Here is a 57,671-nt window from a genome sequence, read left to right on the forward strand (position 1 = left end):
ATCTCTTTCCCAATATGTAAAGGATAATGAAAAATATCCTGAAATAGACGCTGAAGGCTGGAGCCGTAAAATAGAAGCAGAAATGCAGAAAGTCTTTCATCTCTTAAATGGTGACAAAATAACGGAAACCCTCAATATGGAAAGCCGTATCGAACCGGAAGATTCTTCATTAGACAGCCTTATTTTAAAGAGAAAAACAGAATTAACCGAACATGAATCCTATGACCTCAGAGATCCTAATAAAATCTCGCACCTTACGGAACTTAAAAATATTCACGATATTCTGGAATTGATCTATGATGTGGCAAAAGAGCAAAGAAAAGTAATTGAAAACTATCAGAGCGAAAGGAAAAACGAAGAAACGACACAGCCTATTCCTCAACAATCGTAAAGCAATAATCATCAAAAAATTCGACACGCGCTTTTAATTCATCAGACATCGTCTCATCATGTACCCTGCATTTGATATTATGGAGGTATTTCAGTTCAAAAGGCCTTACTTCGTAATGTTTTTTTAACGACCAGTGTTTAGAATGATGAATTTTATACATACTTTCTTTCACACTCCAGATAATGGTGTAGAATGTCACTTCATTGTCAAAAGGAATAAATCCCCTTTCATTTTCATATGTGAATTTATCAATAACCCTTAAAATTTTAGGGTTAAACTTTTCAATATCAATCCCAATTTTATTTTTAGAAATAGCGATAGCGGCAAAAGGGAAAGAATGAGTAATCGAAATTTCCGCATCTTTAGGAGATAAAAAAGGTTCTCTTTCTTTGTATAAAATTTTTGAATGAGGCTTCAAACCTTTGAGCAGCTTACGAACCATTAAAACTTCCAGCAGCTTTTTAGGATGATAATCTTTTACTTTTTCTGCATTTTCAGGCTCCAGAAGTGTATTGATATCCAGATCTTCCGTTTCATCATATTTCCATACGAGAATCGTGGCGTTGTCATCAGAAAAATCTCTGTAAAGTGGCATTGATTAATTTATTGGACAAAATTAGTGAAAAAAAAATTTGACTGGAGCAGATCATAGAATATGAAATTTATCAATACAAAAATTCACTCAAATTTAAATTTAAGTGAATTTCATTTTTTAATCGGTAACAAAGACAAAAAATAGTTTAGAATCAGCCTTTGATATACCTATTTCGACTCATGATTCTGGTCATTTCTATGCTCAATAATTTCTAAATTTTCATTAACAAAATAGGCGCTTCCAAAACCATTTACATAAGAACCTTTTATAGGATGCAGGCCGATCAGAATAAAATCTTTCATTTCCGAGATCATGTCTACCACCTTTCCGTTGGCTTCTTTCAGTTTTGTAACTACGTCATTCCACATTTCAGAATCTCTTTCTATTTGTGACGTTGAAACTTCAAAAGTCAATCTTTCACGGGCATAAATTTGTTTTGTGGCAGATTCATCTTCGATAAGCATGACGGACGTTTTTCTGCCATCCGCCAGATTCTTTGTATGTTTTGCCATGAAAGAAACCAGGATATAGAAAGTCTTGTCAACGTGTACAAACGGCGCATAGCTGGAATTTGGAATTCCTTCGGCATCTATCGTTGCTAATATTACGCTTTTAGTTCTTTCAATTAATTCTTTTACTTTCGGTGTTAATGGTCTGGCAGCTTTCTTAGCTTCCTCGGTAGTTGTATGATTCATATTGATTTATTTCACAACAAATATAACTATTTAGAATAAATAAAAATAATTTTCTTGCCTGTATAATTTCATATAACAGTTCTGGAGCTTCAGTTTTTATATCTTAATTATTAGTTGTAATTTTGCAATCTTATTATCGTTGAATTTTTAACTTATTCATTTACATATGAGTACTACAACACAATACATTCCTTATAAAGTTAAGGATATCGCCCTTGCAGAATGGGGAAGAAAAGAAATTACTCTTGCAGAAGCTGAAATGCCTGGTTTGATGTCAATCCGTGAAGAATACGGACCGTCTCAGCCCTTAAAAGGAGCAAGAATCGCAGGATGTCTTCACATGACCATCCAGACAGCTGTGCTTATCGAGACGCTGGTAGCTTTAGGTGCTGAAGTTACATGGTCTTCTTGTAATATTTTCTCTACTCAGGATCACGCCGCTGCTGCTATTGCGGCTGCCGGAATTCCTGTTTACGCATGGAAAGGGCTTAATGAAGAAGAATTCGACTGGTGTATCGAGCAGACTTTATTCTTTGGTGAAGACAGAAAACCATTGAATATGATTCTTGATGACGGTGGAGATTTAACAAACATGGTTTTTGATAAATATCCTGAATTAACAAAAGATATCAAAGGACTTTCTGAAGAAACAACAACCGGAGTTCACAGACTGTACGAAAGAATGAAAAACGGAACGTTGGTAATACCTGCTATCAATGTTAATGATTCAGTAACTAAATCTAAATTTGATAACAAATACGGTTGTAAAGAATCTGCTGTTGATGCTGTAAGAAGAGCTACTGATGTAATGCTTGCAGGAAAAAGAGTGGTTGTTTGCGGATACGGAGACGTTGGAAAAGGTACTGCTGCATCTTTCAGAGGAGCAGGATCTATCGTTACAGTAACAGAAATTGACCCGATCTGTGCACTTCAGGCTGCCATGGACGGATATGAAGTAAAAAGACTGGATACTGTGGTTGACAATGCAGATATCATCATCACAACAACAGGAAACTTCAACATCGTAAGAGGTGAACATTTCCTTAAAATGAAAGATAAAGCAATCGTTTGTAATATCGGACACTTCGATAACGAAATTGATATGGCTTGGTTAAACAAAAACTACGGTCACACAAAATCAGAAGTAAAACCACAGGTCGACATCTATACTATTGAAGACAAAGAAGTTATCATTCTTGCTGAAGGTAGATTGGTAAACTTAGGTTGTGCTACAGGTCACCCGAGCTTTGTAATGTCAAACTCTTTTTCTAACCAGACTTTAGCTCAAATTGAACTTTGGAACAATTCTGCAGCATACAAAAACGAAGTATATACATTGCCTAAGCATTTGGATGAAAAAGTAGCAGCCCTTCACCTTAAGAAATTAAGCGTTGAATTGGAAACTCTTTCTCAAGAGCAGGCCGATTATATCGGAGTAAACGTTGAAGGGCCTTTCAAACCTGAATATTACAGATACTAATTATATTTCAAATATAAATATCAATCCCATTACTTTGAGTAACGGGATTTTTTATTTAATATTTTTATCAAATATCTTATTTGAAAAGTATAAACAACAATGGCTCACAAAATTCATGAGCCATAGCTCTTATCATACAACGAACAGATTATTTATCAAAATGATTAGGATGCTGAGCTTTAATATCATCTACTGTTCCCAATACTTTATCTTTTAAAGAATCCTGATATTTCTGTAGATTTTCCGCCACCAATTCATCTGAACTTCCAATGATTTTTGCGGCTAAAATTCCGGCATTCAAAGCGCCATTCAGAGCAACCGTTGCCACCGGAATTCCTCCAGGCATCTGAAGAATTGACAAAACAGAATCCCATCCGTCGATAGAATTGCTTGACAAAATAGGAACTCCAATAACAGGCAATGTCGTACAGCTCGCCACCATTCCTGGGAGATGCGCTGCTCCTCCGGCTCCTGCAACAATCACTTTTAGTCCTCTTTCTTTAGCTGTTTTTGCATAATCAAACATTCTTTCCGGAGTTCTGTGTGCGGAAACCACTGTCAGCTCGTAAGGAATGTCCAAAGATTTCAAAAAGTTCGCAGCCTGTTCCATAATCGGTAAGTCGCTCTGACTTCCCATAATAATTCCTACCATTCTTCTATATTATTAGATGTTCAAAGATAAAAAATTAATAATCTTCACGCAAAAAGGCGTAAAAGTTGTTTCATTAATGGCAAACAGGAAGATCGCCATTTTTAATATGTATTTTTGCTAAACATACACCATCATTTTGAAAGATTATAAGCTTACACTCGCCATCCTGACAGTTGCCATTGTCTGGGGTACAACTTTTTTATCAATTCGCATTGCAGTAGAAACAATTCCGGCATGGTTTGTAGCAGGAATTCGTCAGTTTCTGGCATCTTTCATCATGCTTATGATCCTTTTGTACAGAGGTCAGTTTAGGTGGATAGGCTGGAAAAACTTGGGATATCAGCTTATTTTTTCTTCGTTAATGTTGATTATCGCGAACGGACTAACAACAGTAGCAGAGGAAACACTGACGAGCAGCCTGACTTCACTAATTAGTGCCAGCTCACCCATTATGGTGTTTCTCGGAAGTGTTGCTCTGGGCTTACAGAAATTTACCATCAGGGCTCTCATAGGAGTTTTGATGTGTTTCGGGGGAATTACATTTATTTTCTGGGACGGAATAAGCGACTTATCTAACCCGGAATACAGATCCGGAATTTTTCTTTTATTCTGTGGAATTTTGGGCTGGGCTTCCGGAACAATTTTCACAAAAAAAATGAATATCCAAAGCAGTAATATTTCACTGAATCTTTTTTATCAGTTTGCTTTTGCCGGAATCATTCAGCTTATTTTCGCATTCATGTTTACCGACCATTATAATTTTGAAAACTGGTCTGTGAAAAGTGTTTCAGCAATGTTGTATCTGTCTATGTTTGGCTCTGTAGCAGCTTTTTTCGCTTACCATTATGCTTTAACGAAAGTTTCTCCGGTACAGGTTTCCATTTTGGCTTATATTAATACCATTATTTCCATATTCCTTAGCTGGCTTATTCTAAATGAAGAAATTTCTGCAAAATTTATTATTGCTGCTATCCTGATTATTCTTGGTGTTTTTATCATCAATTACAATCGTGAGATGTTTAAAAGATATAAAATTAAGAATTAACGGTCTATTCAAACCAAGTAGATTTCTTACTTTATTTATTTTTCATTATATTGTTTAATCCAAAATTACAATATGCTTAAAAACCTACTATTTATCATCATAACTATTTTATTTTTTTTAGTCTCCTGTAATGACAAGAAAAAAGAAAGAGATTTATTAATGAGAGAAAACCAGTTGCTCGAAAAAGAAAAGCTATTTGCCCAAAAAGAATCTGAATATCAGGTTCTCTTAAAAATGAGAGACAGTATTTTTTCTAAAAAAGATTCTGTAAAAGTTGTTGCATGGCCGGATGAAATAAAAGGTGAATGGACAGGAAGAGTAATCTGTACAGAATCCAACTGTAGTGACTATGTCGTAGGCGACCAACGTACCGACAACTGGGAGTTTGACAGCGACTCGATACAATTGGCTGCAAAAATCATCAACAACAATAATCTTGTAAGAGTTTACTCAGGGAAACTTGAAAATAATGAGATAAAACTTAATTATAAAACAGATTCAACGTCGAAAAAGCAGGTTGAAATGAATGTTTTGCTAAATGATATTTCACCAAATAAAATCCGAGGAACAAGAACCGTCACCGTAGACCAGTGCATGGCAAAATTCTCCGTAGAACTTTTACGATCCACAAAATAAAACACTTATGAGCTTACTGAGTTTACACAACCTGAGTCTTCCTATTGAAGATCCTGTGCTGAAATTTTTGCTGGTATTGATTATCGTCCTTGCGGCTCCACTTTTATTAAATAAAATAAAGGTTCCACATTTGCTGGGACTTATTATTGCGGGAGCTGTTATAGGTCCGAATGGCTTTAATGTTCTGGCCAGAGACAGCAGCATTGTGGTGACGGGAACTACCGGGCTTCTTTACATTATGTTTCTCGCCGGCCTGGAAATTGACATGGGCGATTTTAAAAGAAACAAGTGGAAAAGCCTGGGATATGGTGCTTATGCTTTTATGTTTCCTTTCATTTTAGGATATTTAGGGTCATATTATTTGCTTAATTTTTCTGTTCTTACGGCCGTACTTTTTGCCAGTCTTTTTTCTTCACAAACACTTATCACATATCCGCTCATCAGCAAGTTGGGAATAGCCAAAAACAGAGCTGTAAATATTACGGTAGGAGGCACAATGATAACGGACGTAGCCACATTATTGGTTTTAGCGGTAGTTGTAGGAATGGTTCAAGGTGACGTAGGACTTTCTTTCTGGGTAAAATTATCTGTTTCTTTTCTGGTTTTCGGACTTATCGTATTAATGATTTTTCCGTTGATAGGAAGATGGTTTTTTAAGAAAGTAAACGATAAAATTTCACAATATATCTTCGTTCTGGTTATGATATATTTTGCTGCCGTTTTAGCTGAACTGGCCGGAGTGGAAGCCATTATCGGTGCATTCTTTGCAGGATTGGCTCTTAACCGTCTTATCCCTCACACTTCTTCCCTCATGAATCGGGTTGAATTTGTAGGAAACGCCATTTTTATTCCTTTCTTTCTTATCAGCGTAGGAATGTTGATTGATTTTAAAGTTTTTTTCAACAGTTTTGAGACCTTAAAAGTAGCTTCCATCATGCTTACAGCATCAATCGGCGGAAAATATATTTCATCGGTTGTAGCAAGAAAAACGTTCAGGTTTACCAAAGATGAGGGCAAACTTATTTTCGGACTCAGCTCTGCGTCTGCTGCTGCCACGCTGGCAACGGTGATGGTAGGATACAATATCATTATCTCTGAAACCGAAACCGGAGAACCTGTTAGATTATTAAATGAACATGTGCTGAACGGAAGTATTCTCCTGATTCTTATTTCATGTACAATCTCTTCTTTTGTTTCGCTTTCAAGTGCACAGAAGATTGCAGAACAGGATAATGAAGACACGGTTTCCGGCAAAAACCATGAAGAAGAAAATATTCTTTTGGCTTTAAATTATGAAGAAACTGTTGAAAGGATGGTGAATCTGGGAATCATGATTAAAGCACAATCCAACACAGAAGATTTATTTGCATTAAATGTTATTAACGAGGATAAAAACGAATCTTCAGTAAAAAACGCCGAGAAACTTCTTCATCAGGCTACCGACACCGCTGCTGCTGCCGATGTAAAGATGCAGGCACTAAAAAGATATGACAATGATGTGGTGAATGGAATCAATAACGTAATTAAAGAACAAAATATTACCGACCTCATCATAGCACTGGAAGATGACAAAGGCTTCTCTCCCGCTTTTGTTTATAATCTTTATAATGGCTACCTTCAGAATGACGATGTTAATGTGCTTGTTTATCACGCAGCACAACCGCTGTCTACCATCAGAACATATGCAGTCATGATCCCCGAAAATGCCCACAAGGAGGCTGGTTTTTTCCATGCCCTTCTCAGAGTTTGGAATATGGCAAGAAATTCCGGGGCAACCATTATTTTTTATGCTGCTGAAAACATTCTGGATGTTCTTCAAAGAATAATAAAAAAAGCCAATATTGAAGCTGAATTTATCATCATGAAAACATGGAAAGACGGCGAAGAAACGGCTTCAAAGCTAAAAGACGATGAAGCATTAATTCTGTTTATGGCAAAACGTGGAATGCAATCGTATATTCCGAGAATGAGAATGATTCCCGAGCTTCTGAATAAAAGCCTGGCTGATAAAAACTATCTGCTGATTTTCCCTTATTCGGAATATAATGAAAACAGTTCCGAAAAAAGATCCGTCGGGAATCACGATGATTTTATGGAAATTGGAAATATAATTAAAAAGATTTTTAATTAGATGCTCGGCATCCCTAACAGAGTTTGAAAGTCTGTTAGGGATAATTACTCCGCGATCACTCTCACCATTCCTTTCACCATCACCAACTTTTCCATTAGTTCTTCTCTGGACTCCGCAAGAACATTGATGTGTCCCATTTTTCTTCCTGGCTTTGTTTCTGTTTTTCCGTATAGGTGAATGTAGGTTTCCGGTAATCTCAACACATCTTCCATACCTTCATAAACGACTTTTCCGGAATAACCTTCTGCGCCTACAAGATTCAGCATTCCGCTATAGATAATGGCATCAGTATCCGCTAGAGGTAAATTTTTAACTACACGGTACATCTGCTCAAACTGAGAGTTGGCATTTCCTTCCTGACTCTGATGCCCCGAATTGTGTAATCTTGGAGCCGTTTCATTTACCCAGACTTTTCCTTCTTTATCTAAAAACAATTCAATCGCAAAAAGCCCCGGAGAATTTATAGCATTCAAGAATTTTTCGGTGATAGAATCGATCTGTTCTTCAATATCCTCAGACAATGCAACAGGACAGATATTGAAATCCAATAAATTTAATTTAGGATCCGCCACCATTTCCGTAACAGGAAAAGTTTTGGTTTCTCCATTTTCATTCCTTGCAACGATGACAGAAAGTTCTTTGTCAATATCCACAAGCTTTTCAATTACAGAATCTGCAATCCAGAGATTTTTCATGTCTTCTGCTGTACGGATTACCTGAACGCCTTTTCCGTCGTATCCTCCCGTATTCATTTTCTGAACAAAAGGTAAAGGCATTTTAATCTCATCAGAACTTCCGTCCATTATTTCAAATTCCGGACTTGGAATGTCATGAGCTTTATAAAATTGTTTCTGAAGAATTTTCTGTTGAATGGTTTTAATAATATTGGAATTCGGAACCACTTTTACACCTTGGCTTTCAAGTTCCGCCAAAGCATCTGCATTTACATGTTCGATCTCGATGGTTACGACATCTTTATCTTTACCGAAATTCAGAACCGTCTCATAATCATTGAAACTTCCCTGTGTAAAATACGAAATATTGTGGCATGGCGCATCAGAAGCCGGATCCAGCGTATAAAATTCATCGTCATATTTCAATGCTTCCTGAATCAGCATTCTTCCGAGCTGTCCGCCTCCTAAAATTCCTATTTTCATTTTTACTTTTATTTTTCTATTTAGATTTAATATTAAAATTTATGCTTTGCAAAGAAATTCAGTCCAGCAATTATTGTATCTTATCTATTTTCAAATAGCCAAGGCTTACAAAATTTTCCTGATTCTCTGCATCAGATTTTACGAGTGAAATGGCATATTTCCTTTTCATATCTGAAGGTAAAATTTCTTTTACAGGAAAAATATCATCGATATCCACTCCAAGCTTTTCATCAATATGACTGGTAGCTCCTTTGAATCCCATTGTTTTATAAAATTCAGTAGATTTTGCTTTTTTTACGGCTTCGCCCATAGAATTGGCTACTACGAGATGCTGCTCATGAAATTCTTCAAAAAACCCTCTTTTATATCCTCCGAGATTGATGAAGTACAACTGCTCTTCGGAAGTTCCCTCTCCCCTTTCTACAATTTTCACCTCATATCCGTCTACATACTTCACCTCCTGATAACAATCGATATGGATTTTCCCTTTTGCTTCTTTCCAGAATGTTTTCATATCTTCTACAAGATCTTTCAGGTTTTCTGCAATACCGAAAAACACATCGTGCTGCTCTATATTTCTTCCGGGCGGTGTGGCTCCCAGAATGACATAAAATAATTTCATTTAAAATTTTGTTTATGCAAAAATACATCAAATTTATCTTTTTTAAACGTTTGGCAGACTAGTGCAATAGTTTTATATTTGTAGCATGTCAGAAATCATTATTCTCTTCCTTGGAGCAATTTCGGCAGGACTTCTGGGTTCCCTGACCGGTTTAGGAGGCGGAGTTATTATTATTCCTTTATTGACGCTGGGTTTCGGCGTTCCTATGCATTACGCTATCGGCGCATCTTTAATTTCGGTGATCGGAACTTCCTCCGGTGCTGCGGTTGCTTTTGTAAAAGAAGGTTTTACCAATATGCGGATCGGAATGTTTCTGGAGATTGCCACAACAGCAGGAGCCATTGTGGGAGCTTTGGTTTCAGGAATGCTTAATCCGAATACCATCGGAATTATTTTCGCCAGCATTCTTCTTCTGACGGTTATTTTAAACCTAAAAGGAAAACCCGACCATCAGGAACCTCTGATTAAAGGAAGTCTTGAGGAAAAATTAAAGTTGTTCGGAACCTTTCCTGATAAAGGTGTTTTAAAAAGTTATTCTGCTAGAAATACAATTCCGGGATTTTTCATGATGATGTTTGCAGGTGCGATGTCCGGACTTTTGGGAATCGGATCCGGCGCTTTGAAAGTGCTTGCCATGGACAATATGATGAAACTGCCTTTTAAAGTTTCAACGACGACCAGTAATTTTATGATTGGTGTAACGGCTGTTGCGAGTGCATTGATCTATTTCCAGAGAGGTGAAATCGTTCCTGTAATTGTAGCTCCTGTTCTGATCGGAGTTGTAGTGGGAAGCTTCATCGGATCAAAAACACTGATGGTTTCCAAAACAAAAAAACTAAAGGTATTTTTTGCTATTGTAATCACTATCTTATCGGTTTATATGATGTATAACGGTATCAATAAAAGCTTCAGATAATGAAAAAGAACTTCACAGATATCGATCTGAACAGATCTGTAGGAAATTTACTGAGGCTGGGAGTCATTCTTTCCGTAATAACATCATTAATTGGTTTTATAAAGCTTTTTACAGAAGGTTTTAAAATGCCGAAAAAATACACTTCTCTTAATATGGGAAGCTCTTCAGAGAAAATTTGGGGACAGTTTTGGGATTCACTTTGTAAAGGTGAAGGAATGGCTATCATTCAATTGGGAATTTTATTACTGATCTTTACTCCTTTAATGAGAATTATTTTTGCTCTGATTGGGTATTCAAAAGAAAAAGACTACGTATATGTAGTCATTTCTTCGATTGTTTTAGCAATTATGGCAGTAAGCTTTTTTACCGGCTATGCTCATTAATATCTTCTGATTTTTTTTCAAGATATTGTTTTTCCAGAGAATCAAGGTCGTCAAAATATTCCTTTTTATTCATAAAAACTTCTGGGTTATACGCATCTTTTGGATTATGCTTTTCGTGAAGACTGAACTGGCTTGCATGAGAAGCTGCCCAGATATCAAAATTCAGTTTTTTCATAGCATTTAAAGTATATTCATAATCTTTTGCAATCGTCGGATAAGCTTTAACTTCAGAAAATTTCTTATCAATAATAATGCTCGGCATATTGGCAATTAAAACTTTGTAGCTTCTGTTGCTATCCTTAGTTTCAAACACATAGCTGCAAGAGCCTTTTGTATGACCCGGATGATGAAGCATCATCAATTTTGTATTTCCGAGTGTAACTAAATCTTTATCCTTTAAAATAAAATCAGGGTTGACCGGTTTAAAAGTAACACCATACTTTCCCATCTCGTAATCTGATTTCCCTCCGCTTTTCAGGGCATCGACATCAGCATAATCGACATATAATTTTGCGCCCGTTTCTTTTTTGATATCGGCCATCGCTCCTAAATGGTCATAATGTGCCTGTGTAAGCAATAATATTTTGGTATCCTGGTATTTAAACCCTAACTTTTTTATATTGTTTTTAATAATTGGAAGCGAGTTGGCAAGTCCCGTGTTGATAAGAATATTTCCTTTATTCGTCACAATAAGATAGGACGCAAGATCATAAGTACCTACATAGTAAAGATTTCCGGCAATTCGGAAGGGTTCGTAAGCCTTTGACCACTCTTCCGGATGGTTTTTTGGTTCATTAACTTTTTGAGCATTTACTTGTACTGTCAGTGCTATTGCAAACAGTATGATAATTTTTTTCATTATTAAATTAAATTTCTTTTTAATTATTTATATTTCGTAAAATTCCAATGGTAACTGATCGGGATCCTGAGTGAAGAAAAACTCTTTTCCCGTGAATTCATCTATCCTGATTTCTTCACAAATTAGCCCTTTTTGAATTAATTCTTCACGTTTTTCGTCAACATTTTCAACCGAAAAAGCTAAATGTCTTAAACCACAAGCTTCAGGTCGGGAAGGTCGTTTCGGAGGATCAGGAAACGAAAACAGCTCGATAACATAATGATTCCCGATAGCAAGATCCAGCTTAAAGGATTGTCTTTCTTCCCGGTACACTTCCCGTAAAATCTGTAAACCTAGCACTTCGGTGTAGAAGTATTTAGAAACTTTATAATCTGAACAAATAATGGCAATATGATGAATTTTCATTTTAAATTATCTGATTTCTTTGCAGAACAAAAATTTATTTATAATAAACTCGTATGTCTGAAACGGTTTAATTGTTGTTAATAATACGCTTTAAAGATAATTTGATTTGAGGAATAATAAAAAATAAATTAAATTTATAGAATTATTTTAATATATGTGGACAGCCTATCTGATTCTGACTGTATTGTTGTTGATTCTAACCATACTGCCAAAAATTCAACATTCTCACTGGATATTCCGTGTGCCGGAGTTTGGTAAAATCCAGATTACCTTTTTCACACTTTTCACGCTTCTTCTGGGATTTGCTGTTTCTGGTGAATCTAAATATTTTTGGTATTATCAGGGATTGCTGCTGCTTATACTTATCCATCACAGTGTAATTCTGGTAAAATATACGCCTGTTTATCCTGTAAAAAAGTTTACCCCAAAATATCAGTCTTCTGAAAAGGTGCATTTTATTTCTGCCAATGTATATCAGTTTAATAAAGAATATCACCGTTTTATTCAGCTTATCGAAAAACATAAGCCTGAAATGTTTCTCACCATGGAAAGTAATAAAGATTGGGAAAAAGCTTTACAACCTTTGGAAAAAGACTATCCGTATCATCATAAAGTGACGCTGGAAAACACATATGGAATGCATTTTTATTCAAAAATTAAAATAGAAAACTCACAAACACATTTTTTTGTAGCAGATGATATTCCCAGTATTGAAGCCCATTTAAAGACGGAAGACGGATACTCGTTTGTATTTTTCGGAGTCCATCCGCCGCCGCCAAGTCCGACCGAAGAAGAAACCTCGAAAGAAAGAGACGGCGATCTTTTAAGTACAGCCAGAAGAATAATAGAAATTAAAAAACCGGTGATTGTTGTAGGAGATTTTAATAATGTGGCATGGTCTAAATCTTCCATCCTATTCAGAAAAACAAGCCATCTTATCGACCCGAGAATGGGACATTCTTTTGTTTCTACTTTTCATGCCAACTATCGTTTATTAAGATTTCCTATCGATCTGATGTTTCACAGCGAAGAAATTTTTATAGACCAACTGAAAACACTACCAAGCTTTGGATCGGATCATCTTCCGGTATATTGTGAGTTTTTCATTGACTATGAACAGGAGAAAAAGCAGGAAGAAAGAATTGATTATGCTAATCAGGAAGAAAAGGAGCAAGCACGGGAAATGATAGAAGAGGGAAAGAAAGAAGATGGAGAACGGGATACGGTGGTGACTGAAGATTAACCGTTTTGCCAAAACAAAAACGAGTTCAAAAAAAGCCCGTATTATGTTATTTCCAACTAATTATTCTATTCTTGCCTCACGTTCCTGTAGAAATTCCTTTTTCGTGTTTTAAACATAAGCAAGCAATTACAAAAAAGACTAATATTACAACTAAATAAAAATATTTCTTTTTCACTTAAAATCTCATCACATCCTTCACAACACCATTATTTTGTGTATGTTGCAATAATTCCGATTCTATAAAAGATTTGATTTTCTCTTCAGAGCCGGCATTTGGAAATAAAAGGTGAACGTTTGCACCGGCATCCAATGTAAAAAACAATGGGAATCCTGTTTCTTCTCTGAAATTCCAGACTTTATTGATAACTTCCAACGTTCCTGTTTTCATTAAGATAAAAGCAGGATCGCTCATCATCATCATCGCATGAAGCGTTAATGCTTCATGTTCTACAAGTTTGATAAAACTTTTCATATCTCCGACTGCCAGAATCTCTTTCATCGGTTCAAAATTTTCTCTAGCCTCCTGAAATCTACGATCCGCATAAGGGTTGGTATTCATAAGACCATGACCAACTGTGGAAGAAACAGATTTCTGACCTTCATGAATCAGCAAAACCCAGTCATTGAAATCTTTAAAGATGTCATGAATTTCATCATTCGGATATTGAACGGCAAAAAGATCTGAACTTCCCTTTACCTGCGACTCACCCCAAACTACCAATCCGTTGTATAAACTTCTGCATGCACTCCCGCTTCCCAATCTTGCCAAAAAAGAGGCTTTTCTCAGAGATTCTTCCTCAGAAGTTTTTCCTGAAAAAGATTCATCCAAATTCATCAGACATTTAGCAATCGCGCCAAAGCCTGAAGCCGAACTTGCGATTCCTGAACTGTGCGGAAAGGTGTTTTCTGTCTTAATTATATATTTACCCTGTAAAATCCAGGGAAGATACTGTTCGATATTCCTGAAGTATTTCTCAATCTTTTCAGCAAATTTCACTTCTTCGTTTCCAGCTAAAAAAGTCTGAACTGAAAATGGTTCATTGGCTAAAAATTCCATTACAGTATTTGTTTTACAATGATTTAACGTAAAACTGATACTCGGATTTGCCGGAATCTGATTCTCATATTTCCCCCAATATTTTATCAGGGCAATATTCGACGGACAGCTTTCCGAAACCGTCTGATTATGTATTGTATATTTTTTTTTTCCTAAAAATTCCTGTGCTGTCATAATACTTACTTTCTTGTTACCTCAACCAAATTATTTCAAAATCTCAACCTCACTTAATACATCTCATCAATAAGATCTGCATACTTTTTAAGAACCACATTTCTTTTCACTTTGAGTGTAGGCGTAATTTCTCCCGTGCTTATTTCAAATTCAGCAGGCATTAAGGTAAATTTTTTAACTTTTTCAAATTCAGATAAATGCGCCTGCAAATCTTTAATCTTTTGTTTATAAAAATCATTTACTTTTTCGTTTTTTACAACTTCTTCCCAACTGGTAAACGGAATATTATTGTTTTTAAGATAATCCTGTAAAAACTCAAAATTCGGAACGATAAGCGCCGAAGCAAACTGCCGACCTTCCGCAATCATTACAATCTGCTGAATAAAATTATTATTGGTCAAAAGATTTTCGATCTGTTGCGGTGCAATATATTTTCCGTTCGATGTTTTCATGAGATCTTTCAGACGGTCTGTTATTATAAGATTCCCATTTTCATCGATCTTACCCGCATCACCCGTCTTAAACCAACCGTCTTCTGTGAAAACTTTTTGGGTTTCTTCCGGATTATTATAATATCCTTTCATAATTCCGTTTCCTTTTGCCTGAATTTCATCCTCAGCCCCTATTCTGATTTCTACTCCCGGAAGAGGTTTTCCGCTTGTACCATGTTCAAAATGAGTAAATGGAAAAAGAGTAAGTGTTGCGGTAGTTTCCGTTAATCCGTATCCAACGGTGACGTGAATTCCCACAGATTCAAAAAAACGGGTAACTTCCGGAGATAAAGAGGCTCCGCCACAAGGCAGAAACCACAATCTTCCGCCCATTCTATTTTTAATTTTACTGAAAACCAGAATTTCAGCAATGGTTTCTTTTATTTTTAAACCGAAAGGTAATGGTTTTTCATTTCTTCTCAATTCGACAGCTGCCCAGCCTGTTTCCACTGCCCAATCGAAGATTTTTTTCTTTAAAGATGAGCCTTCCTGCGCTTTTTCCAAAACACCTGCATAAATTTTCTGGAAAAACCTCGGAACCGCACACATCATAGTAGGTTTTACCTCTTCTAGCGTTTTGGCAATACTTTTAGGATCTTCAAGAAAATAAACTCTTGCACCTCCATACAGACAAAGCAGACTCCAGCTGCGTTCAAAAACATGGCTCAAAGGTAAAAATGCCAGAGAAAGTTCTTCCTCAAAATTTTTAAACTTAAAAAATTCAAAATGAGCATCGAAAGCTTTGATGAAATTTCCCTGGGTAAGCATTACGCCTTTCGGAGTTCCGGTAGTTCCTGAAGTATAAATAAGCGTAGCAACATCGTCATATTCTTTTTTACAGAATTCTGATTCCGAAGAAGCCTTGGCGATAAAATCTTCAAGATAAAAACTGTTAAGCTCTTTTTTAATCCATACTGCTTTCTTAGAAACGATAATGGTTTCCAGACTGCTGTCATTTCTTTGTAAAATCTCAGCGCAAGCATCGTATTGCGCCTGATCTCCGACAAGAATTATTTTGGCTCCAGAATCTTGTATAATGTATTCTGCCTGTTCTGCATTGTTGGTTGAGTAAATAGGAACCGTAACTGCTCCCAGCGAAATGGCTGCCAGATCAAAGATCATCCATTCCGATGAATTTTCGGAGTAGATGGAGACTTTATCATTTTCCTTTATCCCCGCTTCTTTTAATGCATTTGCTGTCTTAAAAATGATTTCTCCGAATTTCTTCCAGCTCAGCTCTTTCCATCCTTCATTTTTCTTTTTAAATCCAATCGCAGATTTTAAAGGATGTTTATCTATATTTTTTTGAATAATTGCCTCCGCAAGATTCATTTCTTCTTTTTTTTGTCGTTAATATAATTTTTAAGATGGAAGTTTACTGTTTCTTCCAATGGGATAAATGTATAATTAAGCCTTTCTTTTATTTTTTTATTGGATACGCTTTCCATTTTGGAAATGGCTTCAACGTTTGATTTTGTTACCATTCTCAGCGGAGGAATGAACCAGCCGAAAAGCCTATTGGCCCAAACACCTGTATTCAGCTGCGACCGGGATAGAACTTTTGCTTCTTTTAAACCTAATTCTTTTCTGATTTTTTGAGCCATTTCAGCATATCTTTTATTTTCAGAGACAATGATAAAACGTTCTCCAAAAATATTATTTTCCATGAGCTCAATTGATATTTTCGCAACATCTCTTACGTCTGCATAGCTTGTTCCGCCGGAGAATGTGAAGCTGTTTTTTTCCATGGTCGGAAAAAAATCTCCGCTACTGTTTCCCCAGTTTCCGCTTCCGATAATCATTCCGGGATTTACGATTACTGTATTCATACCCTCTGCAGAAGCTCTCCAGACTTCCATTTCTGCAAGATGTTTTGAAATAGCGTAGGCGGAATGTTCTTCTTTAGGATTGAAATCAGACTTTTCATCAAGTTCACCGTTTTCATTGTGGAGATCAAGAACGGCAATGGAACTTACGTGCAAAAACTTTTTAACTTCAGATCCTTCACAGGCATACAATAGATTTTCAGTACCCTTTACATTGGTATGATATATTTCTTTTTCATCAGCAGGATTGAAACCTACTTTTGCAGCGCAGTGATACACTTCATCAACATCTTTCAAGGCTTCCTGAATTGAATAAATATCATCGAAATCAACATTCATCCATTCAATCTGATTAAAAAACACATCTGCATTTTCCGTATAAAATGTATAGGAATGTTTTACATCGTCTAAATTACTCGCCGGTCTCTTTGCGGCACGAACGTTTTTTCCTTTTTTAAGGAGTTCCAAAACAATTACCCGACCTAGAATTCCGGTAGCACCTGTTACAAAAACCATTAGTTATCTTTACTTGTTTGACTCATTTACGCTGAAATTATCCGTATCTGCAAATTTGCGATTTTTAAAGCATATTTCAATTTTAATTCATGACAAATTATTTTTAGTTATATGAACCATATTCTTGTGTGATTTTATTAACGCAAAGACATAAGTTTTCTTTTAATTATGATGTTTTTTTTCGGGCGCAAGGACATTTCATTCACCAAATGAAAGGTGTTTTTTTGATAAAAAAGAATCTTTAAGTAAGGAGTATTTCATTTAAATCAAGTAAATTTCCTTAAACGTGAAAGTTTTTTCACCGGAAAGCTGTAAAAAAAACGGGACAAAGCCCGTTCTTAATCAGTTTCGTTAATTTAATGATTCTTTTAAGCATTTTGTACCAACACTTCATTGCTTCTTCTCGGCGCTTTATCACATAGCACATCTGCAATACTTTTTGAGATCATGTTTCCTTCGGTAAGATTATCGAGCCAGAAAAACTCTCCGGCAGCATTAATTTCGATGAAATAATATTCATCTTCAGGAGAAACGATGATATCGATCGCTCCGTAATCTACATGGTAAACATCCAAAAGTTCCAGCAGCTTTGCTTCGACATCGGAAGGTAATTCTGTAGGCACCCATTTGTCAATAAGGTTTACGCCGTCTTTTCTCCAGTCTATTTTGGCGGCATCAGACTGCTGGGAATCAATTTCAAAAGCAAAAATATCTCTTCCTACAACCGTTACGCGAAGTTCTTTTTTCTTTTCAATTTTTTTCTGAAACTGCATCGGGCAATATAAAAGCGTGTCGAGCTCTTCCAGTTTATCTTCATTCACAACATTGGTGAATACCACATTTTCTACACCATCTTCATAAATAGCAAAACCGGTCTGCATTTTTGCCACCACGTTCTGATGTTTTACAATAAATTGTTTTGCTTCTTCGGGATTGTTGGTAACACAGGTTTCAGGAATTTTAAGTCCTATTTTATCTGCAATTTTCAGCTGTTCTTCTTTGCTATCCAATCTTCTGTAAACACTCGGTTTTCCCAGAGAATAAACATCAATCGATTCCAGAAAACCAAAAAGTGTATTTCGGATTTCTCCCATCGCCGCGCCGTAGAATTTCTCATCCATTTCCTCTCTCAAGCCACTACCTATATTGTAAGCTCTTCTGTACCAAACGGCTGCAATATCATCCAGACGATGTTTTTTATCAGGCGTTTCTAGAGTTGTTGTCCATTTCCCATCCTGAAAAGTGGTGGATAATTTATTTTTTAAAGGATATTCATCAACATTAAAGCGAATCACTTCGCATCCGTTTTGATCGATGTATTCAGTTACTTTTTCGATTGAAAAATTATCTCCGGTATGGGTAATTATTAAAATTTTATTCATGGGTTTTCATTCTTTTTATAAGGTTATCGGCAATTCTCTGTGCAATAGGAAAGTTCAGATCTTTCTGAAGCATTCCCCATTCTCCCTGCGGATTGACTTCAAGAAAGTAATAATTTCCGTCTTTTCCTTTAATTATATCTATGGCTCCGATGAAGAGCTTCATTTCTTTCATCATTGCAGTCAGGCTGTCTTTAATATTTTCGGGAAGATGATATTCTGACCAGAAATAATTTCCCTGAGCAATCCTCCAATCTGTGTTTTCACTGTTATTGATTTTTCCTGTGAAAAATTCTCCATCGAGATAAACAATTCTCAACTCATATTCTTTTTCAATATAAGGCTGAAAAATCATCGGACAGTATTCGATATCGGAAATATTTTCCAGAGAATCTTCGTCTATCATATTTGTCGAAAGCAAATCTTCTCCGCCCATTGATTTTGAGAGTACGCCGTGAAGCTTAGCCACCATTTTTCCGTTGCAGTAGGTATGAAAAAATGCGGTAATTTTATCGGGATCATTAGAAAAAATAGTTTTGGGAATTGTTAATCCGTGTTTTTGAGCGATGTTAAGCTGAAGCATTTTATTGCCATCTATTTTGTTTTCATGCTCGAAAGGATTGATCCACGGAACATTTTCCAGCGCTGTAAAGAAGTTATTTCGCAATGTGGAATATTCTTTAAAAAATATTCTTCTGTATGTTTCATCCAATTCCTCAGGAATATCGATTTGCCAAGATTTTCTGTGCCAAACGGCTTTAATGTCTTCAGCCTTCAATGTGTTTCCGAATTCGTCTGTGAGCTCGAAACCATTTTCACTGATACTGATTTTCTGATTGTTGTTTATCTTATCGGAATTGAGTCTGAAATAAGGAATATTCTTCGATTCAAGATATTCGAAAAAGATATCAATATTATAAAAATCCCGGGAATGTGTAATGCAAAGAATCATTTGCCAATTTTTTTATTAAAAAAGGAAACTTACAGTCTAAGTTTCCTTTAAATATAATTTGTTAATGTGTTCTATATCAACAATTCATTATACAGTTGGAGCATCATCGTCACCGTCTGAAGGATACTTCATCGTATGAACAAGGTCAAACGTCGGTTTTGTTACAGCATCAGCCGTTTTTGATGATGTGATAGGACCATCCTGCGTCGCAATGGTAACATCAGTTCCTCCTTTGATTTTTTCAGGATCCTGAAGTTGTTTTTCAAGAAATGAAGCGAAGAAAGGTTGTTTTTTTGAATTTTTGTTTTTCATAATCGTTTAATTTATAATTGGATTTTAATTACGGATGAGTAGGGTCAAGTCCTGGAGGAAAACCAGGATCAATTATTACCGGCTCATCGTTATCTGAAGGATATTTCAGTGTAACAACATTGTCTCTTGATGGTAATGTAGCATTGTCAAAAGTTGGTGAAGTTACCGTGTCATTGTTTGGCAATGTAAGCAAGTCATTGCGCGGTGTTGTAGAGTCTCCTCCATGAATTTCTTCGGGGTTTTTAATTTGCTTCTCTAAAAATGAAGCAAAAAACGGCTTTTTTTTGTCGTTTTTTTTCATAATATATAATTTGAGTTAATAGTTGATTTAGATTGCTGTTGCGTCTTCGTCGCCGTCTGAAGGATACTTCATGGTCTGAACCAGGTCATAGGTAGGTTTTGTTACAGTATCCTTTGTTTTTAATGTAATCACATCATCACGTGTAGGAATTGTAACATCATTACCACCTTTAATTTTTTCAGGATCCTGAAGTTGTTTTTCAAGAAATGAAGCAAAGAAAGGTTGTTTTTTTGAATTTTTGTTTTTCATAATGTATAATTTGAGTTGATTTTTATCGTGTATTATTTAAAGTAGTGTTCCATCTTCATCACTGTCTGAAGGATATTTCATGGAAACAACATCACTTCCCGGTTTTGTAATAGTATCTAATTGAACAGAAGTCACACTGTCTTTAAGAGCACCTGTTGAGTTATCTGCCAATACAGAAGTGGCAGTTCCGGAACCTCCTTTAATTGTTTCAGGATCCTGAATTTGCTTCTCTAAGAAAGAAGCAAAGAATGGCTTTTTCGATTTTTTACCTTCCATAGTATTAATATTTAATGATTTAGAATGCTCTAAAGTATTAAAAAAATTTCACCCAAAGAAGATAAAATATATTTTTAAGAAAATTTTAACAAATTATAATCAATAAGATAATTATATTAATTAATATTCAAAAATTGCTTAACAACGTTAGCAAAATCAATGGGATTCTCAGCCTGCACCCAATGTCCCGCATTTTTTACAGTTACAAAATTTGCCTTTGGAAATTGCTGTCTGATCGCAAAATGATCCTGAGGAAGAATATAATTAGACTTCTCACCGGCAATAAATAAAGTATCACCTTCAAAAACTCCGAATTTAATGGCATTGGAGACAAATTCATTGTATTTTTCAGACAATGTTTTCAGATTAAATCTCCAGTTCAGCTTTTTAGCGTCATCCCAATATAGATTTTTGGTAAGAAACTGAATGGTTGATCTTTCAGGAATATATTGACTAAGCACCTCTTCCACGTCATTTCTTGAGGCAACAGTATTAAAATCAACCGATTCCAACGCTTTGATAATTCCTTGATGATGTGGCGGATATGCTTTAGGAGAAATATCAACGACAATAAGACTTTCAACTTTCTCCGTATACTTTATCGCAAACTGCATTACGGCTTTACCTCCAAGTGAATGCCCCAGAATATGAGCTTTTGAAATTCCGTAGTGATCCATATAGCGAAGAATATCATCTGCAAGGTCATCGTGAGACATATCTTCTGAGTGAAAACTTCTACCGTGATTACGCAGATCTATAAGATGCACCGGAAGAAATTCTCCCATATCTTTACCGAAGGTTCCCCAGTTATCAAGCATTCCGAATAATCCGTGGAATACTAAAAGTGGTGTAGACGAAAGATTTTCGCCAAATATTTTTGAATTTAAAATTTCCATACGTTTTTGATTTTTGAATTGAACATGGAAGTTTACATTATCTTATCTAAACTTTCAGCTTTTGATTTGGCTTAAAGCCGTCATTACCATTTTGCTAACCTCTTCAGATAAGCCTGTACGGTATTTTCTAATCCCATATACAAAGCTTCAGAAATCAGAGCGTGGCCAATAGAAACTTCCAACAGATTTGGAATGTTGTCTGCAAAATATTTTAAGTTATCTAAACTTAAATCGTGACCTGCATTTAGTCCCAAACCAAAATCAGCTGCAACGACTGCAGTGTCATAATAAGGCTTTATAGCCGATTCTTTATTTATCGTATAGTTTTTAGCGTAAGCTTCTGTGTAGAGTTCTATTCTGTCGGCTCCGGTTTTGGCCGCGTATTCCACCAATTCCGGTATTGGATCAAGAAAAATTGAAGTACGGATTCCTGCATTCTTGAATTCAGCAATGATTTCCGTAAGAAAATCCAGATTCCTTTTGGTATCCCACCCCGCATTGGAAGTGATGGCATCATCAGCATCCGGAACAAGAGTTACCTGCTCGGGTTTTACCTCCAAAACCATATCAATAAATGGTCTGTGCGGATTTCCTTCAATATTGAATTCTGTGGTTACAAGGGGTTTAAGATCATAAACATCTTTTCTGGTAATATGCCTTTCGTCAGGTCTGGGATGAATGGTGATTCCCTGGCCTCCAAATTCCTGAATTTTCACGGCAGCCTCTGTCACACTCGGCGTTTCGCCTCCTCTCGCATTTCTTATGGTTGCAATTTTATTAATGTTTACACTAAGTTTTGTCATTTTTAGAGATAAGTTTTTAAAATATAATCCTGACAGACAAAGCATTAATATAAATTAAAACAATAATACCGTCAGATTTATAAGATAATTATAAATATGCAAAGCTATTGATAAAATACAAACCTTAGAAATGAAAACTGTTTTTTTACCGTCTCAAATCCGCTATATCAGGTAAGAAATCGTAGAATCAAATTTTTATCTGCATAATTTCCAGATCAAACTCTTTTGAAGCTACCAGCAGATGATCAAAAATATCAGACTGAACCTTTTCGAAACGCTGCCATTCTGTATCGTTGGTAAATGAATAGATTTCCAGCGGAAGCCCTTGTGGCGTAATATCAAGCTGGCGGACAAGAATCGGCCCTTCTTTATCTAAATTCGGATTTCCTTCTACATACTTCTGAGCATAATATCTGAAAACACCAATATTTGTAAGCTGCCGACCATTGATAATTTCTTCTTTATGAGCCATATTTTCTTTTTCTTTTTTTATCTCAGCCGATTTCTTGTCAAGATAATCTGAAAGAAGGTTAATGTTTTTCAGGCGTTCAATATCTTCTTCAGTAAGAAATTTAAATGAATTGATATTAAAATAAATTGATTTTTTAATTCGCCTTGCATTGGTTTCAGAAATCACCTGAAGGTTCCTGATTTCCGTACTCAGCAAATCATAGGTAGGAATCGTGGAAAATGTCCTGTCAAAATTATTAATTTTCGTTGTCAGAAGATTGATCTCTGCTATATTTCCTTCTAAATTATATTTCGGAATGCTCACCCAGTCTCCCACCTTAAGGTTTTTTGAGGTTGCTACGTGAAGCCCGGTGACGAATCCTAAAATGGTATCCCTGAAAACCAATACCAAAACAGCTGTTATGGCACCTAAACTTCCTACAATCGTTGTTCCTTTTATCCCAAAAATGACACAAATCCCGACAACAGAAAAGATAAAAATTCCCAAAATTTTCATCGTTTCCGATATCGCGTTCAACGCCATGATCTTATAATAATCCTGTTTAATAATCAGATAATTCCTGAAAGCAGTCAACCCTCTGTAAAGCATTCCGGCGAAAATCATTACCAAACCCAAATTTACTGACCTGATGATAAAACTCGTTGTTCTTTTCAGTGCACCGGCAAAAATAGATTCATGAATACTTCCAATCACTAAAAGGGCAAGAATATGCGCAATAGAATTGGTAACTCTTGATGCGTAAATCGAATTGATGATAGGATATTTTTCTTTGTTATGAAAAATTCTGAAAACACTGTTAATAATTATTTTAAAGATAAAATCAAAAACCAGAAAAATAACGCAAAGCAAAAGAATTTTTACGATGATATGAAATACAAACTCCAGCCCGGAGGGAGCAATCTGGTTTATATAACGGTAAAGAGGCTCACTCAATCCCTGTATAAGGTCTTTTGTTTCTTCTAGCTGGTCGTTCATTATAACAAATTTAGACAAAAAATAAGAATGATTTCACACAACTTCATGCATCAATTTTCATCCCAAAGACAAAATTATGATAAATATTTAATGAAAAATTCTAATGTAATTTTAAAAATATTAAATCATTTCAAACATCGATAAATAAATAGAAAATTCACTATCAAAAATCAATATTAATAAATTATTTTAAAAAAAATATTCATTTTTATGATTTTTTATATAATTATTACTTAAATTTGACATAAACTAAACAAATAAAAATCAATAACATATGAAAAAACACTATCTTTTTATTCTGCTTTGCATCTTTACACTTTTAACGAATTGTTCAGGAGGAGATGACCCTGCAGTAGTTTCCGAAAACACCACCACTGTAAAAACAGGAAAAATTACCGGAAAAGTAATGTCACAAAACGGAACCAAACCTATCGGGGGAGCTTCGGTTTTTACTTTTGATGACAAGTATAAAATCTATTATACAACATCAGACGCAGAAGGTAAGTTTACGCTTGATGCACCGGCTGGAAATCACACGATTTATATTCAGACGGGTAACGGAAGTAATTTCCGTACAGAAATTTCAGCGAACGTAAAAGATAACGAAACTTTAAATCTCGACGCAAGCCAGACCAAACTTAACCAAGTTGCAAAAATTGCTTACGTAAAAGGAACGTATGACAAAATAGAAGACATTATTCAGATTTTAGGATATACAGCTACGGAAATCACCAATAACGACCTTGCCAATCTTACAACTATTTCGCAGTATGATATCATTTTCCTTAACTGCGGATCAAGAAATAACTACTCTGCAAACCCCACACTTTATTCTGCCATAGATGCCAATCTGGCAATTTTTGTTGCCAACGGAGGAAGTATCTATGCTTCAGACTGGGATGTTGCCTATTTGGTAGGCGGAACCACCAACACCAATAACTGTTCTCTTCCAGGAGGATTTGTACCTGATTCAAAATTATGCTCTAAAAATATCGGAAATTCAGGAATGTTGGGCGCTACAGTAAACAATGCAGGACTTACCACAGCTTTAGGATTCAACACCCTTAATATTGATTACGATTTAGGTTCTTGGCAAAAAATAATTAATTACGATCCGGCTTACTGGGAAGTTTTAGTAAAAGAAACTTCTTCAAATGACGCTTTAATGATAAGAACCAATCATTTCACAGCAACAGGTATTCCGGTTACTCCTATCGGAAACGCTCCGAATACAACATTTGTAACAGTGTGTATCACACTTCCCGGAAATATCCAGATAAGTCTTTCGGTTCCACAGGCATTTGTTCCTTATCTGGTTGCCCTAGGCGCCACAGTAGGATCTTGCTCGGGAGCTTCAAACAGCGGTTATATTTATTATACCACATTCCACAATCATGCTACCGGAAACATAGGAAATGCCGCCGTAATTCTACAATATGTCATCTTAAACCTTTAATAAAAACTTCATCTTAAACATGGAAGTGGCTTTTATAGAGCCACTTTTTTTTATATCTTTTCATTAAATAAAAAAAATGGACTCAACCTTATTTAATATCCTCTGCCTTATTCTTTTATTTTTAGGAATACTAGGAACTTTTCTGCCTATTTTGCCCGGACTGCTGCTTAGCATCTGCGGACTTTTAATTTATAAATTCGGGACGGATGCAGACTTACCAATATTGTACATCTGGGTATTTGTGATTCTTACGATTGCTTCGGTCGTATTAAACTACGTGATTCCCGCTAAGACTAATCAGAAATACGGAGGAACACGCTGGGGAAGCATTGGCTCTATTGTCGGAACTATCGTAGGGATTTTCCTGCCCATTCCTTTAGGCTTTCTGGTAGGAATGTTCGCTGGTGTTTTTATAGGAGAACTTTTACACGATAGCAAAGATCTGAATAAAGCGCTGAAATCTACAAAAGGAGCTTTTATAGGCTTTATCTACGGAACAGGATTCAGCCTTGTGGTTGGTGTGGCAATGTTTTTGGTGGTAGTATTGAATATGCTTGCTATTATTTAAAAAATAAAGATATGCCATACAAAACCATTATATTAAGTTTAGGATTATTATCATTAATCCAATGTAACACACAAAAGGAAGCAAAAACTTCAACAAAAGATAAAGTGGAAAACTCAGCTAATGTTACAAAAAGCAGTCAGGAAGGATCTGTCATTTACTTTAATGAAGGAGAAAATAAATTCCTGGATGAATACCAGATGAACGTAACCTTCAAGCGTATTTCTGAAGACAGCCGATGTCCTAAAGATGTAAACTGCATTTGGGCAGGAGTCGCGGTTGCAGAAATAGAAGTAATGGGAACCACTACAAGACCGGTGACATTATCTCTTGCCAATGAAGACAACAAAGGAAGAAATTATCACCGGTCGGCAGATTTTAACGGCTATAAAATTACTTTAATAGAGGTTAATCCGTATCCCGGGGTAACGCTTGGCACAAAAGCTCTTGAGGGGAAATACAAAATAGGAATTACTATCCAAAAAATACAGTGATTTTACCATGCAATAGGTTTCTTGCGTTTGGAAATAAGATATTCATTAATTTTTGAAAAAGGTTTGCTTCCGAAAAAACCTCTGTAAACAGAAAAAGGTGAAGGATGCGCAGATTTTAAAATAAAATGTTTAGCCGGATTAATAAGTTCGGCTTTTTTTTGTGCAAAAGCACCCCATAATACAAATACAACATTCTCTTTTTTATCGGATATTTCTTTAATAATAAAATCCGTGAATTTTTCCCAGCCTAAATCTTTATGAGAGTTTGGCGAATGTGCACGTACTGTCAGCGTAGCATTCAACAATAAAACGCCCTGTTTTCCCCAGTCGTCCAGTTCTTTCGATTTTCTTTCTACACCCAGATCGTCTTTCAGCTCTATAAAAATATTCTTCAGTGAAGGTGGTGCAACAACCTGTTCGGAAACTGAAAAACACAAACCGTTCGCCTGATAATCATTATGATAAGGATCCTGACCAATAATCACCACTTCAACTTCATCAAACGGAGTTATTTCCAACGCTCTGAAAATCTGATTTTTTGGAGGAAAAACCTTTGTTGTTGCGTATTCCTGTTTAACCTTTTCCCAAAGCGTAGTAAAGTATTCGGTATTTTTTATGGGGGCTAATATTTCTGTCCAGGTCATATTATAATAGTTTATCTTATTTTATCTGAGCATACGCAGATCAAAATAACTGCCAGCTTCTTATAACATCAATGACTTTCTTTTATTGAAAAACTTTCATATAAAATTCAGTCAATATTTTTTCAAATATAGAAAATATATCCCGAAATACGCCTTCATGCTTAATCAATAAAGTAACCATTAACAGTGGTATAAACAAGAAAATCACAGTGACTTTCATCAGCATTTTTCCGGTTAAAATTTTTATGATTTATTTTTTTAGTTAATATTTCAATCTAAAATAAATTTAAACTCAAACTCTGACCTCTTAAACCAAAAATTTCTCAATAATAATTAAAAATAATTAAAATTTATACAAATCAATAGTTTTTATAGATTTATATCATATTCAAAAATTATTATAAAATTAACATAATATCTACCTTTATATCATAAAAAAAAGAAAGATAAAATAAAATAACTATTAAATATTTATCGATATGAAAACTTTAAGAATTTTCTTGAATGCTACAATCCTATGCGGAACATTATTTTTCTATCAAAATGCGGAAGCACAAAAAATCAATCAGAAAACTACTACTATTCTCGTTAACGGAACTTCTCCTTTACATGACTGGGAAATGAATTCTTCAGCCGCCACTTTTACAGGAACGGTGAACGGAAACAGCATTTCCAACGCCACATTTACGATGCCGGTAAAAAACCTGAAAAGTAAAAAAGGAACCACCATGGATAATAAGGCATACGAAGCGTTAAAAGCAGCACAGTATCCTACCATTTCTTTTACGGCTTCATCCATCAATATGGGTAAAAGCAATGTGACCGGCAAATTGACGATTGCAGGAGTTTCCAAAAACGTTTCATTTCCTGTAAATGTTGCCAAAAATGAAAACACTTATACCATCTACGGAACCGAAACAGTAAAACTTTCAGATTTTGGAATGAGCAGACCCGGATTTATGGGCATCAAAACTGGTGACGATGTGACTATAAAAGTGAATATTGTCGCACAATAAAACAATGAAATCAATATTAAAATCCAAGCATTATGAAAACCAACTACATAAAAACAGCATTACTAGGAACCGTTTTATTAGCCGGTACTGCACAGGCTCAACAGTTTCCACTAGATAACCTCAAACCAAGAGATCAAAGAGGAATTAATATTTTTGAAAATCCTAAAGATTCCGTAACAACATTTGAAAAACTCAAAGTAAGAATCGGCGGAGCGTTTGCCTTACAATTTCAAGGGCTTAAGCATGAAAGCGGCGCAGATCAATCCGTAGCGGCGACCCAGCTTTACGACATCGGAAATAACTTTAATTTACCTACAGCCAACCTCGATATTGATGTGGCATTATATGACGGTATCAATTTACACTTAAGAACATTTTTATCTTCCCGTCACCACAATGAAACGTATGTAAAAGGCGGATACATTCAAATTGACAAGCTTGATTTTATCCAAAAAGATTTCTTGAGTGATTTTATGAAACATTCAACCATTAAGTTTGGTCATGACGAAATCAACTATGGTGATGTGCATTTCAGAAGAAGCGACAATGCCTATACCACACAAAACCCATTCGTGGGAAATTACCTGATGGACGCTTATGCCACAATGATTTTCGCAGAATACTACTACCGCAGAGATGGCTTTATCGGAATGGGAGGTATTACCAACGGAAGACTTAATCAGAATGCCAACGGCGGAACAAGCCCTTCTTTATATGGTAAGATAGGTTATGATAAACAACTGAATAGCGATCTCAGAGTACGTATTACAGGATCTGTCTATAACACAGCCAACACACAGAGACTTGACTTTTATGATGGTGACAGAGCCGGATCACGATACTATTATGTAATGGAAAATGCAGCAGCAACTTCTTCTGCAAATTTCAGATCAGGACAGGTAGTGCCGGACTTCAAAAATAAAGTTACCTCTTTCATGATTAACCCATTTGTAAGATACAAAGGTCTTGAATTCTTCGGAACTTTTGAAAGCGCTTCAGGAAGAAATTTAGCAGAAGTCGACAGAAGAACCTGGAACCAATATGTCGGAGAACTTATTTACCGCTTCGGAAATGATGATAATCTTTATGTTGGAGGAAGGTACAACAAGGTAAAAGGCGAACTTGCAACAGGGAACAAAGTAGACATCACCCGTTTCAACATCGGCGGAGGATGGTTTATGACCAAAAACATTCTCGCAAAAGCAGAATATGTGAATCAGAAATATGATGGCTACCCTACTTCAAGCATCCTTTATGACGGCAAATTCAACGGATTTGTTCTGGAAGCAGCCATTTCTTTCTAAATGAAAAACCAACGTAAAAGTTTTATCTAAAACTTTTTAAAAACAACCTGAATTATGAAAGCTTTTTTAACTGCCATTCCGTTTTTACTTGGAATATTCATGAATGCTCAGGAAAATTACGTTCAAATCAACGGAAGCACCAATATCAATACTTTTAAATGCACGAATAATACATTCAGAGCACCGGGAGGAAGCTTTATGATTAGCGAAAAAAACCTTCCAAATATCGCCTTAAAAGTTGACGATTTCGACTGCCGCAACAGAATAATGACTTCTGATTTTCAGAAAACCCTTTCAGCAGAAGACCATCCTTATCTTCACGTAAAGTTTCTTTCTTTAGATAAAAGCAAAACGGTTTATAATGCACAGATCGAAGTGAAAATGATTGACAAAAGTAAGATATACAATGTTACTTTATGTCTGCAGAACGGGAAACTTACAGGTAAGAGAAGTGTAAAATTCAGTGATTTCGATATATTACCTCCAAAAAAGATGGGCGGGATGATCGTTGTAAAAGATGACCTCAATCTGGTGTTTGCACTTTCAGCAAACCCGCAATGATACAAAATTTCATTTTAGAGCAACATCAAGAAAATGCTTAGAGATTGATTGAGCCTGTGGTAGAATTCTACTGCAGGCTTTTGTTATAGAATTATATTACTTTTTCAGGATGAAAGCCAGATTATCGGGGAAACCGTCATCTACAATATCATCTTTCAATATAAAATCGTGGCGTGTAAGAAGTTTTTTAGAATTTTCATTAAACCTGCTGGTAAAAGCAAAGATTTCATGAAGATTCAATTCATTAAATCCAAATTCGACTACAGCTTTTAAAGCTTCAGACATCAGCCCTTTACCGTGATAATCCGGCAACAGTTCATAACCGACTTCAGCTGTTTTTCGATCCTCGGAAAAATTCCAGAGACATATCGTACCAATGAGATTTAGGTGATCTTTTAAAGAAATGCCCCAATAGAATGTTTCGTTATTCCTGGTTTTTTCTTTAATTGTCAGGATAAACTGAAGCGCATCATAATTATTTTTCGGAGAATTTCTTTTCACAAAACGATTAATCACTTCATTGCTTCTGATCCTTAAAATATCTTCAACGTGACTTTCGTTGATTTCTTTTAATTGTAGTCTCTCGGTTTCCAGTTTCATATTTCAAATTTACTAAAACTAAGTCTTGAGCTAAAAAGTTTTTAGAAACACATTAGAAAACTTTAAATATACAATCATTTCATTGTGAATATCTTTTGCAACTTTTGCGGTTAATTCTGAAATTAGTTTAAACAAGTTTATATTGAAGATAATAAAGATCACATAGAAGAAAGTCAAAGATTTTCAAAACTAATATATTGTTGTTTGCGGCAAAAATTTAACTTCAAATAACTAATGTGTTAAAATTTTATGACTTTATAGGTTAAATAAAATCAAGCTGACTCATTTTCAAATTAAATTCACATTTTCTCACTAAATTTGCATGTGTTTATAAATAAAGAAGATTTAAATGAATTAGAGTTTCCGCAATTGCTCGCGGAAATCTCCCCTTTTGCATACTCTCCTAAAACGAGAGAAAAAATTCTTCAGCTGCGTCCGATGGAAATTGACGAAGCCGAACTTTCCTTAAAAAAAACTTCAGAATATTTATCGAGTTTTGAAAGTTCGAATGCAATTCCGTTTGATGAATACGAAGATATCGAAAGCGAACTGAAACTGATGCTGATCGAAAATTACCGTCTTGAAAACAGCGCTTTCATCAAAATAAAAACCCTCACAGAACAGATTGGAAAGCTTCAGAAGTTTTTTCCGACGATGCCGGAAACCTTTCCTACGCTGATTCAGGATGTTTCGGTACTTGAATTTAAAAAGGAAATTATTGATAAGGTAGATAAAGTTTTTAACCGTTTCGGAGAAGTAAAAAGCGAAGCTTCACCGGTTTTAAAAGAGTTGAGAGCGGAAATCCAGATCGCTAAAAAAGCCATTCAGGAAAACTTTAACCGGGCTTTGTTTAATTACGGTCAGAGTGAATTTTTAGATGATATTCGTGAAACAATTATTGACGACCAAAGAGTTCTAGCGGTAAAATCAGGATTTAAAAAAAGAGTTCCGGGAAGAGTGCTGGGATTATCCAAAACAGGTTCCATTACTTATATTCAGCCGGATTCTGTGGTGAAGCATTATTTTAAGCTTAAAGAAAATGAAGAGGAAGAAAAAAAGGAGATTGATAAAATCCTGCGAAAGCTTACTGCAGAACTTGCGGAATTCCAACCTCAGCTGTGGAGATACCAGAAGTATATTTTCGATCTTGATTTAACAAGAGCCAAAGCAAAATTTGCGGAACTCATCAACGGAATTTTACCGAAGATCAACCGCCACAAAACGCTAAAATTAAGAGAAGCCTTTCATCCTTTATTGTTTTTGAGAAATAAAGCGGAGAGTAAAACCATTTTCCCTCAAACGCTCAGCTTAACGGATCACAATAGAATTATCTGTATTTCAGGGCCCAATGCCGGAGGAAAATCTATCACTCTAAAAACGGTAGGGTTGCTTCAACTGATGATCCAGAGCGGAATTCTGGTACCGGCTCATCCTAAATCCGAAATGTTTTTCTTTGATAAAATCATGACCGATATTGGTGACAATCAATCAATTGAAAATCATCTTTCGACCTATTCATCACGACTGAAGAAAATGGGCGGAATTATCCGTGAAGCTGATGCCAACACACTTTTGTTGATTGATGAGTTCGGTACAGGTTCAGATCCGGAACTGGGCGGCGCTTTAGCAGAAAGCTTCCTTGAGTTTTTCTATGATAAAAAAAGCTTTGCGATTATTACCACCCACTATACCAATATCAAACTGGTGGTAGAGCAGCTTCCGAATGCACAAAATGCGGCGATGCTTTTTAATGAAGAAACGCTTGAGCCGATGTACAAGCTGGAAGTCGGACAGGCAGGAAGTTCATTTACCTTTGAGGTCGCGGAGAAAAATAAGATTCCGAGATTTATCATTCATTCTGCCAAGAAAAAAGTAGAACATGATATTGTAAATCTTGATAAAACAATCGTAAAACTTCAACAGGAAAAGTATGAGGTTGAAAAACTGAAAACTGATCTTGCCGAGAGAAAAGAATCTGTGGAAGATAAACGCGATAATCTGCAAAAACTCAACGATCAGCTTCAGCAAAAACTGTATAATTTTCAGAAACTGTATGAAGAAGAACATCGTAAATTACAGTTCGGCAATAAGATTGAAACATTTATCGACAGTTATATAAAAGGAAAGTCAAGGAAAGATGTGGTAAAAGATTTTGTAAAGATTCTGGAACAGGAGAAATTCAGAAAAATCGGTGCAGATAAAGACGAAAGCAAACGTCTTCAGGTTGTTAAACGAAAAATAACACAGCAACTGAAGAAAGAGGAAACCATCGAAAAAATCGCTGAAACTAACGAAAAACTGGAAGAAAAACGCAAAACCGACCGCGCATTATGGATGAAAGTCGGGCAACGTGTCCGTATCACAGGAAGCACAAGTGTAGGAACGATTGAAAAGATTTCCAGAAATAAGGTGATCGTGAACTACGGAACATTCAAGACGACGATTGATGCGGATGAGCTGGAAAGGATTTAATTTTTAACTATGACTATAAAAACGCAAATTACACTTAGGGATTTTTTAATATTTCACCTAAAAAGTTCTTTATTAAGACTTATCGCCTTTCCATTAATTCTTTTGGTATTTTTTATAATAAAGGAATCAGTGGACGACAGTACGGAAAGGGATATTTTAAAATCAGCTTCGATGTGGTTTGCTATTTTGCTTTTGTTTCTATTGATCCGGTCTTTTTTCAGTGTAAGGTCTACTTTTAACTCGAATAAGAATATCCAGGAAAGTATTATTTATACTTTTACAGAAGAAAAGCACATGTTCAGGGAGAAACTTTCAAAGGAGATTTTACATGGAACTCCGTTTATAAAGTAAAGGAGAATAAGGAATGGTTCCTGATCTACCAAAATGCACAGGTTATGAATATGGTTCCTAAAAAGTTCTTTACAAGAGATCAGATTTTGGAGCTCAGAAAAATCATTAAGCATAATCATGTGAAATCAAAACTCAGGAATGATTAATTCAATTTTAAACCATAGCAAAGGGTGTCTTCTGTCACTCTTTATTTTTCTTTCTTACATTTGAAGCATGACCAAAAACTTTAAAATTCTTTGGATTTTTTATTTGAAACTTCTGATACCTGCTGTTTCATTTTCTTTATTAATGGATTCATTATTTGGATTTACGGCCAATGGTTTTGGATTGTGCTTTTTAATATTTTTGCCCTCATTTCATTTTTTAATTTATGAATTAAGATTAAAAGATGAATATTATTTTTACTCCAATTTTGGTTTTTCAAGGGTATTTCTTTGGGTCACAACTATTTCATTAAGCATTTTCGTAAACATTCTTACAAAGTTTTTATGAGTATACTACATATTGACAGTGTGACAAAGTCTTTTGCTGATAAAAAAATTTTAAGGGACGTCTATATCGGCTGTAAAACAGGACAAATTATTGGGTTATTGGGCAGAAACGGAACAGGAAAATCAACTTTGCTGAAGATTATTTCCGGAACATTAAAGGGCGATACAGAATTCATTAGGGTTGACGATAAAATTCTGCAAAACCAATTCGACAGAAAAAGAAGAATCGCTTATTTGCCTCAATGTTTTTTTCTTCCTAAGGATGTGAAGATTAAAAATCTGATCCCACTTTTTTGTGATAAGAAAAATTCCGAAAAGCTTTTTGAGTCAGACCTTATCAAGCCTTTTCTGATTGAAACTTGCAGAAATCTTTCTGGTGGGGAAAGAAAAATTGTTGAAGCTTTGTTAATTATTCATTCCTATTCAAAGTTTATTTTGCTGGATGAGCCTTTTAACGGGCTTTCTCCCAAACTCATAACCGAAATGCAAAAAATCATCAAAGAGCAGTCTAAACAAAAAGGCTTTATTATTTCGGATCATCAATATATGGAAGTTTCGGATATTTCAGATGAAATTTATTTTCTTTCCAATGCACATTTAAAGCAAATTAAAGATTTAAGAGAATTGCAACAACATTATTATCTTCCGAAAAATATTTAATTAATATATTTGAACTGTCAAAAAAATTTCATGATGATTTCCGTAAAAAAAACGTTTTATTTATCAGTATTCAGTTTTCTTTTTATGGCTTTTGCCAAAGGACAGAATAAAGTTCCTTTCGGTGTTGTAAAAGCTGAGGATGGATACGCCATGGTGCGTGTGCATAAAGATGACTACCGAAAAATTATTGATAAAATCCGTATGAAAGCGGGCGATGTTTTTATTTACGTAAAGCCTGCTCCCGGCGAAACGGAATGGATCTGGATTAAATATCCTGAAAAAGATGACACTGATAAACCTTTCGTAAGATACGACAGCATCACCAAAGAAGGAATGGTGAATAAAGATCGAGTAGTTTTCGTAGATAAATTGCCGCAGTTTACGCCTTCAAAGTCGAAAAACGGAAGATCCCTGATTTTCACTGACAATACCAACCCTAAAATTCCGGGAAATCAAAGAACGAAAGTCATCATTGACGTGTACCCTTCTTACGCAAAACTTAAGAAACAAGAAAAAGATGCTGACGGAAATATCATTAAAGTTGATAAAGTAAAAGCCTGGGGTGTCGGCAAAGAAATCCCTGAAGGAATGACAGAAATAAAATCGGTAAGAGTTCAGCAGCCCGGAAGAGGTTCTGTCTTTGTAAGGGATGCTATCAAAAATATGTTTCAGCCGACGATGGATTTCAATAATGTCGGTGTAACGGCAATCGATAACGATCATATTTTTCTTTATATGATTAACGGTTCCGGTGAAAACAGATATACCACGATCTGGACGATCAAACAGGGAAAAGTTCAAAGCCAGATCATCTATAAAAACCCAGAATAATTCACCAATAATCATTACTTTTGCTGCCGGAAAGATTTTGCTTTGGCGCATTGCCTTATGCTCAAGCTTTCCAGGAAATTGGTTTTGCTTAACCGCAGATTAAAAGGGAATCGTGTGAAAATCTCGAACTGTCGCGCAACTGTAAGTAACTGAAGTCTTTATTAAAAATCCACTGTGCCATGTCATGGGAAGGAAATAAAGATGTTACGAGTCAGGAGACCTGCCTTTTTCTTCAATACAAAAAACTTTCGCGATTTGAAGTTTGTTGATCTGATAGATTTTCAGAGATTTACGTCTCTGTTATTTTCTGTTGTTCTAAAACATTTCATTTCGCTTTAATTTAATAATGAAATATGACTACAGAAGAAAGAATTGCAGCATCGGAAACCAGAATCTTTAAAGCCGTTTTCCCCAATACTACCAACCATTACGATACACTTTTCGGAGGTACCGCCATGCAACTGATGGATGAGGTTGCTTTTATTGCCGCCACAAGATTTGCAAGAAAACGCGTTGTAACCGTAAGCAGCGATAAGATAGATTTTAAAAGATCCATCCCTGCCGGAACGATTGTGGAACTGATTGGAAAGGTCGTTCATGTTGGAAATACAAGTATGAAAGTAAACGTAGAAATCTATACTGAACAAATGTATTCGTATGAAAGGGAAAGAGCGATCGTGGGAGATTTCACTTTTGTAGCGATTGATGAATTTAAGAAACCAATTCAGATACTATAAAGAGGTTTCGGCGGCCTTTGGCCGCCGAAACTAATATTTTTATATCTTCCACTAATTGCAAGGATTTCCACAGTTGATTTTATAGATTTCCTATTTTTTCTTTAAAGATCAAAAGCAATCTGTGAAATGTGCGGTCATTTTATTTTAGTATAGAGAATTCTACCAAAAAATAAAGCTTAAATCAATCTGATTAAAATTTACTTCAACACCTTTTCAGTCTCCAGATTTTTAACAAGTAGAAGTTGAAAAGCCTCTCCCATTTCATCCGAAGCTCTTACAATAGCATTTTCCAGCATATTTCTGATTTGTTTTTCTGTAACTCCGGCTTCCGTCCAGCTTTTTCCTGAAGTATGAGAATTTAAAATAAAAGGCATGATACGATCAATAGCGCAGGCAAAAATAGCATCTGGCGTTTGTTCTTCCTCAAATTCCAGCCAGAGATTAAAAAATTCAGATCTTAAAGGTTCATCTAAAATCCCAAATATCTTTTGAGCAGAAACTTTTTCTCTTTCAAATTTTCCAACCATTGCGGCTTCATCAAATAAAAAGGTGTCTCCCGCTTCGATTTCTACCAGATCATGAATCGAAAGAATTCTGATCACTCTCAGCAAATCAATATCTGCTCTGTTTTTAGCATACGGAAAAAGGATCTGGGCAAGAATGATAATCTGCCAAGAATGTTCCGCAGTATTCTCCCTTCTGGAATCATCAGCATTAAAGTTTCTTCTCTGTACATTTTTCAGGGCATCTACGGCCAGAATAAAATCGATTTCTTTTTGAATCTTCATTACTAATTTTCTTTATAATATTCGTTGATTGGATACGTTTTTACATTCGTAATCCATTTATCATTAATAAATTCTCTCTTTGTAACCTTTACTTTTTCACCGCCGGTTGCATCTTCTTCGAGTTCATATACTTTAAATAAACCTCTTTGCGGAAGCACAGAATATTCCGTGGTGAGATGCCAGCAACATCCTGATTTTGAATAGGTAATCAATCTTTTTCGCTCAGAATCCGTATTAAACATCCCTAAATTATCATGAGCCAAGCCCGTTAATTCCTCACTTAAAACAAACTGTTTTTTAGTAATATTAAATACGTAAACATCGTAAGAAGGACCTCCGTAGCCACTTTCATTTCCATTTCTGATGGCGAGATCTTCCGTTCCGTCGAAATTAAAATCATCAAATATCAACGGACTTTGTTCATTATATAACTGGATGATATTGACTGTCGGCTTTTGGTTTTCATTCAAATAAAAATTCAGATCATCCGATTTAAGCGTTTGAAACAATTTTGATGTTTTCTTGTCATACAAATCTATTGTTGCCTTTCCCTGACACTCTTCTTTATCACAAGTTTCAACATTTATTTTTACTTCATATTTGTCTGAGCCGTCATTGATCTGAAATTGATGCTGAGCCGAAATATAAATTCCCGAAAGCAGAAATAATGATAAAAATTTTGAATATATCATATGTGTTATTTTTAGCTTTTAAATTTAATACAAAAGTAAAGGTTTTAGGTTAATACTTCTCATTATATCTTGTTTACCAAAAATAAAATCGAATGAATTTTCAAGAAATATGTCTTTATTTAAGTCAGGACTAAAAATAAAAATCATGAGTATTAAAAATAATTAAACTGATTATCAATTACTTAAACAAATTAACGAAATATTTTCACTACTTTGTATTGCATAATACCATTTTAATTACATATCTTTGTAATGTAAAATCGAAATAGGTTCATCTAGCTAGGTTCCGGATTTCGAAATTAATATAACTAATTAACAAAACTTATTAAAGATGAATACTGAAAATACCAAAGCGCAAATGCGAAAAGGGATTCTGGAATTCTGTATTTTAAGTCTCATCAATCATCGTGAAATGTATGTTTCCGATTTAATCGATGAACTGAAAAAAGGAAAACTGGATGTAGTGGAAGGAACACTCTACCCTCTTTTAACAAGATTAAAAAACGGCGAGTTTCTTTCGTACCGATGGGAAGAATCTACAGGAGGACCTCCCAGAAAGTACTACCAGATCACTGAAAAAGGTAAACTGTTTTTAGACGAACTTCAGAATACCTGGAACGAATTAACAAATTCAGTCAACCAAATCACTCAAAAATCTTAAAAAAACAAAGCTATGAACAAAACACTCTCAATAGGACTCGCAGGTTTTTCTTTCACCATAGAAGAACATGCATATATAAAGCTAAGCGATTATCTGAATGCACTGAGAAGCTCTCTGGATGCTTCTGAAGCAGACGAGGTAATGCACGATATAGAAATCAGAATGGTAGAAATCTTTAAAGATTCTATGGCAAAACGTGAAGTAATCAACGATTCTGATGTAGAACGAGTAATTGCACAGATCGGAAGCCCTGAAAAAATAGAAGAACAGGAAGAAGCTTATTACTCTGAAAAAAATACAAAAAAAGCAGGAAGTACAGGAACAGGATATTCTGATAAAAAGCAATTGTTCCGCGATCCTGAAAGACAGAAAATCGCAGGAGTTTGTGCTGGTCTTGCTCATTACGTAGGTATAGACATCACGGCAATGAGAGCCATCTGGCTGGGAATCTTCATCTTAGGTATTTTCACGGCAGCCATCTCATCAACTTTGGTTTTATTACTTTATATAATTCTTTGGGCAGTATTGCCAAAAGCTGAAACAGCTGCAGATTTCCTGAAAATGAAGGGAAAGCCTATGAACTTCGACAATCTTAAGAATGAGTCTAACAAATTGGTACAGTTTGCCAACGAATCTACTCAGAGGGTCGGAGAAATCTATATCGAAAACAAGCCTTACATCAACAACGCAGGAAGCGGATTGTGGAATGTTGTACGATATATTTTAGGAGGAATCTTCGCATTTATGTCTTTATCCTGCCTGATCGGTGTATTCGTAGTATTCGGTTTCATGGGAGCAGACAGCGACTTCCCTCCTGTAAGTGAAATGAATTTCTATTTCGATAACGACAATATGAAATACGTTATCATGGCACTAATCACTTTAGGAAGCTTACTGCCTGCTATGTTATTCGGATTACTAAGTATTAAATTAATTTCACCTAAGACAAAATTAAGAAACACAGGTTGGGTAATCGGAGCGTTATTCCTTGCATTAATCTCTTTAGGTGCTTATTTCGGATTCAGTATGGCTAAAAAAGAAATGTTCCTGAAAGGGCATAAAGAAGATACTGAAGAAGTTTCTATCGACACCAATTCAGACAGTATTTATGTTGATTACAAACAGGTTACTATTCCTCAGAACTTCAAAGGATATGATGATGATATTTATTCAGACAAAATCTCAGTGTATGAAAAAGACTGGATTCACGTTGACGTAACAAGAAAAGCAGATATAAAAACGCCTTATCTTATCATTAAAAAAGAAGCTAAGGGATATAATCTCCCGCTGAATGTAAGCGTTCCGGTAGAAGTAATTAACAATAAGATTATTCTTCCGAATTACATTAAATATCCTTACGAGCACAGATTCAGAGATTACAACATCGATTATGAACTGGTGCTTCCTTTGAAAACGGTAGTTATTCCTGCCAAAAAAGACGGAATCAACTTCAATGGGGATCTCAATGCAGACGGCGTTGATGACAACGATCAGGAAAGAGACGAAGACGGGAACATCATAATCGGAAAAAATAAAATCACGGTAAATGGTTCTACAATAGAATATAATTCTGACGACGAAGACAGCATTATTGTAAATGGTAAAAAAGTGCCCAGCAACCAGGCAGATCAAGTAATTGATTCTATGAAACACAGCATCAAAAAGATGAAAGGAGCCAATATCAACTTCAAGGTAGACGAAGGTAAAAACGAAATTTCCATACAAACTAAATAACTAAACTGCAGAGAGTGGCAGAAGGTGTGAATGGATGACACAACCGTTTGAAATTCACATCCTTCTTCTCTCACTGATCGGTAAAAAAATTGAAAATTTAGTTCGCCATGTCAATAAAAAACTATACATTTGTATAATAATATATAACCAAGAACACCCAAAAAATATTAAATTATCATGATACAGCTAGCATTAGAAATTGTAATGAAAATCGTAGATTTAATCAGCGGTTTATTTTAAGAGCGATAATATTTCAATATATTTGTAAAAGTATAACCACTTTGGTTATACTTTTTTGTTTTTAATTTAGATAACATGAGAAAGCTTTTAGGCAAAATATTATTAAAATTAATGGGCTGGAAAGTCGTTTTACAAGGCGATGTAAACAGCCTGAACCGATGTATTCTGGTTGTGGCACCACACACCCATAATATGGAATATATTTTAGGAAATCTTGCCTACTGGTCTTTGGAAAAGCCTTTAAAAGTCATTATTAAAGATGCTCATACCAAATCCTGGTACGGCGGACTGGTAAAAGGTCTTGGCGGTATCGGAATCGACAGAAGCCAAAAAAATGACCTGGTAAATTTTGTAGCCAAACAATTTGCAAAAGATGATTTCAGTCTCGTTATCACACCTGAAGGCACAAGAAGCTGGGTTCCGAAATGGAGAAAAGGCTTTTATCATATGGCTTTAGCGGCAAAAGTCCCAATAGTTCTGGCAGCAGGAGATTTTAAAAGAAAAATAATTTACCTTGGTTATACGATTCCTTATGAGAGAATTGAAACGGCAACCTTTGCTGAAATCATGACTGAGATTCAGGAATATTACATCAAAAATGATATCGTACCGAAAGTTCCTGAGAACTGGAATCCTAATATTATGGGGAATGATTCTGAGGTAAAAGGTTAAGGTTAAGGTTAACAAAATTACTTATCAATTATCACTTATAAAATATGTATATTAAAGATAAAACGAAGGAAGAAATATTAGAATTCATCAACAATTGGGGTGAAGAGACCTTTGCAAAAACGTTAGAGATAAAATTTATTGATATTGACGTTGAAAATGAGACGCTGACGGCGACAATGCCCGTTTTACCAAGAATTCATCAGCCTTTCGGTATCATGCATGGCGGAGCAAGCTGTGTTCTTGCAGAGACTATGGGTTCAAGCCTGTCGAATATATTTATTGATGGTGAAAAATATTTTGGTGTCGGAACCAATATTAACACCAATCATTTAAGAAGCAAAAAAGACGGACTCGTAACTGCAGTGGCAAGATTTATCAGAAAAGGCAAAACAATGCATGTTTCAGAAATTGAGATCAGGGATGAAAAAGAACAGCTAATCAGCCATACTACCATGACCAATACGATTATCAAACGATAAATACAGAAGCTCAAAAAAAATTTGAGCTTTTTTTATTTTTTACTGCAACCTTTTCAGAATAGTGCATCTTAGTAATAGAAACTTAAAAACAATTTTCTATGAAAAAACTACTTTTACCCTTTTTTGTATCTGTTTTATCAATGCTGAATTCATGCAGTACTACAACCGAAGTTAATGATGAAACAGTAGATACAATTGCGCAATCTTACGATGTTTATATTGCAGGAAGAGAAAACAGCAAAGCCTGCTATTGGAAAAACAATGTAAAAATCGACCTTACCGGAGGAGACAATTTATCACCTTTGGAAATCAAGGTGGAGAACAGTAATATTTATGTAACAGGAAGTATCGGAATAACACCCACTTCATTTAAATCGATACATTATTTCTGGAAAAATAATATTAAAAACGAAATTAAACAGTATCTGGGAATTCCTTCCACGGCACAGAATGATATTACTGCGTTTGCCGTTAATAACGGAGACATTTATTTTGCAGGGTATGTTGAAAATCTAATTCCAGCCAGCCCCAGTCAGAGATATGAGCTTTGTTACTGGAAAAATGGCGTAAAGACAATACTTCATCAAAGTCAATACATCGATTCCGCTGAAGGTGTTTTCATCAATGGCTCAGACGTTTATGTGTCGGCTCTTGTTGTTGACAACAATCAGAATGTTGATAGAGGTTATTTTAAAAATACGACTTTCAATTCCTTGGGAAATCCCAATTATGTATTCAATTTTACTAAAAACAATAGTGGGTTACACCTTCTCTTTCAGAAGAATAATAAATATTATTCTAAAAATATTACAGCAAATACAGAAACACTGATCGGAAATTACTCTATAAGCTTACCTTTCTATGGAAAAATTACTTCCGATCCTCAAACCAATGATCTTTACACAACTTACTATAATCAGGGAAATGAGTATTTCAAAAATAATAACATTATCAATACAGGTTTTTCATCTTTAACTTCTATTCAGGATTTATTTGTTTTAAACAATAATGTATTTATGATAAAATACAGCACTCCAAATAATACGTATCTTGGTAAAGTATATGTCAACGGAGTTGAAGCACAAAGTATAAATGGCACACAAAACGGAACTGTAAACTATACATCAACATTCAATTCCATTTATGTTGTAGAAAACTAAAAACTATGTCTAAAATAAAACCGGACTGGAACAAAATTTATTCAGCCATATCCCCAAAACTTTTGGGGATTTGTCGCAGATATATAACGGATATTTATACTGCAGAAGATATTGTGCAGGACAGTTTCATTACGGCAATTCAGAAAAACCATCAGCTCAATGATGAGAAAGCATTGTTTGCATGGCTCAAAAAAATTGTCGTCAACAACGCTTTGCAGCATATTCGAAAACACAGCAAAGACGCATTCGTTACTACAGAACCATCAGAAATTCCAGATACCTATACAGAAATGGAACATCATCTTTTAGAGGACAAAAATGTCTTCATTTACGATTTCACTAATGAAGAACTGCTGTCGTCCATCGACAATCTTCCGCCCCATCATAAATCGGTATTTAATTTATATTTTATTGAAAATCATTCTCATGCGGAAATTTCCGGCTTATTGGGAATTACAGTCAATACCTCAAAATCTCATCTCCTGAGAGCAAAAAAATCGGTTCAGAATTATTTATTAAATAATTTTGTCAGTCAAAATACACCGAAAAATAAAATTGCACAGCTACTTGTTATTTTCGGACTTGGAGGATTGCTTTGGGCACAGACATTTCAAAGCAAATTTGCCGAATTTAAAATATCTCCTTCTAAAAAATTACAGGTTCCTTCCGGTATAAAACCCGGCAACATACTGATTTCAGCATCAAACAATACTTTAAAAAACAAAATAGTGATCGGGATTACTTTTCTTGTTATCATCATAACTTCATTATTTTTATTTAATTATCAAAATAGCTTATCCGTAAAAACATTTTCGACGACATCTTCCGGACAGATCAACAATCAGGAAAAAATAACCGGAGCAACTGTTACTAATTCAGAAGAAAAAGCATCTCAGGAAGTAAACACCCATTTACCTAATCAGGATGCCGAAAGAAAAGTTGCATCAAATGAAAATAAAAAACTCCCTGTAAATCAACAGCATTACGATGAAGAAAAAAGTATTGATACAAAAAAGAATCGTAAAAAAATAATGATGAAAGATTCTCTCAATGAAACCCCTCAAAAAGTCATTGTAGTGAAGAAAATCATCAAAAGAGACACGATATTTGTAGAAAGATAAACTTGTAAGACCATGATTTTAAGAAAGATATTTTTTCTTTTTTTTATATTATTTATAAGCTTTTCAAATGCGCAAAGGCGGAAAAAAGTAGATACAGTATATGTCTATGAAAATGTTGTTGTTTATGATACTGTTTATCTGATAAAGCCTATAAAATTAAAGCCTAACCCATTAATATTTCGTACACCGGAAGTAGAAGAAAAATTTTTCGTCCGGAATATTTACAACGAAGAACGTGAAAAACAGCGGGCAAAAAACAGAATCAGGAAACAAAAAATCAATACTTTGGAATACGGTATTGAAGCTGGAATTGGTTTAAAATATAGTGATTGGACTAAAGCAGTTTCAACAAATCGTGAGCAATTCGGGGAAAATCTGGGAATCTGGATTTCCAAAAATATATTTCCTCAAACAAGTTTATTGTTTTCCGCAAATATTTATCACTGGAATTCATCCTTAGACATCGACGCAAATAAAGAAGACAGCGTTCTTAACGGATTCTATTTTACTGAAGATCATCAACCGCTGCTTTTCCAAAAATTTAACAATAAACATTTCGACTACACATTCCAGCTCAAATTAATGTATGATTGGAAAAATCTGCGCCCATTTGCGGGAATTCTTGTTAATCAAAACACTTACAAAATGCAATTTCTGGTTCCTGAAAATAGTGTTCTGACCAAAATGGAGGATTTTAAAAGCAGCCAGACCTGTCTTGGATTTTCATTTGGGCTTCAGTATAAATTTTTCAGAAAATTCCTTTTATCCTTAGAATATCAACAATACAAAATGAAGAATGTTTCCTTAAAAAACAGCTCGTTTGATTTTGACATTTTTCAGACTAACAATACCTTTGTAGAAAGAAAAATCAACTTTGGAATTTCGTATAGCATTTCCGGAAGCTGATTTAAAAAGGTATTATAAATGATTTATTTTAAACTTCCATTCGACGAAAATCTCTATTCTACAGATCAGAATCCTGATGAAACACATATTGTTTTTTACCCTTTCGACGGATCAGAAAAAATAGAATGTAATGGAAAAATCATGAAAATAAATCATGAAAATTTAGATGATTCAATACTCACTACTTCTTTACCAGAAGATAACAATCATTTCATCCCTGAAACCCGAAATGAATATTTGACAAATTTAGAACAGGTTATTCATACAATCAATGAAAATCAGCTTCCAAAACTGGTGTATTCAAGAAGGAAAATATTTACAGACTTCCTTGAAATTGATCTTAAAAAAAGTTTTGAAAATCTTTGCAAATCATATCCAAATGCATTCAGATATATTTTTATTAATGAAAATAATGCATGGATGGGAGCGTTTTCCGAGGTTTTAGGTAAATTTAATAAGGATACACACGATTTTGAAACCATGAGCCTTGCAGGCACGCTTCCCGTATCTGAAAGCTGGTCTGAAAAAGAAATCGAAGAGCAAAAGCCTGTTACAGAATACATCCGAAACATTCTTAAAAATTATTCTGACCAATCAGAAGAGTCTGCAACGTACGATCACATTTCGGGAAATATTAAACACCTCAGAACCGATTTTAAAGCTAAAATAAAACCAGAGAATCTGTATAAAATCATTCAGCAGCTTCATCCTACACCGGCAGTCTGCGGCATTCCAAAGGATTTTTGTAAAGAGAAAATCCGCGAATTGGAAAAATTTCCGAGAGAGCTTTACGCAGGATATATTAAAATTGAAAATGAAGATAATATTTTTTATTTTGTAAATCTGCGTTGCTGCAAGCTTTACAGGGATTCAGTTCATCTTTTTGTAGGTGGCGGAATTACATCCCAAAGTAACCCTGAAAAAGAATGGACCGAAACGGAATTAAAATCCGAAGCTATTTTGAAAAATCTGGTGATAATCGATAAATAAAATTTCATGAATTTTTTAGAAATAAAAAACCTCTTCCCGGATAGAAAGAGGTTTGTATAGATATTGATTTTACTATTATTTTTTAACGCCGATCTTACTCCAGGTATTCATTACAAAAAGTAAAATGATACCAATAACAGCCGAAGCTGCTGAAAATACAAACTTCGAATTATCTTCTGACAACATATCAGATTGCCAGTCCAGTGCATAAATATTGATTGCAATAAATACAATAAACACTACCAAAAATACTTTATAAAACTTCTGCATGATTCTTAAAAATTAATATAAGCTTTTACCAATTGGGCAAAATTTGCGGTAAATAATTTAATTGAAATTGCCAACAGGATGATCCCGAAAACTTTCTGCAGGATTGCCAATGTAGCATCTCCTATTCTCTTCTCCAGCCAGTTTGCAGATTTCAGCACCAAATATACGAAAATTGTATTGAGAATAATCCCCAAAATGATATTAATATCGTGAAATTCAGCTTTTAGGGATAGAGTTGTAGTCAGCGTTCCTGCACCTGCCACCAGAGGAAATGCAATGGGAACAATAGATGCGGCTTTAGCCTCCGATGTTTTATTTATTTCAATTCCCAAAATCATTTCCAAAGCGATAATAAAGATTACAAACGCACCTGCAATCGCAAATGAATTGACATCTACTCCGATAAATTTCAGGATTTTATTTCCTACAAACAGGAAAACAAGCATAATCAGTCCTGCTGTGATCGTTGCTCTTTCGGCTTCGATCTTTCCGAATTTTTGCTGCAGGCTCACAATAATAGGAATTGATCCTATAATATCTATTACAGCAAAAAGAACCATAAAACAGGTTACGATTTCTTTTAAAGAAAAATCATTAAAAATTTCCATGCCTTTACAATTATTAATTTCGCAAAAATATGAAAATAAATTGATTATTTGCTAATCTGTGAATATAAATTGACAATAGAAGTTAAAAGCAAAGATATTGCTTCCTGAGATTTCACAGGCGCATATTTTTCAATCTGTACTTTTTGAACAAGACTCCTGTATTCTTCCGCTATTGCTAAACCTTTATGATTTTCAAGGAAATTTGCAAAATCTTCAGCAGAGCTTTTAAAATATTGGCCTCTAACCTCGTCATCCAGCTCATCATAGGTTTGAAAAAACTTTTGATAATCTTCTTTATCTTTAAGGTTTTCCAAATAACTGAAATAATCATTTACGTCAGTTTTCAGTGTTTCCCGGATTTCCTTTTCGGTTTCAGCTACGGAGCCGACAGGTGTTACAGGTTGGTCTTCTTTATTTGATCTACGCTTTTTCTGCCAGCCTTTAAATATAAGATAAGCTATAAAAAGTATAATTAAAATAGCAATATTCACAAAAAGTACATTCCAATGAAATCTGCTCTTTTCTTTCACCTTGAAAGATGTTGTCTTCAAAACCGGTGTATTGACAGTTTCCAGAAAAGTATTGGTATATTCATTTACTTTTTCCACAGCAGTTCGTGATTCCATAATCTGCTCGTGAGAAAACGCATTAACATTCAGTGATTTCTGACCAACATCTACATATTCTTTTTTCAAAGGATCAAAAAAAGAAAAATTTTCGGTTTTAATAGAAATTTCTCCTGCCTTTTTAGGAATTACGAGATAATTGGCCAAAATTTCACCTTTCATGCCTGATGTTTTCGCAACTACTTTAGAAGTGATCTTCGGCGCAAACACATCATAATCAGGTGATTCAACAATCTTTGGCAATTCCATGCTTTTAAGATTTCCTTCTCCGCTCACTTTTACAAGAACGTTGATCGGTTTTTTAACTTCAGCTTTTTCCTTGGATACGTTAGAAATACTTACTTTGAAATCACCAACAGCATTTTTAAAATGCTCGGGAGGGCCTTCGGGAAGTTTTTTAACATTGATTTTAACTTTATTCGAGATAATTTTATTTTTCCCCGCATAAGAATTCACTGATGCAGACACACCCGGAATTTCAACATAGCCCGCTTCATTAGGAAATATCATAAATATGGCCAGAACCTGAGAAGCCATATTTCCATAATCCGAAGGATCAATTTCTGATCTTGCAAAGCTCACCGGATAAACATCCAGATTGTTGTTGTGCGGAAGACGGATATTTTTTACCTTTCTCAGGTTATCCATATTTTTAGAATAAACCTTGAGAACCGCTATCGTTGGCTGATCCTGATAGACTTCACGATCCTCGATTTCCATGTTCAGATAAACATCTTTTGAGGAAGTGGCTGCCACCGCAGTTTTCTTATCTACATCCTTAATGAAAATCTCGAAAGGTTCGGTTTTATAAATTTTATTATCAATTGTTATCAGAAACGAACCTATTTTTACTTTTCCCTTTTGTTTAGCTTCTAAAGCCAGCCTTGTAACAGACTGATACATTACCGTATTTGTTTCAGGATCTATAAGGCCATTGTTTACAGAACCTGTTCCGATAAGGTTGAACTTTGAAAAATCGGGAAGCCTCAGTTTTGTCTGCTGATTGTTGTAATCGTTTCCTTCAATTTCAAGGACAATGGTAAGGTTAATGACTTCTTTAGAGGTGTAAGTAGTTTTATCCGGATAAGCAGAAAGGTTTACCTGTCCGTAAGATATTACGGATATAATTAGGAACAATATGTAGGTAAGTCTGCTCTGCATCACCAATCTTTCTCGTTGCTTTCAGGCATCGAATAAGAATTTTTGTTTAAAATTCTTCTGGCGGTTTCTTTCTCCTTATCGCTTACTTTATTGAGTATCTGATTTTCGAGTTCTTTAGGGATTCTGCCTTCATTATTAGGCTTCTGATCGGGTTCATTTCCCTGTCCCATACCTTGATTTTTCTGACCTTGCCCCCGATCCTGGTTTTGATCTTTAGGCCCTTTCTGATCATCATTTTTCTGCTGGTCTTTACCGCCTTCTCCTTTACCGGAGTTATTCTGCTGCTGTTTTTTCTGCTGATTTTCTTTCTCCTTCAGTTTGGCTATTTCATAATTTTTTCTTGTGGCTTCACTGTAGGGGTTCTGCTTCAGCGATTGTTTATAAAATTCTGCTGCCTTTTCCGGTTGTTTCGTCTGCATGTAAGCATTTCCCAAATTATGAAGCGCTGCCGCCTTATCGGAGATGGTCTGAGAAAATCGCTGAGCTTTTTCAAATTCAGCTTTTGCTTCTTCGTATTTTTTGCTTTTGTAAAGCGCGTTTCCCAAATTATAATGGGCTGCAAAATCTTTGTCGTTTGCCTTAATAGCTTCCATATACTTTACGGAAGCTCCATCATAATCTTTCCCGTTAAATTTCTCATTGCCTTCATATACAAGTGTACGGTAGCTTTCCTGCCCGGAAACAATTCCTGAACAGAAGAAAGCAATAATAAACGAGAAAAAAATAATTTTATTATTCATCCAATGCAAAATTATCCCTTTATATGTTAATAAACAGTGCCTTATTTGTTAAAATTGGGTTAAAGTCATTAGATAAAAGGATTTGTAAGTGAATATGTCCCTCAAAAGACTTCTATTAACGTTGCAAAATTTAATAAAATTTATATACCAAAGAGTCTCATATCCGAGACTCTTTGGTTTTACAACACTGATATTACTTATTTATTGGTCTTCGCTTTTTATATTTTTTCGGGCTTTAGCTTCAGTTCTTATCTTAGTCAATAATTTTGAAATTGTATAATCATCTTTTCGGATTGTTTTTTTGAATATTTTTTTACCCCTGTTGCTAATTTTGGAGATATAACTGTACGCATTTTCAAATAAAGCTGCATTAGCTTCTACCAATGCTTTTCTGGTACTTAGAATACTGATTTGCTCAGCATTCCATGCTTCCATTTGGGGAAGCAATGGCGGAAAATAGTCTAAAAATCCATCAGGCATATCTCCTTCTTCTAATTGGGATTGTTTAGATTGAAGATAAGGTAAAATATTTCTTAGATCCTTTATTGCACCTTCAATATTCCTTTTGGTAAGCTTAGTACGGATAGCAGATAGTGTTGCTGTTTCTAAACCTGAATCTTCTGAATAGTCTATCAAAAACAACAATTTTCTATTAATTTCATCTGCCAAATTATAAAGCTGTCTGGTTACTCCTTTTCTTTCTTCAGTTTTTGCTAATACCGATGCAGTTTCTCGTACTGCATTTATTGCATTTGCGAATTCTGCGATATAGGCAGCATCCATAGTTTTATAATACACTACAAACTCAGGCTGATCTCTCGTAAAACTAGCTATCAGGACATCACCTATTGCGGGATAATCTTCATAATTTAATGTTGCATTTGCCATATAATCAATTTTTAAGTTATTATTATTTGTTTTTTCTCTTTGTTTGTTTGAAAATTGAATTATCTTATTTGGAACTCTACATTATACTTTTGACTTATTACTTTAGCTTTTTATTATCTGTTTGAAGCCTTTGATTACCCACTATGCTTCTTTGTCTATTTACTTTATTTGTTTAAAAATCATCAAAAGGTTTTGGTTAAATGTAAGAAGTTTTGGTAAAAAGATAAATAGTTTTGTGAAATTTGGGTGTAGGCTTTGAAATTAAATATTTATAAGCAATCAAGATTTGTTTAAAACAAACTCTACCTTTTGGAAAGATTAGTCTTAATAATAAATGTGCCATTTTCTAAAATAACAAGATCTATTTTTCTTTTTCATTGTTAGTTTTTTCTTTTTCAAAATAATTATCTTCTTTTTCAAATAAATTGGTGATTTTAGAAAATAATTTGGATAATAAACTTCTTTTATTTGTAATTATTTCTGCTTGTCCCACCATATTTTTAGAAAAAGTAAGAATATTACCCGTATCACTCTTTAATCCATTTGGCAATTCTACAAATATTAGGTAATAATTTTGTGTGGGAATTAAAGAAATTGCCTGAACTTTACCCTCCAATTTTCCATATTCTTGGAAGGGAAAGGAAGCCAGCTTAATTGAAACATTCTGACCAATTTTTATCTTTCCTGCTCCTGTAGGTGCTACTAATAATTGGGCGACATACTTATTATTATCAGGGAGAACGCTAAATATCGGTTCCCCTTGTTTAACAAATTGATTAGAAGAGATGAACTGCATCATATCTACTGTACCATTAATTGGCGTTTTGATAACATATTTTGCTTCCCAAAAATTAATATCTTGAAGTAATTGATTATAGGTACTTATTAGTTCAATTTCTAAATCGGAAATATTTAAGTTTTTCTGGGTATTAATTACGTGTATATTGGCTTTATTGTCAGATATACTAAGATTATTTTCAACATCTTTAGCCTCATAATTTTTAAGATTCTCATTTTCTTTCAAATAATTTCTCTGAGAATTTTCGTATTCTATTTTTGTAATTAAGCCTTTCGCCATTAATATAGAGTCATCTTTAAATCTATTTCTTAATAAAGCTATCTCATTTCTTTTAACATTTTTGATTTCATTTCTTTTAGAAATCATTTCAAAATACTTGTGGTTTTGTTTATTCAAGGCTTCTTTTCTGGCATCATTATCATTATATCCTTTTTCTCTCTCCATACTATATAAAGTATTCAACAAATTAAAAAAAGGTTCTTCCAATTCTCCTAAATCGGAATTATAAGCAAAAGATAAATCGGAAGCTCTTAAAATATATAAGTTATTTGTGTACTTTAAAAGTACTTTTTTCAATTCCAGAATATCATCTTCATTAGAGGGGTTTTCCATTATAGCCATATACTCTCCCTTTTTAAGAAATTTATGTGGAACAAATTTCTTAAATATTATTTTACCGTAATTTTGAGAAACAATTTCTATTGGTGGTTTTTCGGCTGTTACACGAGCTTCTCCCAATACAATTTCGGGAGATTTTATTAGTTGTAACAAAATAATTGTTATTATTATTATAGCTAATAAAGAATAAAATAGGATAGAATTAAACTTTGGAAATATTGAGATTGCATCGTCAAATTCTTCAGAATATGTCGTTTTCTTATTCATAGCTTTCTAATGTCATTTGGTTTTTAAATAATTCGTAATAATACCCTTTTTTATTTAGCAATTGTTCTTCACCTCCTATTTCTACAATTTGTCCTTCGTTCATAACAACTATATTATCAGCTTTTCTTATTGTTGCAAGTCTATGAGCGATAAGTACTACTGTTTTTCCTTCAAAAGAAGTATTAAGATTGTTAACAATTATATTTTCATTTATTGAATCTAATGAATTTGTTGCTTCATCTAAAAATAAAAATTGCGGATCCTTATAGAGTGCCCTTGCTATCATTAATCTTTGTTTTTGTCCTTCACTCAGACCTCGACCATTTTCTCCCATCATAGAATTTATGCCTGAGGGTAATGCATTTATATCATTTAGAAGGTTAACTTGTCGTAAAGCATTATATAATTTATTTTGATCATATTCACCACTTAGAACTATGTTATCCTTGATAGATTCTTTGAATGCTTCTGCACCCTGATTGACAACTCCAATATTTTTTCTCCATTCACTAATATCTAGTGCATTCATATTAATATTCCCAATATAAAAATGACCTGAAACAGGACTATAAAGCCTGGTTAAAATTTTAAGTAAGGTTGTTTTTCCACTCCCGCTGGCACCAACAATTGCCGTAATTTTCCCCTCTGGAATAGTCAAAGAAATATTATTTAAAATGTAATTTGAGCTATTATTGTACTTGAAAAAAACATCTTTTAAAATAAGTGTTTTATTTTTTGGTAAATCTCTTGAAGTAACATTTTCATCCATTTGTTCATCAGGAGTGTTACTCGAATCATTTATTCTAATAAAGCTAATATATGCCATTTGATATGAAGAAATAAATGCCGTAATCTCTGAAAGTGGACTTCGTAATTGTCCTAGAATATATTGAATAGCTATAAGAGTACCTAAAGTAATTTCCCCCTCTATAACATAATAGACAGAAATAAATGTTAAAATAACATCGGAAATTGTATTAATAAGATTTGCTCCAAGTGTATCTATTTGGTTGATTTTTAGGAATCTTATTCCTAAATAATATAATTTTACCTGAACTTTTTCCCAAGACCATCTTTTTCCCTGTTCGTAATTATTATTTTTTATTTCTTGTATATGGGTAAGTAATTCCATCCAATGATTATTATTTTTTGCTTTCAGTGAAAAATAATTCATGTCTAATTTCTTACGGATATTCCAAAAGAATAAATCCCACCCCACGTATATTATTCCGCTAAACAGAAAAACAAAGAGTAAAGTAGGTTTATAAATAAAAAGAATTGTTCCGAATACTAAAATATTTAATATTGCAAGTATTATATTGAAAGCAGAGTTCATAATAAAGCTTTCCATCCTGTCATAATCTAAAGCTCGTTGAAAAATATCTCCAGAGGATTTATTTTCAAAGTAGCTAACAGGAAGTTTTAAAAGTTTTATTATAAAATTGGATAAAATGGAAACTTTGATTCTTGATGATATATGAATGTTAATTGATTGTCTTATCCAGCTTCCAATACTTATGCTTACGATTAAAACAATATTGGCAATTAACAACATAGAAATGAAACTATAATCTTTAGACGCTATACCTGTATCTACTATTGATTGTGTAATAAATGGGATTGCCGATTGAACCAACGTTAAAATAAACATCGTCGCCAACAATTGGAAAACCTGCGTCTTATAGGGTTCAAGATGGCTTAAGAAGTAATTAAACGCATAAACATTGGTCGGATTTGATGACGGCTTAATTTCGTTGAATTTATCCGTAGGCTCTAATAGCAAAAGAATACCTTTTTTAGCATCATCTTTTTCATAATTAAGCCAACCTTCTAAAAATTCCCTATGTGAATATCTAATTCTGCCTAATCGTGGATCAGAAATAAAAACACTTTTTGTTGTAATTTTATAAATGACAACATAGTGGTTATTTCGCCAATGTGCTACGCATGGTAGAGGAATATTATCTATTAATTTTTCAAATTCTACTTTTACGGGTAATGACTTTAAACCTAGTCTTTCAGCAGTTAATCCTAATTCATATAAAGAAAGTCCTTCTTTTGACACTGATGATAAATCGCGAATATCTTGAATCGAAAAGAATTTTCCGTAAAATTTTGAAACAATTTGAAGACAAGCCAAACCACAATCTTTACTGTCTAACTGTCTATAATTAGGAAATTTTTTCATTTAATTTGAGGTTTATAGCATACATATAATAGAGCTTTTCGTAGTCTTTACTCAAAAAGACACTCAAAATTCTGTCTAAAACTTGTAAATGTATTATTTGAGGAATATTGTTTAGTGACTCAAAATTAATCAGCTTTTCTTTGGATAATGAGAACCTTTGCATCAATGAAATTTCAATTGGCTTATTTGCTTTTATAAATTTATCTTCAATTTTTTGTCTATTAACATTTAGGAAGTTTGAAGTTTTAGCTTTAGAGTCCATCTTGATTAAATAGTAATTATAAGCGTCAGAAATATTTAAGGTAGAAAAGGCAAAAAAATCAATTACTATCCCAAATATGATTTCTTCTTTTGATATGAGTGTATTAGTAAAAATTATATTAATCAATAAATACATAAATTCATTAACAATCAATTCATTATCATATCCCATGAATTTTATTTTTGGGTAGCAAAAAATATTATTATAAGGAAATATAAAGTCTATATTCGAGAATACTTTTTGGAAAAATAGGATCCATTGTTTTTTATCATTATTTATATTTTGATCTATATTATTAATAACAATATAGCAGCCCTCTTTTTCTTGATTTTCTTCATCAATTTGATATATAAAGAATTTTACATTTTGGTTATGTTCTTTAATTATTTTAATAAGTTCGGAAATTTCACTAAACTTAAATATTTTCTCTACATAACAAATCAAATGTTCTTGAGTATAATCATCTAAAATGAAATTATTTGAGTATTTTTCATTAATAAGAATAGAGTATTTTGATATTAGGGTATCAACACCATTTATAAACTTTATTTTTTCACTCTTTTTAAGAGCATCAATAATTTGCGATAATTCAATTGCCTCGGTAGGGTAATTTTGAAAAAAATACTTGTTTTTACTTTTTTCAGTTTTTAAGTATATACCATTGTTTAAAAGAAAATAATCAATAAATAACGAGACCATTCTTGCAGCTTGTAGAAAATTTTCAGATGTTAATCCTGTTCCCTGTCTTAAAGGCTCCATGTAATCATTGATTTTAAATCTGACTTCACTTAAATCAAAATTTATTACATCTGCTGAAGCGTTTGGAATATTATCTAATACATATTTTTTTATATGTGACAATTCCTGATTTACATCTATAAGAATAGTTCCAGTTTTGAAAACGTGAGATAGAAAATTCCCTTGCTTAAACTGTTTTGCTATAATATTTAATATTTCAGAAAAATTAATCTTAATAGTATTAAAAGCTAAATTTTTATAGGTAAAACTTTCTGTAGATGAAAAGGAAAATCTTTCACTTATTAATAATAAGTCAACGTCATTAGCTTTATCTTTCTTTTCAATATAACTACCAAATAAAATACATCCCTCTATTGAGGGAAAGTACTGTTCTAAAAAATCATATATCTTTTGATACATTTAAATTTTTATTTGAAATCCTTTATTCTCTATGTTACAACCACAATCAATAAGTTGTTGTTTTATAAACTCCTTAAAATAAGGCAATAATTCTATTTTTTTATCCGCATAAAGTCCTTTTACTATTTTTGAATCAATTAGTATAAATTCTCCGTAAGAATATCTCCCATACTGCTCATGGGCATATTTTGGAAAATGAATGTCAATATATTGTTGATAATTTAATCGTTGTTGATGTTTCAATAGATTATTCATAAATTCTGAAAAGTCCATATTATAAATACTAAAATCTCCACTGTTATTTTTAAGAGTGGATTCTTGCTTCTCTGTTTGTGTATTGAAACTTGAGTATAATTTTTCTCTTATGATTTCTTTTTGCTTTTTAGACAGTCCACCGGTTCCAATATCAAAATGTTCGATAAACTTATTGAAAACTAAAGCTGTATCTTTTGGGCAATAATATTCGAATAAATGAAAATATGCCCTGATTCCTTTAATTATTTCTTGCGGTTGTAATTTTTTTCTAATTATATCATTTTCTTTTTTCTTCTGATATATTTCTACTGAAGGATAATGAGTCTGAATGACATCTTCAATACTCAAATGTTTGTGTGCTTTATCAGTAAATTGCGTATCCTCTGAAATCAATAGATTAGGAAAGGCACCACTTGTAGGATAATATTCTTCTGTTAAATAACCGACTTTGATGATATTGGATATATTATTCAATTCTAGTAAATGTGTTGCAAATTTGTTCTCGACATTAAACTTGCTAAAAGATTTATTAAAATCTGAAATTCCAGAATCAATGAAATATGTTAAATTATCATTGTAAATGACCAAAAATTTGTTACTATCAATATGCCATTCCTGTGTCTTTGTTTTGAAATTGTAATCAATAATATAGACAGGATAAAATGTTGCTGATCTCAGGTAAGTCTCTTTATCAACCCATTGAGGTTTTGGAATTCCTTTCAGTGTTATACTCCTGCATCTGCTTTCAAAATGCTTATATGCTCTGTCCTTTTGCAGAGCAGTTTGAGAAAAGCATGTACAGTATATAAGAATAAACAAGAAGATTTGTGGTTTCATAATAATCATTACTAATGCATATATTACTTTGTTTTTAATTCAGAGCTTTTTTTTATTAAAAATTTAGCTTGTGTAGGTTTATTTACTAAGAAGAAAACTGTCTAAAAGATTAGGCTAATAAAACTTAATGAGTTAATTTCTTATAGACAGTTTAATTATTGATTATTACCGGCCACAGATGTTAGATACAGACGTGTCGCTAGAATCATTTATATCTTTATGAATTGCTTTTATCTTAAAATTACTTCTTTACTTTTTCTTATGTTTTCTTCAGATTTTGTAAAGATTTCTATAATATTAACTTTTAGATTTTCTTCTTTATTTTCATAAATATGAGAACTTATTTCCAAGATATTATTGTTATCAAGAGAATAATTTCTTTCCAAATCCTGAATCAATAAACCATTAAAAAGATATAAGCTAGGTAAACTTTGATCTTTAGCATATTTTTTTTTAATTTCTTTTAAATCTAGCGGTTGGGGCTGGTAATTATTCTTTGTTGTTAAATACATTGCTCCGGTAAAACTTTTACCATCTATAGTCATATCTTTATTAGCAATATTTACATTTTCAATTTTATTAGTATCTAAACTCTGAAAGAATAGATAATTGTAGTGTTTATTATTTACAAAATATGCAATATTGCTCGTGGGGAACTTAAACATGGAAAGCGAGTGGGATTCTACACTGTTTTTTATATTTAGTCCTCTGGTCTTCGTTGGAAGGGTATCGCTCTTTTGACTAATTACCTCTTGCGCCTTGAAAAAAAATGAAGAAATAATAAATATTGTTGTTAATGTTTTTGTAATCATAGTATGCAAATTTTAAATATTAAAGGCTGAGAAAAATCAGCCTTAATAAAGTAAGTTAATGTCCGCAAATAGAGCATGCAGTTACATCATTAGTATCATTTTTGTATTTATCAACAATACTATTATTATTTAATCCCGAAATGGCAAACAATGATCCAGTGAAACTTACATCACTAAGGTTCGATGTTTTTGGTCCACCTTCAGTCGGGTCCATATATGTAATTGTTCCGGCGGGTGCATCAAAATTAACAATAACAACTTCATGTCCGACACCACCACCTTGATCAATTGCTCCTAAAATAGGATGTCCAGCATTTAATTCATTTGCAATATTATTTCCATTACTTCCATCTATAATGGTGTTTTGAAAAAATGTATTTACAGCAGCTTGCATTTGAGATGGACTTAGTCCTCCAGCTCCTCCTAACATGGCGTAAAAATTTTGACCTGCGAACTCTGCGAAGTCACTTGAAGATAAACCCGTACCTCCAAAATAATTTGCCACATAATTAAGAGCCATTGTAGCACATGTTGCAGATCCCGCAAGTTGTTGACAGATGTGTGTTGGAGCAGAAGGTAAGCTTCCTTGTCCTGGACCTCCCGAACTTCCACCATTCCCTCCACCATAATCTGGATAATCATTTCCACCAAGATAAGGGTCATACCAG

The 57,671-nt window shown here is 34.2% G+C and carries 60 protein-coding genes, 1 pseudogene and 1 riboswitch (2 of these 62 only partly in view); of the genes and pseudogenes, 27 read left to right on the top strand and 34 right to left on the bottom strand.

Annotated features, from left to right (window positions below; translation table 11 throughout):
• Positions 1-391, top strand: the final stretch of a protein-coding gene (locus BLR30_RS14940) for an FUSC family protein (protein WP_089860685.1). It extends 1,892 nt beyond the left edge of the window; 391 of the gene's 2,283 nt are visible here — the last part of the coding sequence; the start codon falls outside the window, past its left edge; its stop codon occupies positions 389-391.
• Here BLR30_RS14940 and BLR30_RS14945 read toward each other — a convergent pair.
• Positions 372-986, bottom strand: a complete 615-nt coding sequence (locus tag BLR30_RS14945) for a 4'-phosphopantetheinyl transferase family protein (protein ID WP_089860687.1) — start codon at positions 984-986, stop codon at positions 372-374. The two genes, BLR30_RS14940 and BLR30_RS14945, sit on opposite strands and share 20 nt — an antisense overlap.
• 167 nt (positions 987-1,153) lie before the next feature.
• Positions 1,154-1,681, bottom strand: a complete 528-nt coding sequence (locus BLR30_RS14950; RefSeq protein WP_089860689.1) for a HugZ family pyridoxamine 5'-phosphate oxidase — start codon at positions 1,679-1,681, stop codon at positions 1,154-1,156.
• A gap of 166 nt (positions 1,682-1,847) precedes the next feature.
• On the opposite strand from BLR30_RS14950, the gene ahcY reads away from it, so the two are divergent.
• The gene (gene ahcY / locus BLR30_RS14955; RefSeq protein WP_089860691.1) at positions 1,848-3,161 is read left to right on the top strand and encodes an adenosylhomocysteinase; all 1,314 of its coding nucleotides are present in this window, start codon (positions 1,848-1,850) and stop codon (positions 3,159-3,161) included.
• A 148-nt stretch (positions 3,162-3,309) separates the two neighbouring features.
• On the opposite strand, the gene purE is transcribed toward ahcY, so the two are convergent.
• Positions 3,310-3,813: a 5-(carboxyamino)imidazole ribonucleotide mutase gene (gene purE, locus BLR30_RS14960; RefSeq protein ID WP_089860693.1), complete on the bottom strand. Its 504-nt coding sequence runs from the start codon at positions 3,811-3,813 to the stop codon at positions 3,310-3,312.
• Positions 3,814-3,949: 136 nt separating this feature from the next.
• Here purE and BLR30_RS14965 point away from each other — a divergent pair, with 136 nt between their 5' ends.
• From BLR30_RS14965 to BLR30_RS14975, 3 genes are all read left to right on the top strand, one after another.
• A complete protein-coding gene (locus BLR30_RS14965) occupies positions 3,950-4,858 on the top strand; it encodes a DMT family transporter (protein ID WP_089860695.1) in 909 nt (302 codons plus the stop codon).
• A 72-nt stretch (positions 4,859-4,930) separates the two neighbouring features.
• Entirely contained in the window at positions 4,931-5,494 is a 564-nt protein-coding gene (locus BLR30_RS14970; protein ID WP_089860697.1) for a hypothetical protein, read from the top strand.
• Between the two features lie 7 nt (positions 5,495-5,501).
• Complete coding sequence (locus tag BLR30_RS14975; protein WP_089860699.1) at positions 5,502-7,625, top strand: cation:proton antiporter; 2,124 nt, start codon at positions 5,502-5,504, stop codon at positions 7,623-7,625.
• A 44-nt stretch (positions 7,626-7,669) separates the two neighbouring features.
• Here the strand turns inward: BLR30_RS14975 and BLR30_RS14980 are convergent, their stop codons facing one another.
• Positions 7,670-8,782 (bottom strand): 5-(carboxyamino)imidazole ribonucleotide synthase, encoded by a 1,113-nt coding sequence (locus BLR30_RS14980; RefSeq protein ID WP_089860701.1) that lies wholly within the window; start codon positions 8,780-8,782, stop codon positions 7,670-7,672.
• A gap of 70 nt (positions 8,783-8,852) precedes the next feature.
• Positions 8,853-9,404, bottom strand: coding sequence for a DUF1543 domain-containing protein (locus BLR30_RS14985; RefSeq protein WP_089860703.1), 552 nt, complete (start codon positions 9,402-9,404; stop codon positions 8,853-8,855).
• An 85-nt stretch (positions 9,405-9,489) separates the two neighbouring features.
• On the opposite strand from BLR30_RS14985, the gene BLR30_RS14990 reads away from it, so the two are divergent.
• Both BLR30_RS14990 and BLR30_RS14995 read left to right on the top strand, forming a co-directional pair.
• On the top strand, positions 9,490-10,320 hold the full coding sequence (locus BLR30_RS14990; RefSeq protein WP_089860705.1) for a sulfite exporter TauE/SafE family protein: 831 nt from the start codon (positions 9,490-9,492) through the stop codon (positions 10,318-10,320).
• Positions 10,320-10,703 (top strand): DUF1634 domain-containing protein, encoded by a 384-nt coding sequence (locus BLR30_RS14995; protein ID WP_089860707.1) that lies wholly within the window; start codon positions 10,320-10,322, stop codon positions 10,701-10,703. The genes BLR30_RS14990 and BLR30_RS14995 overlap by 1 nt, the downstream gene beginning before the upstream one ends.
• Here BLR30_RS14995 and bla read toward each other — a convergent pair.
• Both bla and gloA2 read right to left on the bottom strand, forming a co-directional pair.
• Positions 10,684-11,562, bottom strand: coding sequence for a subclass B3 metallo-beta-lactamase (gene bla / locus BLR30_RS15000; protein WP_089860709.1), 879 nt, complete (start codon positions 11,560-11,562; stop codon positions 10,684-10,686). The two genes, BLR30_RS14995 and bla, sit on opposite strands and share 20 nt — an antisense overlap.
• 27 nt (positions 11,563-11,589) lie before the next feature.
• Positions 11,590-11,967 carry an SMU1112c/YaeR family gloxylase I-like metalloprotein gene (gloA2, locus tag BLR30_RS15005; protein WP_089860711.1) on the bottom strand — a complete coding sequence of 126 codons (378 nt, stop codon included), beginning with the start codon at positions 11,965-11,967 and terminating at the stop codon, positions 11,590-11,592.
• Positions 11,968-12,121: 154 nt separating this feature from the next.
• Between gloA2 and BLR30_RS15010 the strand changes: the two genes are divergently transcribed.
• Positions 12,122-13,210, top strand: a complete 1,089-nt coding sequence (locus tag BLR30_RS15010; RefSeq protein ID WP_089860713.1) for an endonuclease/exonuclease/phosphatase family protein — start codon at positions 12,122-12,124, stop codon at positions 13,208-13,210.
• 175 nt (positions 13,211-13,385) lie between these two features.
• Here BLR30_RS15010 and BLR30_RS15015 read toward each other — a convergent pair whose 3' ends face one another.
• The 12 genes from BLR30_RS15015 to BLR30_RS15070 form a co-directional block, all read right to left on the bottom strand.
• Entirely contained in the window at positions 13,386-14,441 is a 1,056-nt protein-coding gene (locus BLR30_RS15015; protein WP_089860715.1) for a diphosphomevalonate decarboxylase, read from the bottom strand.
• A gap of 53 nt (positions 14,442-14,494) precedes the next feature.
• Positions 14,495-16,264: an AMP-dependent synthetase/ligase gene (locus tag BLR30_RS15020; RefSeq protein ID WP_089860716.1), complete on the bottom strand. Its 1,770-nt coding sequence runs from the start codon at positions 16,262-16,264 to the stop codon at positions 14,495-14,497.
• The gene (locus BLR30_RS15025) at positions 16,261-17,274 is read right to left on the bottom strand and encodes an NAD-dependent epimerase/dehydratase family protein (RefSeq protein WP_089860718.1); all 1,014 of its coding nucleotides are present in this window, start codon (positions 17,272-17,274) and stop codon (positions 16,261-16,263) included. The genes BLR30_RS15020 and BLR30_RS15025 overlap by 4 nt, the downstream gene beginning before the upstream one ends.
• A gap of 368 nt (positions 17,275-17,642) precedes the next feature.
• Positions 17,643-18,656, bottom strand: coding sequence for an MvdD family ATP-grasp ribosomal peptide maturase (locus tag BLR30_RS15030; RefSeq protein WP_089860720.1), 1,014 nt, complete (start codon positions 18,654-18,656; stop codon positions 17,643-17,645).
• Positions 18,649-19,605 (bottom strand): MvdC/MvdD family ATP grasp protein, encoded by a 957-nt coding sequence (locus BLR30_RS15035; RefSeq protein ID WP_089860722.1) that lies wholly within the window; start codon positions 19,603-19,605, stop codon positions 18,649-18,651. The genes BLR30_RS15030 and BLR30_RS15035 overlap by 8 nt, the downstream gene beginning before the upstream one ends.
• A gap of 87 nt (positions 19,606-19,692) precedes the next feature.
• The gene (locus tag BLR30_RS15040; protein ID WP_089860724.1) at positions 19,693-19,917 is read right to left on the bottom strand and encodes a microviridin/marinostatin family tricyclic proteinase inhibitor; all 225 of its coding nucleotides are present in this window, start codon (positions 19,915-19,917) and stop codon (positions 19,693-19,695) included.
• Between the two features lie 28 nt (positions 19,918-19,945).
• The gene (locus BLR30_RS15045; RefSeq protein WP_228400780.1) at positions 19,946-20,218 is read right to left on the bottom strand and encodes a microviridin/marinostatin family tricyclic proteinase inhibitor; all 273 of its coding nucleotides are present in this window, start codon (positions 20,216-20,218) and stop codon (positions 19,946-19,948) included.
• A gap of 27 nt (positions 20,219-20,245) precedes the next feature.
• On the bottom strand, positions 20,246-20,467 hold the full coding sequence (locus tag BLR30_RS15050) for a microviridin/marinostatin family tricyclic proteinase inhibitor (protein WP_089860728.1): 222 nt from the start codon (positions 20,465-20,467) through the stop codon (positions 20,246-20,248).
• Between the two features lie 36 nt (positions 20,468-20,503).
• Positions 20,504-20,743 (bottom strand): microviridin/marinostatin family tricyclic proteinase inhibitor, encoded by a 240-nt coding sequence (locus BLR30_RS15055; RefSeq protein WP_089860730.1) that lies wholly within the window; start codon positions 20,741-20,743, stop codon positions 20,504-20,506.
• Between the two features lie 116 nt (positions 20,744-20,859).
• Positions 20,860-21,639, bottom strand: coding sequence for an alpha/beta fold hydrolase (locus BLR30_RS15060; RefSeq protein WP_089860732.1), 780 nt, complete (start codon positions 21,637-21,639; stop codon positions 20,860-20,862).
• An 83-nt stretch (positions 21,640-21,722) separates the two neighbouring features.
• Complete coding sequence (locus BLR30_RS15065) at positions 21,723-22,442, bottom strand: pyridoxine 5'-phosphate synthase (protein WP_089860734.1); 720 nt, start codon at positions 22,440-22,442, stop codon at positions 21,723-21,725.
• Positions 22,443-22,629: 187 nt separating this feature from the next.
• Positions 22,630-23,889 carry a mechanosensitive ion channel family protein gene (locus BLR30_RS15070; RefSeq protein WP_089860736.1) on the bottom strand — a complete coding sequence of 420 codons (1,260 nt, stop codon included), beginning with the start codon at positions 23,887-23,889 and terminating at the stop codon, positions 22,630-22,632.
• A 274-nt stretch (positions 23,890-24,163) separates the two neighbouring features.
• Here BLR30_RS15070 and BLR30_RS15075 point away from each other — a divergent pair, with 274 nt between their 5' ends.
• The 3 genes from BLR30_RS15075 to BLR30_RS15085 all read left to right on the top strand — a co-directional run bounded on the left by BLR30_RS15075 (position 24,164) and on the right by BLR30_RS15085 (position 26,404).
• On the top strand, positions 24,164-25,345 hold the full coding sequence (locus tag BLR30_RS15075; RefSeq protein ID WP_089860738.1) for a carboxypeptidase-like regulatory domain-containing protein: 1,182 nt from the start codon (positions 24,164-24,166) through the stop codon (positions 25,343-25,345).
• Between the two features lie 76 nt (positions 25,346-25,421).
• Positions 25,422-25,913 carry a DUF456 domain-containing protein gene (locus tag BLR30_RS15080; protein WP_089860740.1) on the top strand — a complete coding sequence of 164 codons (492 nt, stop codon included), beginning with the start codon at positions 25,422-25,424 and terminating at the stop codon, positions 25,911-25,913.
• An 11-nt stretch (positions 25,914-25,924) separates the two neighbouring features.
• Complete coding sequence (locus tag BLR30_RS15085; RefSeq protein ID WP_089860742.1) at positions 25,925-26,404, top strand: hypothetical protein; 480 nt, start codon at positions 25,925-25,927, stop codon at positions 26,402-26,404.
• 2 nt (positions 26,405-26,406) lie between these two features.
• On the opposite strand, the gene BLR30_RS15090 is transcribed toward BLR30_RS15085, so the two are convergent.
• Complete coding sequence (locus BLR30_RS15090) at positions 26,407-27,048, bottom strand: uracil-DNA glycosylase (protein ID WP_089860744.1); 642 nt, start codon at positions 27,046-27,048, stop codon at positions 26,407-26,409.
• 479 nt (positions 27,049-27,527) lie between these two features.
• On the opposite strand from BLR30_RS15090, the gene BLR30_RS15095 reads away from it, so the two are divergent.
• From BLR30_RS15095 to BLR30_RS15105, 3 genes are read left to right on the top strand one after another with little or no spacing between them, the layout of a single operon-like run.
• Positions 27,528-28,064: a YceI family protein gene (locus BLR30_RS15095; protein WP_089860745.1), complete on the top strand. Its 537-nt coding sequence runs from the start codon at positions 27,528-27,530 to the stop codon at positions 28,062-28,064.
• Between the two features lie 32 nt (positions 28,065-28,096).
• Positions 28,097-29,368 carry a hypothetical protein gene (locus BLR30_RS15100; RefSeq protein ID WP_089860747.1) on the top strand — a complete coding sequence of 424 codons (1,272 nt, stop codon included), beginning with the start codon at positions 28,097-28,099 and terminating at the stop codon, positions 29,366-29,368.
• Positions 29,369-29,422: 54 nt separating this feature from the next.
• Positions 29,423-29,929: a hypothetical protein gene (locus BLR30_RS15105; protein WP_089860749.1), complete on the top strand. Its 507-nt coding sequence runs from the start codon at positions 29,423-29,425 to the stop codon at positions 29,927-29,929.
• A 96-nt stretch (positions 29,930-30,025) separates the two neighbouring features.
• Here the strand turns inward: BLR30_RS15105 and BLR30_RS15110 are convergent, their stop codons facing one another.
• Positions 30,026-30,529, bottom strand: a complete 504-nt coding sequence (locus tag BLR30_RS15110) for a GNAT family N-acetyltransferase (protein WP_089860751.1) — start codon at positions 30,527-30,529, stop codon at positions 30,026-30,028.
• A 324-nt stretch (positions 30,530-30,853) separates the two neighbouring features.
• Between BLR30_RS15110 and BLR30_RS15115 the strand changes: the two genes are divergently transcribed.
• The 5 genes and pseudogenes from BLR30_RS15115 to BLR30_RS15145 all read left to right on the top strand — a co-directional run bounded on the left by BLR30_RS15115 (position 30,854) and on the right by BLR30_RS15145 (position 36,071).
• Positions 30,854-33,001, top strand: coding sequence for an endonuclease MutS2 (locus tag BLR30_RS15115; RefSeq protein WP_089860753.1), 2,148 nt, complete (start codon positions 30,854-30,856; stop codon positions 32,999-33,001).
• A 317-nt stretch (positions 33,002-33,318) separates the two neighbouring features.
• Positions 33,319-33,498, top strand: a pseudogene (locus tag BLR30_RS18075) (YcxB family protein); the annotation flags it as partial.
• 342 nt (positions 33,499-33,840) lie between these two features.
• Positions 33,841-34,503, top strand: a complete 663-nt coding sequence (locus BLR30_RS15135) for an ATP-binding cassette domain-containing protein (RefSeq protein WP_089860761.1) — start codon at positions 33,841-33,843, stop codon at positions 34,501-34,503.
• Positions 34,504-34,533: 30 nt separating this feature from the next.
• Positions 34,534-35,334: a hypothetical protein gene (locus BLR30_RS15140; RefSeq protein WP_089860763.1), complete on the top strand. Its 801-nt coding sequence runs from the start codon at positions 34,534-34,536 to the stop codon at positions 35,332-35,334.
• Between the two features lie 62 nt (positions 35,335-35,396).
• A riboswitch (cobalamin riboswitch) is annotated at positions 35,397-35,576 on the top strand.
• Between the two features lie 111 nt (positions 35,577-35,687).
• Positions 35,688-36,071, top strand: coding sequence for an acyl-CoA thioesterase (locus tag BLR30_RS15145; RefSeq protein WP_089860765.1), 384 nt, complete (start codon positions 35,688-35,690; stop codon positions 36,069-36,071).
• Between the two features lie 197 nt (positions 36,072-36,268).
• Here BLR30_RS15145 and BLR30_RS15150 read toward each other — a convergent pair whose 3' ends face one another.
• Together BLR30_RS15150 and BLR30_RS15155 are read right to left on the bottom strand one after the other, a co-directional pair.
• Positions 36,269-36,859, bottom strand: a complete 591-nt coding sequence (locus BLR30_RS15150) for an HD domain-containing protein (protein WP_089860767.1) — start codon at positions 36,857-36,859, stop codon at positions 36,269-36,271.
• Between the two features lie 2 nt (positions 36,860-36,861).
• The gene (locus tag BLR30_RS15155) at positions 36,862-37,551 is read right to left on the bottom strand and encodes an XAC2610-related protein (RefSeq protein WP_089860769.1); all 690 of its coding nucleotides are present in this window, start codon (positions 37,549-37,551) and stop codon (positions 36,862-36,864) included.
• 331 nt (positions 37,552-37,882) lie between these two features.
• On the opposite strand from BLR30_RS15155, the gene BLR30_RS15160 reads away from it, so the two are divergent.
• The 8 genes from BLR30_RS15160 (at position 37,883) to BLR30_RS15195 (ending at position 45,514) form a co-directional block, all read left to right on the top strand.
• The gene (locus tag BLR30_RS15160) at positions 37,883-38,212 is read left to right on the top strand and encodes a PadR family transcriptional regulator (protein ID WP_089860771.1); all 330 of its coding nucleotides are present in this window, start codon (positions 37,883-37,885) and stop codon (positions 38,210-38,212) included.
• Between the two features lie 12 nt (positions 38,213-38,224).
• A complete protein-coding gene (locus BLR30_RS15165) occupies positions 38,225-39,946 on the top strand; it encodes a PspC domain-containing protein (RefSeq protein WP_089860773.1) in 1,722 nt (573 codons plus the stop codon).
• A gap of 315 nt (positions 39,947-40,261) precedes the next feature.
• The gene (locus tag BLR30_RS15170) at positions 40,262-40,858 is read left to right on the top strand and encodes a 1-acyl-sn-glycerol-3-phosphate acyltransferase (protein WP_089860774.1); all 597 of its coding nucleotides are present in this window, start codon (positions 40,262-40,264) and stop codon (positions 40,856-40,858) included.
• A 50-nt stretch (positions 40,859-40,908) separates the two neighbouring features.
• Positions 40,909-41,337, top strand: coding sequence for a PaaI family thioesterase (locus BLR30_RS15175; protein WP_089860858.1), 429 nt, complete (start codon positions 40,909-40,911; stop codon positions 41,335-41,337).
• Between the two features lie 98 nt (positions 41,338-41,435).
• Complete coding sequence (locus BLR30_RS15180; RefSeq protein ID WP_139164642.1) at positions 41,436-42,497, top strand: hypothetical protein; 1,062 nt, start codon at positions 41,436-41,438, stop codon at positions 42,495-42,497.
• A 5-nt stretch (positions 42,498-42,502) separates the two neighbouring features.
• Positions 42,503-43,618: an RNA polymerase sigma factor gene (locus BLR30_RS15185; protein WP_089860778.1), complete on the top strand. Its 1,116-nt coding sequence runs from the start codon at positions 42,503-42,505 to the stop codon at positions 43,616-43,618.
• A gap of 12 nt (positions 43,619-43,630) precedes the next feature.
• The gene (locus tag BLR30_RS15190; protein WP_089860780.1) at positions 43,631-44,524 is read left to right on the top strand and encodes a hypothetical protein; all 894 of its coding nucleotides are present in this window, start codon (positions 43,631-43,633) and stop codon (positions 44,522-44,524) included.
• An 18-nt stretch (positions 44,525-44,542) separates the two neighbouring features.
• Positions 44,543-45,514 carry a chorismate-binding protein gene (locus BLR30_RS15195; RefSeq protein WP_089860781.1) on the top strand — a complete coding sequence of 324 codons (972 nt, stop codon included), beginning with the start codon at positions 44,543-44,545 and terminating at the stop codon, positions 45,512-45,514.
• A gap of 75 nt (positions 45,515-45,589) precedes the next feature.
• Here BLR30_RS15195 and BLR30_RS15200 read toward each other — a convergent pair whose 3' ends face one another.
• The 11 genes from BLR30_RS15200 to BLR30_RS15250 form a co-directional block, all read right to left on the bottom strand.
• A complete protein-coding gene (locus BLR30_RS15200; RefSeq protein ID WP_089860783.1) occupies positions 45,590-45,784 on the bottom strand; it encodes a hypothetical protein in 195 nt (64 codons plus the stop codon).
• A 5-nt stretch (positions 45,785-45,789) separates the two neighbouring features.
• On the bottom strand, positions 45,790-46,392 hold the full coding sequence (locus BLR30_RS15205; RefSeq protein ID WP_089860785.1) for a MarC family protein: 603 nt from the start codon (positions 46,390-46,392) through the stop codon (positions 45,790-45,792).
• Between the two features lie 44 nt (positions 46,393-46,436).
• A complete protein-coding gene (locus BLR30_RS15210) occupies positions 46,437-48,179 on the bottom strand; it encodes a BatD family protein (RefSeq protein ID WP_089860787.1) in 1,743 nt (580 codons plus the stop codon).
• Positions 48,179-48,919, bottom strand: a complete 741-nt coding sequence (locus BLR30_RS15215) for a tetratricopeptide repeat protein (RefSeq protein WP_089860789.1) — start codon at positions 48,917-48,919, stop codon at positions 48,179-48,181. Before BLR30_RS15215 ends, BLR30_RS15210 begins: the two co-directional genes overlap by 1 nt.
• Before the next feature lie 201 nt (positions 48,920-49,120).
• Positions 49,121-49,807: a hypothetical protein gene (locus BLR30_RS15220; RefSeq protein WP_089860791.1), complete on the bottom strand. Its 687-nt coding sequence runs from the start codon at positions 49,805-49,807 to the stop codon at positions 49,121-49,123.
• Positions 49,808-50,168: 361 nt separating this feature from the next.
• Entirely contained in the window at positions 50,169-51,491 is a 1,323-nt protein-coding gene (locus BLR30_RS15225; RefSeq protein ID WP_089860793.1) for an HlyD family efflux transporter periplasmic adaptor subunit, read from the bottom strand.
• On the bottom strand, positions 51,484-53,679 hold the full coding sequence (locus BLR30_RS15230) for a peptidase domain-containing ABC transporter (protein ID WP_089860795.1): 2,196 nt from the start codon (positions 53,677-53,679) through the stop codon (positions 51,484-51,486). The genes BLR30_RS15225 and BLR30_RS15230 overlap by 8 nt, the downstream gene beginning before the upstream one ends.
• The gene (locus tag BLR30_RS15235; RefSeq protein ID WP_089860797.1) at positions 53,663-55,099 is read right to left on the bottom strand and encodes a nucleotidyltransferase domain-containing protein; all 1,437 of its coding nucleotides are present in this window, start codon (positions 55,097-55,099) and stop codon (positions 53,663-53,665) included. Before BLR30_RS15235 ends, BLR30_RS15230 begins: the two co-directional genes overlap by 17 nt.
• A complete protein-coding gene (locus BLR30_RS15240) occupies positions 55,100-56,191 on the bottom strand; it encodes a hypothetical protein (protein ID WP_139164643.1) in 1,092 nt (363 codons plus the stop codon).
• Positions 56,192-56,421: 230 nt separating this feature from the next.
• The gene (locus tag BLR30_RS15245) at positions 56,422-57,003 is read right to left on the bottom strand and encodes a hypothetical protein (RefSeq protein ID WP_089860799.1); all 582 of its coding nucleotides are present in this window, start codon (positions 57,001-57,003) and stop codon (positions 56,422-56,424) included.
• 55 nt (positions 57,004-57,058) lie between these two features.
• Positions 57,059-57,671, bottom strand: partial view of a papain-like cysteine protease family protein gene (locus BLR30_RS15250; RefSeq protein WP_089860801.1) — the 3' portion only. It continues 158 nt past the right edge of the window; the window shows 613 of its 771 coding nt (coding positions 159-771); the start codon falls outside the window, past its right edge; the stop codon is at positions 57,059-57,061.

The organism is Chryseobacterium taeanense (genome assembly GCF_900099685.1).
In the GTDB taxonomy this organism is placed as follows: domain Bacteria; phylum Bacteroidota; class Bacteroidia; order Flavobacteriales; family Weeksellaceae; genus Chryseobacterium; species Chryseobacterium taeanense.

Coding starts and splice junctions, on each gene's coding strand:
- BLR30_RS14945 (WP_089860687.1), bottom strand. CDS start 986: ATGCCACTTTACAGAGATTTTTCTGATGACAACGCCACGATTCTCGTA.
- BLR30_RS14950 (WP_089860689.1), bottom strand. CDS start 1,681: ATGAATCATACAACTACCGAGGAAGCTAAGAAAGCTGCCAGACCATTA.
- ahcY (WP_089860691.1), top strand. CDS start 1,848: ATGAGTACTACAACACAATACATTCCTTATAAAGTTAAGGATATCGCC.
- purE (WP_089860693.1), bottom strand. CDS start 3,813: ATGGTAGGAATTATTATGGGAAGTCAGAGCGACTTACCGATTATGGAA.
- BLR30_RS14970 (WP_089860697.1), top strand. CDS start 4,931: ATGCTTAAAAACCTACTATTTATCATCATAACTATTTTATTTTTTTTA.
- BLR30_RS14975 (WP_089860699.1), top strand. CDS start 5,502: ATGAGCTTACTGAGTTTACACAACCTGAGTCTTCCTATTGAAGATCCT.
- BLR30_RS14980 (WP_089860701.1), bottom strand. CDS start 8,782: ATGAAAATAGGAATTTTAGGAGGCGGACAGCTCGGAAGAATGCTGATT.
- BLR30_RS14985 (WP_089860703.1), bottom strand. CDS start 9,404: ATGAAATTATTTTATGTCATTCTGGGAGCCACACCGCCCGGAAGAAAT.
- BLR30_RS14990 (WP_089860705.1), top strand. CDS start 9,490: ATGTCAGAAATCATTATTCTCTTCCTTGGAGCAATTTCGGCAGGACTT.
- BLR30_RS14995 (WP_089860707.1), top strand. CDS start 10,320: ATGAAAAAGAACTTCACAGATATCGATCTGAACAGATCTGTAGGAAAT.
- bla (WP_089860709.1), bottom strand. CDS start 11,562: ATGAAAAAAATTATCATACTGTTTGCAATAGCACTGACAGTACAAGTA.
- gloA2 (WP_089860711.1), bottom strand. CDS start 11,967: ATGAAAATTCATCATATTGCCATTATTTGTTCAGATTATAAAGTTTCT.
- BLR30_RS15010 (WP_089860713.1), top strand. CDS start 12,122: ATGTGGACAGCCTATCTGATTCTGACTGTATTGTTGTTGATTCTAACC.
- BLR30_RS15015 (WP_089860715.1), bottom strand. CDS start 14,441: ATGACAGCACAGGAATTTTTAGGAAAAAAAAAATATACAATACATAAT.
- BLR30_RS15020 (WP_089860716.1), bottom strand. CDS start 16,264: ATGAATCTTGCGGAGGCAATTATTCAAAAAAATATAGATAAACATCCT.
- BLR30_RS15025 (WP_089860718.1), bottom strand. CDS start 17,274: ATGGTTTTTGTAACAGGTGCTACCGGAATTCTAGGTCGGGTAATTGTT.
- BLR30_RS15030 (WP_089860720.1), bottom strand. CDS start 18,656: ATGAATAAAATTTTAATAATTACCCATACCGGAGATAATTTTTCAATC.
- BLR30_RS15035 (WP_089860722.1), bottom strand. CDS start 19,605: ATGATTCTTTGCATTACACATTCCCGGGATTTTTATAATATTGATATC.
- BLR30_RS15040 (WP_089860724.1), bottom strand. CDS start 19,917: ATGAAAAACAAAAATTCAAAAAAACAACCTTTCTTCGCTTCATTTCTT.
- BLR30_RS15045 (WP_228400780.1), bottom strand. CDS start 20,218: ATGAAAAAAAACGACAAAAAAAAGCCGTTTTTTGCTTCATTTTTAGAG.
- BLR30_RS15050 (WP_089860728.1), bottom strand. CDS start 20,467: ATGAAAAACAAAAATTCAAAAAAACAACCTTTCTTTGCTTCATTTCTT.
- BLR30_RS15055 (WP_089860730.1), bottom strand. CDS start 20,743: ATGGAAGGTAAAAAATCGAAAAAGCCATTCTTTGCTTCTTTCTTAGAG.
- BLR30_RS15060 (WP_089860732.1), bottom strand. CDS start 21,639: ATGGAAATTTTAAATTCAAAAATATTTGGCGAAAATCTTTCGTCTACA.
- BLR30_RS15065 (WP_089860734.1), bottom strand. CDS start 22,442: ATGACAAAACTTAGTGTAAACATTAATAAAATTGCAACCATAAGAAAT.
- BLR30_RS15070 (WP_089860736.1), bottom strand. CDS start 23,889: ATGAACGACCAGCTAGAAGAAACAAAAGACCTTATACAGGGATTGAGT.
- BLR30_RS15075 (WP_089860738.1), top strand. CDS start 24,164: ATGAAAAAACACTATCTTTTTATTCTGCTTTGCATCTTTACACTTTTA.
- BLR30_RS15080 (WP_089860740.1), top strand. CDS start 25,422: ATGGACTCAACCTTATTTAATATCCTCTGCCTTATTCTTTTATTTTTA.
- BLR30_RS15085 (WP_089860742.1), top strand. CDS start 25,925: ATGCCATACAAAACCATTATATTAAGTTTAGGATTATTATCATTAATC.
- BLR30_RS15090 (WP_089860744.1), bottom strand. CDS start 27,048: ATGACCTGGACAGAAATATTAGCCCCCATAAAAAATACCGAATACTTT.
- BLR30_RS15095 (WP_089860745.1), top strand. CDS start 27,528: ATGAAAACTTTAAGAATTTTCTTGAATGCTACAATCCTATGCGGAACA.
- BLR30_RS15100 (WP_089860747.1), top strand. CDS start 28,097: ATGAAAACCAACTACATAAAAACAGCATTACTAGGAACCGTTTTATTA.
- BLR30_RS15105 (WP_089860749.1), top strand. CDS start 29,423: ATGAAAGCTTTTTTAACTGCCATTCCGTTTTTACTTGGAATATTCATG.
- BLR30_RS15110 (WP_089860751.1), bottom strand. CDS start 30,529: ATGAAACTGGAAACCGAGAGACTACAATTAAAAGAAATCAACGAAAGT.
- BLR30_RS15135 (WP_089860761.1), top strand. CDS start 33,841: ATGAGTATACTACATATTGACAGTGTGACAAAGTCTTTTGCTGATAAA.
- BLR30_RS15140 (WP_089860763.1), top strand. CDS start 34,534: ATGATGATTTCCGTAAAAAAAACGTTTTATTTATCAGTATTCAGTTTT.
- BLR30_RS15145 (WP_089860765.1), top strand. CDS start 35,688: ATGACTACAGAAGAAAGAATTGCAGCATCGGAAACCAGAATCTTTAAA.
- BLR30_RS15150 (WP_089860767.1), bottom strand. CDS start 36,859: ATGAAGATTCAAAAAGAAATCGATTTTATTCTGGCCGTAGATGCCCTG.
- BLR30_RS15155 (WP_089860769.1), bottom strand. CDS start 37,551: ATGATATATTCAAAATTTTTATCATTATTTCTGCTTTCGGGAATTTAT.
- BLR30_RS15160 (WP_089860771.1), top strand. CDS start 37,883: ATGAATACTGAAAATACCAAAGCGCAAATGCGAAAAGGGATTCTGGAA.
- BLR30_RS15165 (WP_089860773.1), top strand. CDS start 38,225: ATGAACAAAACACTCTCAATAGGACTCGCAGGTTTTTCTTTCACCATA.
- BLR30_RS15170 (WP_089860774.1), top strand. CDS start 40,262: ATGAGAAAGCTTTTAGGCAAAATATTATTAAAATTAATGGGCTGGAAA.
- BLR30_RS15180 (WP_139164642.1), top strand. CDS start 41,436: ATGAAAAAACTACTTTTACCCTTTTTTGTATCTGTTTTATCAATGCTG.
- BLR30_RS15185 (WP_089860778.1), top strand. CDS start 42,503: ATGTCTAAAATAAAACCGGACTGGAACAAAATTTATTCAGCCATATCC.
- BLR30_RS15190 (WP_089860780.1), top strand. CDS start 43,631: ATGATTTTAAGAAAGATATTTTTTCTTTTTTTTATATTATTTATAAGC.
- BLR30_RS15195 (WP_089860781.1), top strand. CDS start 44,543: ATGATTTATTTTAAACTTCCATTCGACGAAAATCTCTATTCTACAGAT.
- BLR30_RS15200 (WP_089860783.1), bottom strand. CDS start 45,784: ATGCAGAAGTTTTATAAAGTATTTTTGGTAGTGTTTATTGTATTTATT.
- BLR30_RS15205 (WP_089860785.1), bottom strand. CDS start 46,392: ATGGAAATTTTTAATGATTTTTCTTTAAAAGAAATCGTAACCTGTTTT.
- BLR30_RS15210 (WP_089860787.1), bottom strand. CDS start 48,179: ATGCAGAGCAGACTTACCTACATATTGTTCCTAATTATATCCGTAATA.
- BLR30_RS15215 (WP_089860789.1), bottom strand. CDS start 48,919: ATGAATAATAAAATTATTTTTTTCTCGTTTATTATTGCTTTCTTCTGT.
- BLR30_RS15220 (WP_089860791.1), bottom strand. CDS start 49,807: ATGGCAAATGCAACATTAAATTATGAAGATTATCCCGCAATAGGTGAT.
- BLR30_RS15225 (WP_089860793.1), bottom strand. CDS start 51,491: ATGAATAAGAAAACGACATATTCTGAAGAATTTGACGATGCAATCTCA.
- BLR30_RS15230 (WP_089860795.1), bottom strand. CDS start 53,679: ATGAAAAAATTTCCTAATTATAGACAGTTAGACAGTAAAGATTGTGGT.
- BLR30_RS15235 (WP_089860797.1), bottom strand. CDS start 55,099: ATGTATCAAAAGATATATGATTTTTTAGAACAGTACTTTCCCTCAATA.
- BLR30_RS15240 (WP_139164643.1), bottom strand. CDS start 56,191: ATGAAACCACAAATCTTCTTGTTTATTCTTATATACTGTACATGCTTT.
- BLR30_RS15245 (WP_089860799.1), bottom strand. CDS start 57,003: ATGATTACAAAAACATTAACAACAATATTTATTATTTCTTCATTTTTT.